The following is a 57,671-nucleotide window of genomic DNA, read 5'->3' on the forward strand; positions in this document are numbered from 1 at the left end:
CCAACGTTGTTGCGCCTTGTGTTCACAAGCACCCTACTTTAAGTATTCATATCACTTACATTCAATACTAGTGTTTTATATTAAAATTTCTCATAAATGCATATTAATGTAATGGTTGTTAGAGACAAACAGGTGAGCTAATAAATTATTGTCTATTCTATTTATAAGATGGTAAGAAAGAATAGGACGATAGCATTATGAAAATATCACATTTCTATCGATGGATAGTATTCATCATACTCACAATATTGGCGCTTTACTTTACTGTACTCGGAGGGTATTTAGTTTCATTAGCAGGATCGCCTTTTTATCTCTTTACCGGTGTCATGCTTCTTATTATTGCAGCTTGCTTTCTAAGTCGAAAGAAAAGCACCCTATTACTCTTTAACTTTCTATTTTTAATAACGATTGTCTGGAGTATCTGGGAGTCAGGATTTGATTTTTGGGCACTCGCTCCTCGCTTAGATATTATTTTTATTCTAGGCTTACTCCTTATTCCTTTCACACTCAATAATAATGTTTACACTTGTCATACCAATAAAATTGGCTTATTCACACTATTAGCCACAACACTTATCATTATATTAGGTAGTTCACTAACCGATCCTCATGCCATTAATGGTCAATTTACACAACAACAGCCCACCAACTCTATATCTCCTATCGGAGTAAATGATAATGACTGGCCCGCTTATGGCAGAACGCAAGCCGGAATACGCTATTCACCATTAACTCAAATCAACAGTGATAATGTTGATAAGTTAGTTGAGAAATGGACTTTTCATACCGGTGATGAAAAAAGAGCTAATGATGCCGTTGAGATAACCAACGAAGTTACGCCTATAAAAATTGAAGATAATCTCTTTCTATGTACACCTCACCAATATTTAATTAGCTTAGATCCCGCAACAGGTAAAGAGAAGTGGCGTTTTGATTCTAAATTGCAATATAACAAAAGCTTCCAGCATATGACTTGCCGAGGGGTTGCCTATTATAATCAAAATAATAGTGCCGAATTTGCCAAAAGCCTCGACGTTCGCCAACCAAGCATATCAGATGAATGTCCTGAAAAAGTCTTTCTTCCAGTCAATGATGGCCGCCTAATCGCAGTTAATGCGCAAACGGGTAATGCATGCCGTGATTTTGGTCAGAATGGAGAAATCAATCTGTTAGCTTCTATGCCTTATGCTTATTTGGGTGGATATAACCCAACATCTCCCCCTATCGTCACCGGTAATACTATTATTATAGGTGGCTCTGTTACTGATAACTTATCAACTCAAGAGCCTTCTGGTGTGATCCGTGGCTATGATGTTAATAGCGGAAAATTAATATGGGTATTTGATACTGGCGCAGAAGATCCCAATGCGATGCCAGGTAAAGAGACTCAATTTGTTCATAACTCCCCTAATGCATGGGCGCCTTTAGCTTATGATGCACAAACGGATGTGGTCTATATTCCGACAGGAGTAGGTACACCCGATATTTGGGGAGGCGATCGTCATCCATTAAAAGAGCGTTACGCTAATTCAGTTTTAGCACTAAAAGGGTCGACAGGCGAGCTATTGTGGCATTTCCAAACCACCCATCATGATTTATGGGATATGGATGTTCCTTCGCAACCATCACTGGTTGATATCAAAACTGATAAAAATGAAACAATACCTGCCATTTATATCGTCACGAAAACAGGGAATGTGTTTGTTCTTGATAGAAGAGACGGTACACCTATTGTTCCTGTGACAGAAAAACCGGTTCCTACTAGTGTCAAATATGGTCCACAAACACAAGGTGAGCATTACTCACCCACTCAGCCTTTTTCAGCACTTAATTTAGCACCTAAAAATAAGTTGCAAGGTTCAGATATGTGGGGCGGCACAATGGCAGACCAGCTGTTATGTCGTATCGCCTTCCATCAGTTAAATTATGAGGGAATTTATACTCCACCATCAGAAAACGGTACGCTTGTTTTTCCTGGTAACCTCGGTATTTTTGAATGGGGCGGTATTTCTGTTAATCAAGATAGACAAGTCGCGGTAATGAACTTTATTACCTTGCCTTTTATCTCAAAACTTTATTTAAAAGATCCTCAAGATAGTCAAGCAATTGACGCAGGCCACGGAGAGCAAGGTTTACAACCCATGACGGGAACACCTTATAGTGTTGATATTCATCCATTCTTATCACCACTAGGATTACCTTGTAAACAACCCCCTTGGGGATTTGTTGCTGGTGTTGATTTAACAAAAAATGAGCTTGTTTGGCAACAACGATTTGGCACCATTAGGGATAGTTTGCCTAATTTAGTGGAATTACCACCATTAAAAATTGGTGTTCCTGGGCTAGGAGGCGCTATCTCAACCGCAGGTAATGTGATGTTTGTTGCTGCTTCTCAGGATAATTATATTCGAGCATTTAATGTGACGAATGGCAAAATGTTATGGGAAGCACGATTACCCGCAGGTGGACAAGCAACGCCAATGACCTACTCTATTGGAGGCAAGCAATATGTGGTCATTATGGCCGGCGGACATGGTTCATTTGGTACTAAAATGGGCGATAGCTTAGTGGCTTATGGGTTACCTGATAATTTATAGCTTTAAGTTATCAATAATATCAGGCGATTGTTATTTTCAATCGCCTTTTTATTATTTGGTAACACTCACAACCTAGCTTAATCAACTAATACCCGTTGATTGGTTGCTCCCCATAAAATTGACATTTCGGTAAACAATGCACCACTGATATCTTCAATTTCTTCTGCGGTAATTTCGCTATTACCTTGTTTGCCAAAAAATACAACTTCATCACCTGGTTTGATATTGTTAAGACTGGTAATATCAACTATAACGGTATTCATTGATGTTTTTCCTAAAACAGGTACGCGTTGCCCAGCAATTAACGCATGCCCCGCATTACTAAAAACGCGACGATAACCATCTGCATAACCTACAGGAATATTAGCTAGTACTGAGTCACGTTTTAATGTGTAAGTACGATCATAGCCAACCGTATTACCTTTAGGATAATAATTAATTGAAGCAATGTTGGATTTAAAGGTCATCACACGTTTATAGTCTGTACTCGCAATGGTATCACCATAAAAAATACCTCCCACACGTACCATATCCAGCCATGACTCAGGCACGGTAATTGTCGCAAAGGTATTTGCCATATGTAATGTGACATTGTTACGCTCTAATCCCATCACCTCTAACACTTGCTGAGATTGTTGCTTAAAACGAGCCAGGTCTTCCCTTACTTTATTAGCATCTTCTTCGGGATAATGAGACATAATACCAACCACTTTTAGGTTAGCTAATTGAGAAATTTGTTTTGCTTTTTCAAGCCCAGATTTATTATCGACCTCTAAACCATTACGAGACATGCCACCTGAATTTAATGCTAAATGAATAGGAATGACTTTATTTTGTTGCTTGGCAATAGCATCTAATCTTTTTGCCATATCAAGATCACCAATTAACTCTTCTACGTTATAGTTGGTTGCCTGTGCCATTTCTTGTTCTGTCGCATTACGCACTCGCATTAAACGGCCTTTAAATCCTAAATCACGTACTTCTTTTAATTCTTGGTTATTTGTTACACCAATACATTTCACATTATTTTCTATCATAATTGGGGCAACTAACGATAAATCATGCCCATAAGCATCTCCTTTTAACACTGCACAAAGAGAGGATTGCTTACCTAATAATGATTGAACTTTTTTTACATTAAAGTCGAGTGCACTTCGTGAAATTTCAATCCATGAATTATTGACAATAGCAGGCTGAACTTGAGCCACTTGAGTTGCTGGTGGATTATAATTTACAGGCTGTTGGCAAGCAGTAATAACGAAAAGTGGTAATAACGCAAGATATCGAATACCTAAAGACATCTTCTTTCTTCCTTAGTGATTATGATGTTAAACCTATTTTTATAATTAATTAGGCACAAAAATATACACATTGTGAATATTCACTTAGGATAATAGCATTATTATTCAGATAATAAATATAAAAATTCATCTCTGCATAAATACCAAGTAAGAGAGAAGACTTGATGATAATTTATCCCCGTATACACGGGGAACACTCTAATCATAATAGATTGAATCTATAAAGAAAATTTAAATACACTATTTCTACCAAAAAAATGCCCGACTGGTTAAAAAGTCGGGCATTTATTAAAATTCCACTAATAAGTAATATCAACGTCGGTAGTATTAACGAACAATAATCCCTAATAGAATACCAATCACACCGAAGTCTGCATCACTAAATGTGGTATTGGCAATACCAATATCACCAAGTACAGGTAATAAAAATACGGGTAAGAAAGTAATCAATAAACCTTGAGCAAAAGCACCTAAAATAGCACCTCGGCGTCCCCCTGTGGCGTTACCAAATACGCCTGCAGTTGCACCCACAAAGAAATGAGGTACCACCCCAGGTATAATGACAGTCCAATCTAAAGCATAAAGAATAAACATGCCAATGACACCCGCTGCAAAACTACTCAGAAAACCGACTAAAACGGCATTAGGTGCATAAGGAAATACGACGGGACAATCAAGCGCAGGTTTTGCATTGGGGACTAACTTATCAGAAATGCCTTTAAATGCAGGAACAATCTCTGCAATCACCATACGCACACCTTGTAGGATAATATAAACACCTGCCGCAAAGGTGATGGATTGCATTAAGGAGAACATAAACCAGTTTTTACCACCACTAACTTCACGAACAAAAGTGTCACCGGCAAATAAACACGTAATAATAAAAATTATGCCCATGGTGAAAGCGATCGCAACTGGCGTATCACGCAAAAAGAGTAAACTCTTAGGTACATTCATCTCTTCCGTTGAATGCGCTTTATTGCCAAATTTACTACCAATAAAACCAGATACAACATAGGAAATAGTAGAGAAATGGCCTAATGCGACATCATCAGAGCCGGTGATCTTTTTCATATAAGGATGTGCAATGGCTGGGAAAAATACCATTGATACCCCAACAACTAATGAACCTACTGCAACTAATACCGCCCCTTCTAAACCCGCTGTTGCCAAAATCACCGCGACCATCATCGACATAAATAAAGTGTGGTGACCCGTTAAGAAAATATATTTCCACGGTGTTAAGCGTGCAATTAATATATTAATTAACATGGCAAAGAACATAATCAGTGCCATCTCTTTACCAAAGCTTTTTTGTGCAATAGAGACTATGGCTTCGTTATTAGGTACAACACCTTGAATGCCAAATGCATGTTGGAAAATCGTTGAGAAATCACCAAGCGAGTTAATGACTAAACCTGCCCCTGCACCTAAAATAACAAAACCCATAATGGTTTTAACGGTGCCCTTAATACATTCTGTCGCAGGTTTTTTCTGAGCAATTAAACCAATCAATGCGATTAAACCCACCAATATAGCAGGCTCTGAAAGCACATCGCTCATTAGAAAGCGGAAAAAGTCCATACTAGGCTCCTTATAGCGCGCCTAATTCACGTAATGCGGTCGAAAGTTTCTCTTTCATCGCGACTTTATCAATCATATTATCTAAAGAAACAATTTTGCCATTAACCGCTTGAGCATTAAGTTGTTCCGCAATATCACGAGTTCCCACATAAATATCACTCGGTGTCCCTTTTGCCGAACCTAAATCGACATGATCAACATCAGCATTGACGGCCAGATCTTTTAAAATACTTTTGATGCTCATTTCCATCATTAAGCTACTGCCTAAACCATTTCCACATACAACGGTAATTTTCATCATATTCCCCTTGGTTATTTAAAATTGAATTAATAGTGATTAATAACAGCCAATACTTCTGCCTTACTTTTTGCTTGCAACAAAGTGTCTATATCATCTTGGTTATCAAAAAGTTCAGCTAATTTCACAATGGCATTAATATGGCTATCGTTATCTGTTGCGGCTAAAACAATTAAAAGTTTCACCGGATCATTTTCATCAGCACCAAATTCCACCCCTTTTTCGATGATAGTTAATGCTAAAGAGAGCTGATTAACCCCTTCTTCAGGACGTGCATGAGGCATAGCAATACCTGGTCCTAATACATAGTAAGGGCCTATTTGCTCGTGTGATTTATAAATCGCATCAACATAACGAGGCTCAATACAACCTTTGTCAATTAATGGCTGACAGGCGATTTTAATTGCTTCACGCCAATCTTTGACTTGTGGGATCACTTGTACCACATCCGGTGTTAATAATGTTTTAAGCATATTTATAACCTCAGTAAGGTGCTTTTTTGATCTCTGTATTAAGGATAATAATCACTAATGGTAGCGCTATCTAGATAGATTATGTGTAATTGTGATAGCGCTATCATTTTGATGAAATGTTAATTGCGAATAAGTGCAACAATTGACACTGTATTGTTTCTGCAGAGTGGGAAAATTTCAGGTAGGATCTGCGAATTAAAAATAAAGCCGAATAAATCTGATCACGATGATAAAAACACGTAAACGCCGAAATACAGGTCGCGTCACTTTACAAGAAGTTGCTAAACATGCCGGAGTCGGTTCAATGACCGTATCTCGCGCATTGCGTACGCCTGAATTAGTGTCGGATAAATTAAGAGAAAAAGTTAACCAAGCAGTGGCAGAGTTGGGATATATCCCTAATGCCTCAGCAGGGGCCTTAGCTTCCGCTCAAAGCCATATTATTGCTGTACTACTGCCCTCTTTTACTGATAAAGCCAGTGCTGATTTTATGCAATCATTGCAGCAGATCCTCAGCCGTCATCATTATCAAATATTAGTGGGATGTTATGAATATCAGCTCCATAAAGCAACTGATGTAATTAATATGCTATTACAGAGTAACCCTGCCGCATTAGTTGCCTTTGGCTCCCAATTAAGTGATGTACAGTTCTTACATATCAGTAATGCCAATGTGCCTGTTGTCAGTGTCGCGAGTCAATCTAATGAGCAATCTGCAATAAGTATTGATTGCGGTTATGAAAAGGCAGCGTTTGATTTAACCCATTATTTAATTCAGCAAGGTAAACGTTGTGTCGGCTATGTTGGTGCGCTACAAGGACAACGTTTACACCACCAGCAAATTACTGGCTGGTCGCGTGCTTTATTAAAAAATTATTTAAATGCTGAGCAAAGTGTTACTACGCCCGACCCCGCTTCTATGGCATATGGTCGACAAGCATTAACAGAGATCTTATTACGTCAGCCCGAACTAGATGCCGTTATTTGTAGCCATGAGAGTATTGCTTTGGGAATGATGTTTGAGTGCCAACGAAGATTAATTAAAATTCCCCAAGATCTCGCTATCGCCTGCTTAGAAGGTTCTGAAAATAGCGCTCAAATAGCACCTTCCCTGACATCTATACATTTTAATTACCATAAAATAGGTAAAGAGGCAGGTAAGCACCTAATTGCACTATTGCAACATTTACGTGATGAGGTTGATAACGCTATGTTTGAAAATACCGTTATCAACTATGCTTATCGTTTAGAACTCGGACAAAGTACCCCTTAGTCAGTGGTTTCTTTTGTGTCCAAGCGAGTACTATTATTTCGCGTTAACCATAGAGAGAGTGCTTTAAGTGAATCAGGGGTAAATTCATCACAACGTTCAGTGATTTCTAAGGGAGTAAGCCAGCATACTTCCTCGATTTCTTCTGGCTGTAATGCAAATGGCCCATGTGATACACAACTAAATAAGCTTCCCCAAACGCGGCAACTCTCATCGTCATAATAGAATTGTCCATGTTCGGCAAAAGGAACCCCGGCAATACCTAGCTCTTCTTCTGCTTCACGACGTGCACTTTCGAGTGCATTTTCACCTTGTTGTACTACACCACCCGCGGTTGCATCTAACCAACCTGGATAGAAATCTTTTGTTTCAGTACGGCGTTGTGCCAAAATTTTTCCCATGCCATCGTGCACGACAATATAAGTTGCTCGGTGACGTAGGTTTTCTGCTCGCATTTGTTGACGTGTTGCTTGTGCAACAACTTCATTTTTTTCATCAACAATATCAACCCACTCGACCACTGCCGTATTTTCTTGTTCCATCCTCAACAAACCTTTTTTAATCGATGCTAAACGATCGTAATTTTTATCCTGAATATACCAAAATCACCATATTTCACCACTATAATAATCATAGGTAATTTGCTTTATTCATCTTGCGATTTTTTGCTTTTTATGATGTTACTAGGCAGACTGTAAAATATACGCTATTGAATATCACCTTATTGCGGAGGTTTTATGATCGATCTTTATTATGCAAACACCCCGAATGGCCAAAAAATTACGCTTTTCCTCGAAGAAGTCGCCATGCCTTATACTTTGCATCATGTTGATATTGGCAAAGGTGATCAATTTAAACCCGAATTTTTAGCTATTTCACCCAATAATAAAATTCCTGCTATTGTCGATAATGCTCCCGCTGACGGTGGTGAACCACTCTCTATTTTTGAATCAGGTGCTATTCTTATCTATTTAGCAGAAAAAAGTGGCAAATTACTTAGCCATGATCTGCGAGAAAAAATGACCCAACTACAGTGGCTATTTTGGCAAGTGGGGGGATTTGGTCCTATGCTTGGACAAAATCATCACTTTACGCGTTACGCCCCTGAAAAAGTACCTTACGCAATCGATCGTTATACAAAAGAGACCGAGCGTTTATATCAGGTGTTAGAGAGCCGACTCGCTCAATCTCCTTATCTTGGTGGAAACGATTATAGCATTGCTGATATAGCCACCTATACTTGGGCTCGTTACCATGACACACATCATATTGATCTAGCAGATTATCCTGCGGTAGAAAAATGGCTAAATACAATAAGCCAACGTCCAGCAGCCAAAAAACTGTTTGGTTAGTGACTAATCTCACCTATCAGGATGATACAACCTTAATTAGGATAGAGTAATCAGGAGGATGGTGATGAATATACTTATCACAGGTGGAACCGGATTAATTGGCAGAGCACTTATCTGCCAACTCGCATTAGATAAACATAATATTACCGTACTTTCCCGTTCGCCACAGAAAGTCTACTCTCATTTCTGTAATGAAATGGCGTGTTGGACGCATTTAGATGATAAAGAAAACTTAAACCAATTTGATGCAGTGATTAATCTTGCTGGAGAACCAATTGCAGACAAACGCTGGACACCGGAGCAAAAACAAACGTTAGTTAATAGTCGATGCAAATTAACCCAAAAGCTGGTGGATTTAATAAAAGCCAGCGACTCTCCCCCTAGTGTTTTAATTTCTGGCTCTGCGGTGGGTTTTTATGGTGATCAAGGTGAAAATAATGTCACTGAAGAGACGCCACCTAAGGATGAATTTACTCATCAACTCTGTGCCAAATGGGAAAATATTGCACTCGATGCACAAACGCCATTAACACGGGTGTGTTTGCTACGTACTGGTATTGTACTCTCTACAAAAGGAGGGGCATTACCTAAAATGAGCCCGCCTTTTAAATTAGGTTTAGGTGGAAAATTAGGTAATGGTAAGCAATATATGCCATGGATACATATTGATGATATGGTCAATGCCATCGTATTTTTACTTAATAATAACAATACCCAAGGCGCCTTTAATCTGACAGCCCCTCATCCAGTACAAAATAAAGCATTTACCACGACTTTAGCTCACGTACTGAAACGCCCTGCATTTATGACGGTTCCTGCCACAATATTAAAATTAATGATGGGAGAAAGTGCCACATTAGTTTTAGGTGGGCAACAAGCGTTTCCTAAGAAACTGCTCGATGCAGGATTCAGCTTTCGTTACCCACAACTGGAAGGCGCTTTAGAAGATATTATTCGCCATAAAAAATAGTCACTCGTCACACAGGGGATCAACGGGCAGGTTTATCCCCTTGCCAACGCTGAAAAAGATCATCCGGCAAGTCAATGTCAAATTGATCAAGCACTCGATTTACTGTCTGATTAACAATGTCATCGATCGTTTTAGGCTGAAAATAAAATGCAGGTACTGGTGGCATAATGATGGCACCAAGCTCAGCAGCTTGAGTCATTAAACGTAAGTGCCCTAAATGTAACGGTGTTTCGCGTACACATAGCACTAATTTACGTCCTTCTTTTAACACGACATCAGCGGCACGTGTCACTAACGTATCAGTATAGCTATGTACAATACCGGAGAGGCTTTTAATCGAACAAGGTAAAATAACCATACCATTGACCCGAAACGAGCCTGAAGAGATAGTCGCCCCTATATCTCGATCGTCATAAATAATATCAGCTAAAGCATGAATATCTTTGAGAGAATAATCCGTTTCTAATGAAATGGTACGACGCGCCGCTTGACTGATCACCAAGTGAGTTTCTACGGTTGGCACGGATTTAAGTATTTCTAATAAACGAATACCATAAATTGCGCCACTGGCACCTGTTAGCCCGACAATCAGCTTTTTCATTATAATCCTCAGAATATATATCTTTGTTAATCATTATGATGATTAACCCTCAAAAAACAAGCGCCGATGTAGTGTTACGCTAGCATCGACGCTTGATAAAGGTGGCTATTTTAACGGAAAATTAGCCTTCGTTATAGATTTCTAAGTTCTCAGCTTCATGTTGATCACGAATTTTATGTTCATCATCACGACGTAAATTTTCAAGGTAATCTAAATAGCCTTGATCAATATCTTTTGTGATATAGACACCATCAAATACAGAGCATTCGAATTGGTTGATATCTGGATTTTCTTCTTGAACAGCGGCAATTAAATCAGAGAGATCTTGAAAAATAAGTCCATCAGCACCAATCAGTTTACGTATTTCATCCACTTCACGCCCATGAGCAATTAATTCATTGGCATTAGGCATATCAATACCATAAACATTAGGGAAACGCACTTCTGGAGCGGCTGAGGCAAAATAAACTTTTTTAGCCCCCGCTTCTCTCGCTAACTCAACAATTTGCTCTGATGTTGTGCCACGTACGATAGAGTCATCGATAAGTAACACGTTTTTATCGCGAAATTCTGCACGGTTGGCATTTAGTTTACGACGTACTGATTTGCGACGCTCTTGCTGGCCGGGCATAATAAAAGTACGTCCAACATAACGATTCTTCACAAAACCTTGTCGATAAGGTTTATTTAAGATGTGGGCAATTTCTAATGCAATATCACAAGAAGTTTCAGGAATAGGGATCACCACATCTATTTGTAAATCTTCCCACTCTTTAGCAATTTTAGCGCCGAGTTTTTGCCCCATACGTAGACGGGCGTTATATACGGAAATTTTATCAATAAAAGAGTCTGGACGCGCAAAATAAACATACTCAAATAGACAAGGCACTAATTGCGGATTTTCAGCACATTGACGAGTAAACAGTTGTCCTTGCTCTGTGATATAAACAGCCTCACCGGGTGCTACATCACGCAAGAATTCAAATCCTAGTGTATCTAGAGCGACACTTTCAGACGCAACCATATACTCACTGCGTCCATCTTCTAAAGTACGTTTGCCTAACACTAAAGGACGAATGCCATAAGGATCACGAAAAGCTAATAAGCCGTGGCCGATGATCAAAGCAACGCAAGCATAAGCGCCACGTAATTTTTTATGCATAGCCGCAACAGCGGTAAAAATATTATCTGGCTCTAGCGGAAAATGATCGAAGCGATCTAATTCATACGCTAGCACATTGAGTAAAATTTCGGAGTCTGAGGTGGTATTGATATGTCGACGAGCAGTTTCAAATAATTGACGACGCAACAAATGCGCATTGGTTAAATTACCATTATGTGCAAGTGTGATCCCAAAAGGTGAGTTAACATAAAAAGGTTGCGCTTCTGATGCACTCGAACTGCCCGCGGTTGGATAACGTACATGTCCTATTCCGATAGTTCCTTTTAAACGCAACATATGACGCGTTTCAAAGACATCTTTCACCAGCCCATTTGCTTTGCGTAGACGAAAACCGTTATTCTCATCAATTGTTGCAATGCCTGCTGCATCTTGACCTCGGTGTTGTAACACCGTTAACGCATCATAAATCGATTGGTTTACTGGATTAACTCCAGCGATACCGACAATACCGCACATGAAAAGATCCTCATCAGCCAGACGGAGAGGTTACATTTTCTCCGACACGAAACTTGACGCATTTTGTAGGTAGTCAAAGAACCACCTAATAATATGGTTGAATTGAGGAATAAGCTCAGAACGTTGCCAATCGGCACTGTCTGCCATAGGAGTAAAAGCACCCAAGACAAAAAGTAACGCTGATACAATCAGCACACCTCTTAAAGCCCCGAAACAGATCCCCAACACACGATCTGTACCTGATAACCCTGTGCGTTGAACAAGAGAGCTAATCACATAATTAATCACCGCACCAACAATTAGCGTTGCAATAAACAGTGTGACAATCGCAATCCCGTTACGAACCAGCTCATCTTCAAACCGAGTAAAATAGACGGCTAGATAAGGATAAAACTGACTTGCAACAAAAAAACCACAACCCCAGGTGATAAGTGATAATGCTTCACGAACAAAGCCACGGATCAGGCTAACTAATGCAGAAAAACCGATAATGGCAATAATGGCGTAATCTATCCAGACCATAAATCTCTATCCAATAACGATGCCCCGCATTAATACGGTAGCATTCTAACAGAAAACGAAAACGTTTGCGTAACCCTAATTTTCGATAATTTTAAAATAATTTACGGCGACATGAAAAATCATAATCGCCGCAATAAGTTAACACTTTGTTACTTCACTCATCTGATGTCTCATCAACATAGTTATGGTTTATAGGCTCTTACTTCACCTTGCAGGCCTGTTAGCTCTTTAAGGCGAGGTAACATCGCCTGTAACTCTGCTTTTGAGGCATTAGGCCCAATATAGATACGTGTCACTTTTCCTGAAACAGGGCGAGCAGGCACGGTATATACTGGATAACCGGAGAGGTGCATTTTTGCAATAATTTCTTCAACCTTCGCCGCATTTTTCAAGGCACCTAACTGCACAACCCAAGCCTCACCTTTCGGCGCGGTTGTTTCTGATACCGCCGGTGGCGGAGTAGTTGGTGGCTCTACAGGCGGATTAACCACTTTAGGTGGCTCAACAACCGGTGTTGATGGCGCTACTTGAGGCTCCGATACTTCAGGAGTAGAAACTTGAGGCTGTTCAACCCCCGTCACCGCTTCAGAGATCATCGCCTCAGAAGCACCCTCTGATGGCGTTGACGGTGTTGTGGTTTGCTCAATCGGCGCTATTGATTCAATATCTTGCTCATCACCGGGTTTGGGGACTAAAGGAATAGAGGCAAATTGGTCTTCGTTATATTTCTTATCGCCGTCAAATAATGTAGGAAGAAAAATAACCCCTACCGCCACAAGAACAACGGCTCCGACTAAGCGATTTTGAAATTTACTTGCCACTCGCACTCTCCTTTTCCAATAGTTCCATTACATGAGCAACGGTATGGAATGATCCACATACAACCACAATATCATTTTTTTGCGCCTCAGATATTGCTTGTTGCCATGCTTGCTCGACACTATCAAATACTGCCGGATAGTCGAGGTGCTGAGCTAATACCTGAGCTGATGCGCCACGAAACTCATTCAATGGTGCAACATACCACTGATCGGCTTGAGGGGATAAACACGCTAATGTACCCGCAATATCTTTATCACCCAGCATACCAACAACAATGCGCACTTTGGTATCAGAATAACGCGGTAATTGCGCCAGTTTTTCGGCTAAATACCCAGCAGCATGCGGATTATGAGCAACATCAAAAATAACTAATGGATGCTGCGAAATTATCTGAAAACGTCCCGGCAACTGAGCTTTACTCATTCCCTCAACGATACTTTGATGGGTGATCCCTTGGCTCACTTTATCGTCGCTTTTCAATAAGCAGCGTATTACTGCCATTGCCGTACCTGCGTTGGCTAAGGGAATATTAGGGATGGGAAGTTTTTCAAACTGCTTATCTGCACTACGCCAATGCCAGTGATCACCATCAATAGAAAATGACCAATCAACACCACGACGAAATAATTTAGCCTGTTTCTGTTGCGCGACTTGTGCAATAGAAAGTGGCATATCTGGCTCGCCTACAACAGCATAGTGATTTTTACGGAAGATACCGGCTTTTTCATGACCAATATGCTCTCTATCAGCCCCTAGCCAATCGGTATGATCAAGGGCAATACTGGTGATAGCTGCAATATCGGCATCAACAATATTGGTTGCGTCTAAACGCCCCCCTAACCCAACTTCAAGAATAACCACATCAAGTTGAGCTTGTTGAAATAGTTTCAATGCCGCGAGTGTACCGTATTCAAAAAAAGTCAGCGAAATATCGCCTCTGGTTTGCTCTATTTCAGCAAATACTTGACAAAAATCAGCTGGTGAAAGCTCTTTACCTTGAATGCGAACACGCTCGGTATAACGGACAAGATGAGGTGAACTATAAACCCCCACTTTCAATCCTGAAGCCATCAAAATTGACTCGAGCATATGGCAAGTGGTTCCTTTACCATTAGTACCCGATACAGTGATAACTTTAGGGGCAGGACGTAATACATTCAGTAATTGACCTACCTTGCCCACGCGCTCAAGTCCCATATCAATAGCACTTGAGTGTAAGTGTTCAAGATAAGAAAGCCACACCGACAAAGGCGATGTGGCTTGAGGAGCAGTTATGATATTAGACATCTTCTTTTTTATTCGTTTCGATGTTAATTTCTGGCTCATTGTCAGAAGATTCGATGTCATCAGCGATCATTTCTTCGCCTAGCAGTTCATCTTCGTCTTTCGCTAAATCATACTGAGTCAGCTTAGCCAGTAATTCAGCTAGCTCATCACGCATTTCAGGACGGCGAACTATCATATCTATCGCCCCTTTTTCTAGCAGGAATTCACTACGTTGGAAACCCGCGGGTAATTTCTCACGTACAGTTTGTTCAATAACACGTGGACCAGCAAAACCAATCAAGGCTTTCGGCTCAGCAACATTAATATCACCTAACATTGCTAAACTTGCAGAAACCCCACCCATAGTAGGATCGGTCATCACTGAGATATAAGGTAAACCACGCTCTTGCATTTTAGCTAATGCGGCACTGGTTTTTGCCATTTGCATTAATGACATCAATGCTTCTTGCATACGTGCACCACCACTTGCAGAGAAGCAAATCAGTGGACAATTATCTTCTAATGCTTGTTCAACCGCACGAACAAAACGCGCACCCACAACAGACGCCATAGAGCCGCCCATAAATGCAAATTCAAAAGATGCGGCCACAACAGGCATTTCTTTTAACGTACCTTTCATCACCACTAGGGCATCTTTTTCATGGGTTTGTTTCTGAGCCGCAGCAATTCTGTCTTTATATTTTTTAGAGTCGCGGAATTTCAGAATATCTTTAGGCTCTAACTCACTGCCCAGCTCAGTCGTGCTTCCTGTATCAAGAAAAGTTTCTAAGCGACGGCGTGCTGAAATACGCATGTGATGATCACATTTGGGGCACACTTCTAAATTACGCTCTAACTCTGCGCGGTAAAGTACTTGCCCACAGCTATCACATTTTGTCCAAACCCCTTCTGGGATATTGGCTTTACGTGAACTCGTGATATTGCTTTTATTAAGAATTTTTTCAATCCAGCTCATTAACGGACCTTTTCGTCTGAATCTGACCTTCGCCAGTTTATACTCGTCATATTTTAAGTTGCAGCATGTTGACTGCGTTTAATTGCACAAGTCACCTACTTTGTCGGTGTGCTTTTCGTGCTGCATTCACTTATCGCCTAGCTACAACCCTAATTATTTAGAGCAGATTATTGTGAACATGTTAACTCACAATATACTGGCTATGTGGTTAGCAAAGTTTATGATGATACCGCTTACTGAATTTCAGCGCATCTCTTTATTATTGCTATTCTACGGCAAAAGCTAATGATAACTGCTCAAACCTCTTGGTTATCACTCTCTTTTTTGGCCTTTGCACTCGCTCTACGATGGCGTATCACCTCGATAACACCTGGTAAAATAGAAATAACAATAATGGCAACAATTAGCAATTTTAAGTTCTTTTGAACAATATCTAAGTCACCAAAAAAGTATCCAGCATAAGTAAATAGCAGTACCCATGCAATGGCACCCGTAACATTATAAAAAGCAAAATGACGATATGACATTTTGCCCATTCCTGCAACGAATGGCGCGAAAGTTCGGACAATCGGCACAAATCTTGCCAAAATTATCGCTTTACCACCATGTTTTTCATAGAAAGCATGGGTTTTATCTAAGTATTCTCGTTTAAAGATACGTGAATTGGGATTACTAAAGAGTTTTTCACCAAAAATGCGCCCAATAGAATAGTTAACCGCATCACCTAAAATCGCAGCGAAAAGCAGTAAGAGAACCATTAGGTGAACATTAACATCATTGGTATCTAACGCAGATAAAGCCCCCGCAACAAACAGTAACGAATCGCCCGGTAAGAATGGCGTGACAACAAGCCCCGTTTCACAAAAAATAATTAAAAATAGAATGGCATATACCCATGTACCATATTGAGCGACTAACTCGGCTAAATGGACATCAATGTGTAAAATAAAATCAATTAGAAATTTTATTAAATCAGCAAATTGCGTTAATAATTCCATAAATCCTCAGAAAACGGGGTAATTTTATGTTTAAAGTATTTAAAATGGGTTATCTGCTAAAAATAGCGGCCCCATTGCAGGTTTAGGAAGTTCGAAACGTTCAGGGTAATCAACCGAAACAAGATATAAACCATTTGCTTTTGCAGTTGCTGCTGCTTTAGTCCTATCTTTTAAGGCTAATAATTCAGCCATCCAAGTAATAGCCTGATTACCACAGCCAATTTCCAATAAACTCCCCACAATATTTCTTACCATATGATGGACAAAAGCATTGGCTTTTATATCTACCACCACATAATCACCATAGCGTGAAACATTCACATGCATCACATTACGCCAAGGTGTTCTAGATTGGCATTGTACGGCTCTAAACGAGGTAAAATCATTCTCGCCTAATAAACATTGGGCAGCTTGATGCATTCGTTGTGCATCTAGAGGGTAATGGAAATGCGTTACCCCTGAGGATAAAATAGCAGGACGATAGCGATGATTAAAAATCACATAACGATAACGTCTTGCGGTTGCGCTAAATCGAGCATGAAAATCATTCGCTACCGTTTTTACCCAACGAACGGCAATATCTTGTGGTAAATGGGTATTAACCCCCATCGTCCATGCCGCATCTTTGCGATGAGCCGTTGTCTCAAAGTGCACAACCTGCCCGGTTGCATGAACTCCGGCATCAGTTCTGCCGGCACAAAAAACAGAGATAGGCTCATTTGCTACTTGAGATAACGCTTTTTCTAACCTTTCTTGGACACTACGAACCTCATTTTGACGTTGCCAGCCATAATAGTGGCTACCGTCATATTCAATGCCTAGCGCTATCTTTAATGGTGTACTTTCTGCCACAATCGCAGGCTCACTGATTGACTGCGCTATCACATCAGCACTCTCTTGGTCGTTCATCAGTAAAACTGCTCCTGCACTAATTTTTCAGCCACTTCTACAGCCATTAATGCTCCGCCAAAACGCACGTTATCTGCAACAGACCAAAATTGTAACGCTTCAGGCACACCATAATCATTACGTAAGCAACCTAAGTTCAAGCTAACATTACCGGAGGCATCGGTGACTTGAGTTGGAAAATCATTTTCATCACTAATATTGAGGGAGTCATGTTCTTGTAATGTTTCCCGTGCTTCTTCACTTCCCATTGGACGTGATGTTTCCAACTGCACAGATTGTGCATGACCATAGAAAACAGGCGCTTGTAATGTGGTTACTGAGATAGGTAGTCCATCGTCTTGCAAGATTTTACGGATCTGATCAACCATTTGGCGCTCTTCTTGAATAGAGCCTTCATTATCAACTAACAATGGTAAAATATTAAATGCCAGTTGTTTATTAAAGCGACCAAGTTCTGGAGGAACACCGTTCAGTAAGCGCGCACTTTGCCCCGCTAATTCATCAACAGCTTGTTTACCAAAACGAGATACTGACATCAAATTTGTCACATTCAAGCGAGTTAAGCCTGCGGCTTCGGTTAATGGATAGATAGCGCGTAACAGTTGGCTTACCATGCTATCAGCAATAGCGATAATATTGCGGTTACGATACTCTGCCAGCATAGATGTATTCACCCCTGGTACAACTAAAGGTACATCCCACTCCATCGCAAATAAACCACTGCAATCAATAACAATACAACCTGAATCTGCTGCAAGTTGTGCGTATTGCGCACTAATCTCAACCGGCGCGGCAAAAAAAGCGAGTTGAATATCCGCCCATTCGATATTATGAATACCTTGTACTGCAACACTTTTACCCTTTACACGGATAGTTTTGCCAATACTGTCTTCACTGGCGATCGCCGTTAATTCGCCAATAGGAAAATCACGCTCTTGCAGAAGCTCTAAAATAGCTTCACCCACAGCACCTGTTGCGCCCACAAGCGCAATATTCCAACCCTCTCCCATAAAATATCCTCCAATACAGTAAAATGTTTAAATAATGTCACGTCTTATTTATGTGTTGCATTAAACCCAATAGCATTGAGTAAGCTCGCCGTTGTCGGGTTATCACATACCACCTGTAATGAAGACCATTCACGACGGACAGGGTAAAACTTACGTAGCTTATCAAACTCCCCTTTGATACCGGCAACTTTGCGCAATGGTGCATCATCACGACGTACATCATAGACAAGATGAATAAGCTGTTTGAGTAATGTTTGAGTTAATTCACCTTGTACAGAAATTGTGGAGATCAACGGTTTTGGTAACAGTGTTGATAATTCAACGTGTTGAGGTTGACCAATAAAATCACAATAAGCCTCATAAACCTGCGTTGTTCCTCTCGCCTTCCCTTCTAAGGTATAGCCAGCAATATGTGGTGTTGCGATATCAACTTTATTTAATAACTCAAGAGAAAGATCGGGTTCTGGCTCCCAAACATCTAGAACAACGCGTAACTTTTTACCTTGGTTTAAGGCTGATAATAATGCAGCATTATCAATAACCTCGCCACGGCTTGCATTAATTAAAATACGACCTTCAGGTAAAATATCGAGGTTGCTCTCATTAATTAAATGGTAACTGTTATAACGACCCGATTTATTTAGCGGTGTATGGAAAGTCAGGATATCCGCCTGCTTTAATAGCGTTTCTAAAGAATGAAATTGTTCATCATCCCCTCTATCAGCTCTAGGCGGATCACAAAGTAGTACATTCACACCTAATGCGCGTAAGCGTTTTGCCAGTCTCCCTCCAACATTGCCAACGCCAACAATGCCAACGGTTTTATCTGTTAATTGAAATCCTTCTTGCTCAGCAAACACCATCAATGCAGAGAAGACATATTCAACAACAGCGATCGCATTACAACCTGGCGCAGATGAAAACGCTATTTTTTGTTGCTCTAGCCATGCTGTATCAACATGATCAAAACCTGCCGTTGCGGTGCCGACAAATTTTACCGGTTTGCCCGCTAATAGTGATGCATTGACTTTAGTAATCGATCTCACCATCAATGCATCAGTATCATCGAGCTCTTCAATAGGTAAAGGGCGACCCGGTACAGCTTTTACTTCGCCTAATTGGCAAAAAAGCTGCTGCGCATAAGGCATGTTTTCATCAACCAGAATTTTCACGGTGTTATCTCACTGATTTGTTTTTTATGTGTGTAAACAAAGGATCAAAAATAAAATTAAGCGGTCTATTTTGCCACTTATTCCAAGTAAAGCCTATTATTGACGATAAAAACTGACGCTATTTTAAGTAAATATATGAAAAGAAACCTTAACCATTGGGTAAGCGACGAAATCTTTCTGGTGTTGTTCCAGCAAATTGCTGAAACATGGCAATAAATGAGGATGATGAGCTATATCCAACATCAAAGGCCACATCATTAACACTTTTTCCTTGCTCTAACAAAGAGATAGCATGTAAAAAACGTAATCGCTTACGCCATTCACTAAAAGACATGCCTAACTCTTGCTGACAACGACGTGATAAGGTTCTTTCTGAGGTATAACGTTTTTTTGCCCATAATTCTAATGAGGTATTATCAGCAGGATTTTGCTCTAATGCTGCCAAAACGGGTGCTAACAGCTTATCTCTTGAGGAAGGTAAATAGGTATGGTGAATAGGAGATACTTTTAGTTGGTCTATTAACACTTGAGATAAACGTATATCTTCTTTTGTTTGCGGTTTACAAACGCCACGACGGAAGAAATCGGCAAAAATCGTCGAAAAAATAGGACTTAGTTGAATAAGACAGGGTTTATCCAATAAACCTTCACACCAACTGGGTGCAATATCTAGCACCTTAAAAGATAAGGTTTTTTTATTGTAGCTTGCGTGCCCTACTTTTTCAGGGATCCATACACTAAATTCAGGTGGCGCTAAAAAACGCTGCCCGCCAGCTTCTAAATCCATTACTCCAGAGATCACATAAAGCAATTGACCAAACTCATGTTGATGATAACGAAATTCAGTTTCTGCAAGCAATTGCTCATCACGAAAACGGACCGTATCTGGATCAGAGAGTAACCACTGCATCTCTTTTTGTTGTTCAATTGTCATCTTAATGTTGCTCTTTTATCGTTTTGTCTTTATTGGTCTATCGGTTGTCTGCTTTTCATTATATATATCTAATCAGACAGGCTTACAATAGCCATCTGGTTTAAAAATAGATGTGAGAATAATGAAAAGTATAATCTTCCCGCTGTTAGCGGTACTTATTTGGTCAATTAATGCGGTTGTCAATAAAGCGGCAACATCTGTGATAGATCCAGCCGCTATCTCATTTTATCGCTGGTTCTTAGCATTTTTACTGATGACGCCGTTTCTATTAGTCCCTGTTTGGCATCATCGTAAAACCGTAAAACAATATTGGTGGAAATTATTTATTCTCGGCGCATTAGGTATGGGGTTATATCAAAGTTTAGCTTACTATGCGGCTTATTATGTGACAGCAACCTTTATGGGAATATTGAATTCACTTATTCCATTATTAACCGTTATTATTAGTATTTTTGTACTGCGTGTCGTGCCTACTGTAGGGATTGCACTCGGAACTATTTTATCTATTAGTGGACTTGTCTGGTTAGTCAGCCACGGTGATCCTTCACAACTCCTTTCTCAAGGATTAGGACGTGGTGAATTAATGATGTTTATCGCATCAACTGCCTATGCATTTTACGGAGTACTTACCAAACGTTGGTCAATTCCTTTACCTAATTGGCAGTCTCTATATGTACAAATAGGTTTTGGTGTTTTATTACTAATACCTAATTTTCTTACCGCAGAAAGTATTGCATTAACAAAAGATAATGTTGGATTAGTTATTTTTGCAGGGGTTGGAGCCTCTATTTTAGCGCCTTATCTGTGGATCTTAGGTGTAATGAAATTAGGTGCAAATACAACCTCTATCTTTATGAATTTAATTCCTCTATTTACCGCAATGATCGCTGTAGCGGTGCTAGGTGAAGAGATGCACAGTTATCATTTTATTGGTGGAGGCGTTATTTTATTGGGAATATTCTTAGTACAAAAACTAAGAGCACCACTGAATTTCCGTCGTCAATCTGTCACAAAAAAAGCAGATTGTCAGCAGGAGATGTGAGTCAATGTCAGCTAGACTATAAATAAAAAAATACCGGCTAAGCAATTAGCCGGTCACTTTGCTCCCCTAGTTTTTATAAATAAAAACCAAGGCAAGAAAATCAAAGTATAAAATATAAAGTAATACAAGTATCCGTTGCAAACATTACCAACTTTTATATTAAATATCTCCTGCTTATTTAATATAAAATAATCCAGATCAATTTTTCCCCTCACCTTTTTAATGCTATCGATATTTTCATTAAGTTAACTATTTATAAAATAAAGGATTTAATCTATAAAATCAGTTTTTAATTAAATGATTGATTTAAAATTATAGTGAAAACAACTAATTTTAAACAATTAGATAGTTATTTTATCTATTGGATCTGTATGATAAAAAAATGACAATCAATAAGATTATGCTTTAATAATATTTACAGCATTTTTTTAACATCGTTTTCTAGAAAACCAAAAGGATCTTTATTTATTTTGCAGAACAAATTTATTTATACAAAAAATAAAAAAGCAGTCACTTATTATAAGCAACTGCCTTTATCATTTATACAAGGAAAACTAAGTATAACTAACTATTTCTTATACTTACTCATCACAAGTGAAGCATTAGTGCCACCGAAACCAAAGCTATTTGACATCACTGTATCTAATTTTTGCTCTGTTGGTTTGGTAATGATATTCATACCATCCGCTTTATCATCAAGCTCTTCAATATTAATACTTGGTGCGATAAAGCCATGCTCTAACATCAGTAGACTGTAAATGGCTTCATGAACACCTGCAGCCCCTAATGAGTGACCTGTCATTGCCTTAGTTGCAGAAATAGCCGGTGTTTTAGTTCCAAAAACTTCAGCAATCGCTTCAAGCTCTTTTAAATCACCCACAGGCGTTGATGTGCCATGAGTATTGATATAATCGACATGATCAATACCTTGCATTGCCATTTGCATACAACGTACGGCACCTTCTCCCGATGGAGCAACCATGTCAGCACCATCAGATGTTGCACCATAGCCGACAATTTCAGCGTAGATATGCGCACCACGTGCTAATGCGTGCTCTAATTCTTCAACAACCACAATACCGCCACCACCAGCGATAACGAAACCATCACGGTTTTTATCATAGGTACGAGAAGCTTTGGCTGGTGTATCATTATATTTTGTTGAAAGTGCCCCCATAGCATCAAACTCACAGGTCATCTCCCAACTTAGCTCTTCACCACCACCGGCGAAAACCACATCTTGTTTACCTAATTGAATTAATTCAACCGCATGACCAATACAGTGTGCTGATGTTGAGCAAGCTGAACTAATTGAATAGTTAACGCCTTTAATTTTAAACGGTGTAGCTAAACAAGCTGATACACCAGACGCCATTGCACGAGTTACCATATAAGGACCTACACCGCGTAGACCTTTAGCTCTCATGCCGTCCGAACCTTGTACTTGGTTACGAGGAGAACCACCACCGGAGCCGACAACTAAACCAGAACGAATGTTAGAAACTTGATCTTCTGTTAGACCTGAATCTTCAATCGCTTGTTGCATAGATAAATAGGCATAAACCGATGCATCACTCATAAAACGGCGGATTTTACGGTCAATAAGACCTTCAGTATCAAGCTTAACATTACCCCAAATGTGGCTACGTAGCCCCATCTCTTTAAATTCTTCTGAGAAAGTTATCCCGGAACGGCCTTCTTTTAAAGAGTCCAGCACTTCTTGCTGGTTATTACCAATGCTCGAAACAATACCCAGACCCGTGATCACTGCGCGCTTCATTTATACCTCTTTACAATAATAGTTGTAGCTGCGGGATTTCTGAATAGCACTTTAGCGTACACTTGTACGCTGAACAAGTCCGATCAGGATCTTTTTTACAAAAATGCAGATAATATGAAAAATCTCTGCGTACTCAAAAGGTGGAAGATGCTTAAGAACAGCGTTAAGATAGCCCATTATTTTTGGTAAAATACAGGTAGTTCCGTGAATAACACTGCTATAAATACCGCCTCTTTAAGTTGGAATGAACTTGGTACTCCGATTTCAAAACAGTTTGATGACATCTATTTTTCCAACCAAGATGGTCTTGAAGAAACTCGACATGTATTCCTACATGGAAATCATTTTCCATCTCGTTTTGGTACACATGTACGCTCTGAGTGTGTTATAGCAGAAACCGGATTTGGCACAGGATTAAACTTTTTAACACTGTGGCAAGCCTTCGAGCAATTTCGTCATCACTCACCTGATGCGTCATTAAAACGTTTACATTATGTCAGTTTTGAAAAATTTCCTCTGACTAAAGCTGATTTGCAAACAGCCCATAGCCATTGGCCAGAACTAGCACAATATTCAACAGCGCTTTGTGCACAGTGGCCTTTACCTATTGCCGGTTGTCATCGTCTTATTCTTGCTAATGGCGCGATAACGCTTGATTTATGGTTCGGTGATATCAATACATTACTGCCACAAACTCGCCAAGCTTTACATAATAAAGTTGATGCGTGGTTTCTTGACGGCTTTGCACCAAGTAAAAACCCACAAATGTGGAGTGAAACATTATTTCAAGCAATGGCAGACTCGATGCGTGAAAATGGCACTTTTGCCACCTTTACCGCAGCTGGGATAGTAAAACGAGGATTGCAACATGTTGGTTTTGAAATAAAGAAAATAAAAGGCTTTGGTCAAAAAAGAGAAATGTTAACAGGGGTATTTCCCCATCCTCCTGCCAATGCATTTGTTCCCTACTATGCCAGACCTTGTGCTACACAAACAAAAGATATCGCCATTATCGGTGGGGGGATCGCCAGTGCATTAACTGCGCTCGCCTGCTTAAAAAGAGGCGCCAAAGTCACGCTCTATTGTGAAGATACACATCCTGCGGCAAATGCCTCAGGCAATCGGCAAGGTGTGTTATATCCATTACTTAATGGTAAATCTGATGAGTTAGAACACTTTTTCACTAACGCTTTTTTATATGCCCGCCGTTATTATGATGAGTTAAACCATAAAGGCGTAAACTTTTCACATCAATGGTCTGGTGTTGCCCAAGTTATCTATAATGAAAAAGTACGCAAAAAAATAGCGCGAATAATCGAGCATTCCACACCTTTTTCTCAACTCGCTCATTATGTTCATCAAGATGAAATGAATTCACTTTGTGGATTAGCTATCAACCAAGATGGTCTTTTTTATCCTCAAGCAGGTTGGCTTTCTCCCACAGAGTTAACCACCAATGCATTAAAATACGCTCAACAACAAGGTCTCAAGCTACTCTTTGAACATCAAGTCACTCAATTAACCTCACAACAACAGCATTGGCAGTTAGAGGTGACTCACCAAGCAACAACGTATAAAACACAACATGATTGTGTTATTTTAGCTAATGGGCACCGTATTACTGATTTTATACAAAGTGAAAAACTGCCTATCAGTGCAGTAAGGGGTCAAGTTAGCCATATTTCAACGACACCTGATATCGCACAATTAAAAGCGGTGCTCTGCTATGATGGCTATTTTACGCCGGTTGATCCTCAAGATAATCTGCATTGTGTTGGGGCAAGCTTTCGTCGTGATCGACTAGATTTAAATGTTTCAATTGAAGAGCAACAAAATAATCAATGGCATCTCACACACTGTTTAGCACAATCACCTTGGGCACAGCAGGTAGATTTTAGTGATAACGATGCGCGTGTCGGGATCCGCTGTACAATAAGAGATCACCTTCCTTTATTAGGTGAAGTACCCGATTTTGAAAAATTAGTTGTCGCCTATACGCATTTAGATCGATTTAAGCGTAGAAAGCAAACACCTATTTTGGCGCCGAGTTATCATCAGCTTTATATTATTAGTGCATTAGGTTCACGTGGTTTATGCTCTGCACCTTTATCTGCGGAGATCTTAGCAAGCCAAATCTTTGATGAGCCATTTCCTGTAGAAGATAGTGTGTTAAATGCCTTACATCCTAATCGTTTCTGGGTAAGACCATTACTGCGCGGAAAAGCCATTGAATTAAAATCATAGGATCAGTCACTGAAATTACGGTTGATATTTAAGTAACTATTGTTAATGGGTTACTTAAATATCTTTATAGTATTTAAATTATTATAGTATTTAAATTTCACACTTCATCGCACAACGCATTTCTCTCGCAAATCCCCCATGCTCTACTTCATTATCTAAAATTTGTTGTAAAGAATAGGGTATTTGATGCTCAAGTAAGATATGGAAACCTAAACGCTGATAATAGGGGGCATTCCAAGGGACATCGCGGAAAGTCGTTAACGTTATCGCATTAAATTGCTGTAATTTAGCTTCATTTTTTACAGTCTGGATCAGCAATTTACCAATCCCTTTATTTTGCCAATCTTTACTTACCGATAATTCATGAATAAATACACTTTCAGGTAATTGTTGCGTCATGATAAAACCAACGGGATGATTGTCATGATTAACAGCAACCCAGTGGGCATGTTGATGGATAAATTGAATATGCGCCTCAACACTTTGTACACCACTTTCGCTGATCCAACTTAATTCTTTTATGCTGCTAAATAACTCTCCTGCCGATTGTTCAATCTTCGGTAGTTGGTTGGCATCAGCCAATTGAGTTGGCCGAATAGTGATCTCGTGAGTGGCGATTTTATTTGATGCGTTGGTCATAAATAATCTCTTTTATAACTTGCTATTTGCTTATTAAGAGTATCAATTACCTATAAAAAAACCATCCATAAGGATGGCTTTTTATCCGTTCTACCAAAAATTTAATCTCTAGGTAAGATCCCATAAGATTGATATTGGCTCGCTTGGTGAATAAAAGAATTATAGTATTTATTATCTTCAACAGAGTTTTTTACTGCTCTTTCACTATCGGCTTTTGATAACTTATTTATTGCTTCATGTAATGGTGTTTTAAGCTGTTTATGGATATTAGGATCATTACTTTCTTTAATTTGATCAAGCAATGCAACCCAATTTTCTGCCTCTGCTTGAATATCAGGATCAGTAAATTGTGGTTGAGGTAAACTGTAGTCTAACGCTAGATTAACAGTATCGTTATACTCATCTTGAGGGGAAAGTGGTTTTAGATCTTGACCATAATCAGTCATAATATATTGGATTAATTCAGGTTTATCAAAACATTTGGTTTTGATGTTCCCCATTTCGTTTTTATTATGGCTTTTAATTTCACTGGGGAAAGGTTCACCTAACGTATAAGTACATTTAAATACATTGCCATCAATCAAGGTAGCATTCGTGCTTTGTAATGGCATTTCTAACTGATAGCCATTAATAACCACTTTATATTCTGTTGGTTTAAAGCGATCTCCCTTACCTTGTACAGCATAGACTTCAGATAAACGGTAATACATAAAATTATCAGGATTTAAAATTCCACCATTGTTGTTTTCATACACCATAAAAGTGGATTTATTACCTGCACTATCTTGTAAACTATGTTCGCCCGGTGAGAGTGTTAAATAACCACTTTTACCCGGCTCAACCTGATATGTTTTATCATCAACAACAAAGCTCATGCTTTTTTCACTGGGATTACTGTAATAAAACTTATCTTTTTTATTATCTAAATCAAGTTGATCACAGGCAGATAAAACCAATACCGTGCTAGCAATAAGGCTTATTTTAAAGAAATTTTTCATCGTATTGTTATCCTTATCATAAATATTTTATGCAAATCATTTGCATCCCGAGAAACATTCCTAAAAAACATTTAAAAGTAATTTGGCAGAAATGGCAAGGAGTAACAAAAGATAGCACTATTATGCTTTAATCAATGAAAGAGACATCGACTTTGAAAAATCAAATAAAAACAATTGATAAATAGTAAGGAGAATTTTTGTATAAAATCCTTTCTTTTTCAAGCTCAACTGTCTTAAACAAGGTTTTCGATGTGGTTAATCGTTAGCAATCAAAGAAAAACAACCGATAGTATCGGTTGTTCTCAATATAGGTTATTTATACTAATTAATCGAGTTAACTAAATCATGCCACGTCGATAAAACCAATATTTGATCAGGAGGAGAAAGCTCTCCTGCTTTGATAGCTTTTTGAATGCTCTCTTCTACACGGGATTTTAATGCTGATAATTGCGTATTGTTTTCTTGCTCAAGCTCCGCAATCGCTAAAGTGATGTGGCCTTGTAAATATCCACCAGCAAATAATTCATCATCCGTAGCATGTTCAACACGGCTATCAATTTTATCTAATAAGTACGTTTCATACTCAGAAAGCATTATTTATCCTCAATATATAATGTTGCTATCAGATTTAAGTCACTCAATGTTTCAATAGCAACCTTATTACCTCAGGCTTTATTGGTTTACTAAAACCTGCGCAGTGGATAGACGAGGATAGTTTATCTCGTCATCCTTAATTAACGAGGGGATTTTCCTGATAAGGAAATTGCTCCGGCGTTAACTCAGGTGTATTGTAAAACAAATGTAACGCATTAATAAATAGCTGTGCACGTGGCGGGATATTTTTATCGCGCAAATAAGCTAATACTTGCTCTCTCACCTTGTTTCTAAACTGGTAACGGTCTGGCTCAAAATCCCCGTCTAAATTATCGCAACTCACGTTAAATGGATAATTGGCTGCTTGGCAGAATAACCAGTCAAGAGCTTGAGGCTTGATTTCAACTCGTTCAAACTGCTCTTGAGTCACTTGATCTCGCCCATCAGGACAATACCAATAACCATAATCAACCTGCTGACGACGCGCATCCCCAGCAATACACCAATGCGATATTTCATGTAATGCACTCGCGTAAAATCCATGTGCGAAAATGATTTGGTGATAAGGTATCTCTTCACTCTTAGGCAAATAAATTGGCTCGTTATCACCTTTAACTAAACGTGTTTGGTAACTATCGCTAAAACATTGATTAAAAATATCAATTAACTGCTGATAATGATGTGCTGACATTTAAAAATTATCTTTCCTAATTAAAAAGTGCAGAAAACCAAAGTGCAATAGTATCACCATGATTGTCATGAATGAGTTTGATGCTCATCAAAAAGGAGATAATGACCAGCATTGGTCTAATTAATTTTTGTCCTTTGGTTAACACCAACCCTGCACCTAAGCGAGCACCAATAAACTGCCCGCATAACATAACTAAACCTATGGTCCAAATTACCTGTCCACCAAGAATAAAAAATAGCAAAGAGCCAAAATTAGAGGTGAAATTGAGTAATTTAGCATGTGCTGTCGCCTTTGAGAGATTATAACCAAGTAACATGACATAACCTAAAGCGAAAAAAGATCCCGTTCCAGGACCAAAAACACCATCATAAAAGCCAATACCACCGCCAATAATAACCCCGAAAGTATAATAGCCAAGACGTTGCTTACTATCCTTAGCTCCGATAGATGGTGTTAATAAAAAATAGAGACCGATTGCGATAGTAAGAACAGGTAGCGCTTGTTTTAGTAATTCAGGATTAATAAATTGTACTAACATCGCACCAGAAACAGCACCAATAAAAGTCATAAAAATGGCAAAGCGCTGTGCTTTTAAATCAATGACGCGACGACGAATAAAATAGAGTGTGGCTGAAAAAGAACCGCCCACTGATTGAAGCTTATTTGTTGCCAACGCTTGTACGGGTGATATTCCCGCAGAGAGCAAGGCAGGAATAGTGATCAACCCACCTCCGCCAGCAATAGAGTCAATAAAGCCTGCTAATACAGCAACAAAAAAGAGTAGAAGGTAGATGCCATCTGAAAATAGCCAATCCATTTATCTATCCGAATTATCAGAAATGAGGGGGCGTGTGTTACTGCTTTATTTGATTATTTTAAATAAAAACAGTAACACTATCTGAGCATAGAATAATAAGGCGCTCACACCTTTAAAAACTCATAGCAAACTTACTACAGATTATTCGCTGTATTATTGATGTAAGCTAAGATCACCATTGCATTAATGGAGGAATAACATCACCACATTGACCCCGTTGACGTAACGCATGATCAAGTAACACAATAGCCATCATAGCTTCTGCAATAGGAACAGCTCGGATACCGACACACGGATCATGTCGCCCTTTGGTGATCATATCGACTTCTTCACCTTGTCGATTAAGCGTCTTACCAGCAATAGTAATACTTGAAGTTGGCTTTAAAGCAATGTGTGCAATAATAGGTTGACCACTACTAATGCCACCTAATACCCCTCCCGCGTGATTACTGCTAAAACCTTCTTTGGTAATTTCATCGCGGTTTTCAGTCCCTTTTAAGGTCACCACATCAAAACCATCTCCGATTTCAACGCCTTTTACTGCGTTGATGCTCATTAACGCATGAGCCAAATCGGCATCAAGTCTATCAAAAACGGGTTCGCCTAATCCTGCAGGTACACCTTCTGCAACCACGGTAACTTTGGCACCTATAGAATTACCCTCTTTTTTTAGCGCTCGCATATATTCATCAAGGGCATCTAGGCGAGAAGGATCTGGGCAAAAGAATGGGTTGGTTTCTACAATTGACCAATCAACTAACTCACAACTAATCGGCCCTAATTGAGATAAGTAACCTTTTACTTCAATACCAAATTTTTGTTTAAGGTATTTTTTGGCAATAGCCCCCGCTGCGACACGCATGGCGGTTTCTCGAGCAGAAGAGCGTCCCCCGCCACGATAATCACGTAAACCATATTTCTGTTCATAGGTGTAGTCTGCATGCCCTGGGCGGAATACATCTTTAATTTCGCTATAATCTTGAGAGCGCTGATCCGTATTTTCTATTAATAATCCAATACTGGTTCCCGTTGTTACACCATTAAAAACACCCGATAAAATACGCACTTGATCAGGCTCTCTACGTTGTGTGGTATAACGTGAAGTTCCCGGTTTACGTCTATCTAAATCAACTTGTAGATCCGCTTGCGTTAAAGGTAATCCGGGAGGAACACCATCCACAATGCAACCTAACGCTGTGCCATGAGACTCACCAAAAGTGGTTACTCTAAATAATTGCCCGATACTGTTTCCCGCCATCCCTCAATTCCTATCTTATGACTGACTGTGTGATGTTATTAATATGTTATTTGCAACCATAACAATCTACCGTTTCATCACATTGACATCAACGTTTATCGCTAGCAAAGCTATCTGAAAATTCGACAAGTTGCTCACGCGTTAACATAAAGACACCAATGCCTCCCTTTTCAAACTCAAGCCAAGTAAAAGGAACTTCAGGAAATTGTTCGATAAGATGCACCATGCTATTACCGACTTCGCAGACAAGAATGCCTTTTTCGCTTAAATAATCAGGTGCTTTTAGTAAAATTTGTCTGGTGATATCTAAGCCATCCACACCAGAAGCCAATGCAAGTTCGGGTTCAATATGGTATTCATCAGGCAAGTCACCCATATCTTCAGCATCAACGTAAGGTGGATTCGTCACGATAATATCGTATGGTGTAGGAACAATTGCCTCAAAGAGATCAGATTGCATTGGATAAACACGATGAATTAAACCATGATTTTCAATATTAAACTCGGCAACTTCTAACGCATCAGCTGAAATATCGACTGCATCGACTTCTGCTTCTTGAAATTCATGGGCGCAAGCAATAGCAATACATCCACTGCCAGTACATAAATCAAGGATACGGGTTGGCTCTTGCCCAATCAGTCCAGCAAAATGGTTATTAATCAATTCACCAATGGGAGAACGAGGGATCAAGACACGTTCATCAACATAAAATTCATGTCCACAAAACCACGCTCGATGCGTTAAATAAGGCACAGGAATTTTTTGTTCAATACGAACCTCAATAAGTTGAATGATTTCCATTTTTTCAGAGGTTGTAAGTTTGGTTGATAAAAGAGCATCAGGAATATCTAAAGGAAGAGCCAGTGTAGGTAGAACAAGCTGTAACGCTTCATCCCATGCGTTATCCGTACCATGACCATAATAAATATCTGATGAATTAAACTGACTCATAGCCCAACGTAACATATCTAAGATCGTGCTTAAATCAGCTACGGCTTCTTCTTTTGCTGTGATATCCAAAACTGTTGTCCTCTGACGGATCTGACGAAATAGAAAGTCTGTAGTTTGCCATGAAGATCGTGATAAATCAGCGTTAGATAATAAAAAAAGACAATATTATTAAATTCATCTCGTTTTATCTTTATGATGAAACAAATTCAATATTAGCCAGATAAACCAAAACAATCACACAATAACCATACAATCAACTAACAACAAACAAAAAACCAGAACAAATAATTATATTTATCACTTTAACTAGTAATTATAAGAAATCGATCCATACTTATTTACATGTGATTTATTATTGAACTGAACAGTCAGTAATATCAATAACATCTTGTTCTGCAATTGGTTGTTCTGTTTACGATGTTGTTCTCTCAATAATACTTTTTCGATTTATTAGGAGATGAAAATGAGCAGTAAAAAACTAACCCCTGCTGAAGTTAATGATGCACATAAACTCCAAACCCGTCCTCTATCTACCCCTACAGATTTAGCACCTAAAGCAACAAAAGAAGTTAGTGCAGCGATGAATGCTATTCTTGCGGATGTGTTTGCTTTATATCTAAAAACAAAGAACTTCCACTGGCATGTGAGCGGTCCTCATTTTCGTGACTATCATCTAATGTTAGATGAACAAGGTGATCAGCTCTTTGCCATGACAGATCCTATTGCCGAGCGTGTACGTAAAATTGGTGGCATGACATTACGCTCTATAGGGCAGATCTCAAAAATGCAACGTATTAAAGATAATGATGCTGAATTTGTTGAGCCTTTAGATATGTTAGCTGAGCTATGTCAAGATAATCAATTACTTGCAGCAGAACTGAGAAAAGCACATGTTGTCTGTGATGAAAATAACGATATCTCTACCGCAAGCTTAATTGAAAATTGGATCGATGAAACAGAGCGTCGTACTTGGTTCTTATTTGAAGCTTGTCGACGTGCAGAAACATCAGGGCACTAATTAATCTATTTGCTAGCTATGTGACTATTTTGGCAGGGATCCCCCCTGCCTTTTTTGTTTCATCTATTTAACAATAGTTTTTTATCTCCCCTTATATTTAAGGTACTATTATTTATAGATATAGATGATAGCAATGATGAAGAACGCTAAAAATGAACAAAAAATTCATATTACCTCCTTCAGAAATAGAATTATTTCAGGAGATGATAAAAGGCACCAAAAAGCTCCCACAAGATAAAATACGCCACCAAACACCGCGAAAAAAAGTGACTCATTATCCAACAGAGCGATTACAGCAAGAGCAAATAGATGCTTCTTACTATTTCTCCGATGAGTTTCAACCTAACTTGGCAACAGAAGGCCCGATGCGTTATTTAAGAGAAGGGGCAAATGCGTACGAGCTAAAAAAATTGCGTCGTGGTGATTATGTACCAGAGTTTTTTTTAGATTTACATGGATTAACACAATTAATCGCCAAACAAGAAATTGGTGCCTTAATCGCGGCCTGTAGAAGAGAGCATGTGTATTGTGCCTGTATTATGCATGGGCATGGTAAACATATTTTAAAACAGCAAACCCCTCTTTGGTTAGCTCAACACCCTGATATTATTGCTTTTCATCAAGCACCAAAAGAGTGGGGAGGTGATGCTGCACTATTGCTGTTAGTCGAAAATGATGATATTGCGCGTCGTTAACATCACCGAATAAATCAGAACAATATAAATAACATATAGACTTTATTCGGTAATTTATTTTAAGTTTGCTGGGGAGACTTGCCACAGCAATTTCCCCGAGCCTGTTGATAAATCAAAATCAACACAAGCAATCGTTGAGGTTGAAAACATCGGAGCACTCACTGTTGGACAAAGCTCTGCCACGACATACCCCACTAAAGGTAGATGTGATATAACTAGAATATTGTGATATCCCACTTCCCCTAATGCCCTTAAATAATGAGCAATATGATCAGGATTGCCCCCAGGAATAAGCCCTTCATCGGTTTCTATCTTAGCGGATAATACTAAGCCTTGTTGCACAACATTCAGTGTTTGTTGTGCCCGCAAATAAGGACTAACTAAAACATAATCGATACTATGATCTTGCTGTGTCATCCAATTCGCCATGGTTAATGATTCATATTCACCACGCTCTGTTAAAGATCGTAGTGCATCACTGGGCGCATCAAAAGTAGCCTCACCGTGGCGCATAATAAAAATTTGCATAATCAATATAAACCTATTTTGTTGTTATCATTTCTAAGGGTATCAATACATAAAGCAAGTAAGAATAACAAATATCTAGTCTTAACCAAAAGCCCCAAACAAATAATACGCTATTTTATCCAGTAAATTTGCTCTATTTGGTATATTTTAACACCAAAAAATTATATTTAATCTCTTATTAAAACAAACTGTCTTTAGAATATACCATTGGCGTTTATTGTCCCCCAAAAACACTTTTCACTCAGCTATCATTAACATTTATAAGCCGATTTTTCATTAATAATAACACCTTGTTTAATCAGCGCTTAATTTAGCGAAAAACGCCGTAAACCCTCGCCCAATGAGTGAACTGCATCTCAATTATATAGGTACAAAAAAAGGCGCATAAGCGCCTTAATCATCCTTTCTACTCATTACATTATAGAATAGATAGTTAGCTATAGAATCGTTCATTTAACTTGGCCATTGCTGCTAATCGCTCACATGGCTGGAACTTTTCACCGTATTTTTCAGTTAATTGATTAAGCTTATCGACTATTTTTGTTGTTCCCATACTATCTATATACCGGAATGGTCCACCAAAGAAGGGAGGAAAACCAATACCGAAAACAGCACCAATATCACCATCCCTAGGTTGTTGAATAATGTTTTCATCTAAACAACGAACAGCTTCATTAAGCATAAGCAATAAACAACGTTCGGTTATTTCTGAAGCCGATAACTGATTTTTAGGTTTAACCTGTAATAAGCGATAAATCATCGGATCTGCACGCTTTTTATTTTTTCCTAAAGAGAAAGGTAAGGCATGCTGATTATAGAGATAAAAACCACGACCGTTTTTACGCCCTTTTCTGTCATCCGCAATAATCGCATCCACCGCGGGAGGAGATGCAAAACGCTCACCAAACTCATTGACTAAAATAGGCGTTATTTTAGTACCAATATCAATTCCCACTTCATCTAAAAGTTGAATGGGGCCGACTGGAAAGCCAAATTGAACTAATGCTTTGTCAATATTCTCTATCGTTTCCCCTTCAACCAAACAGGTTAAGGCTTCACTAATATAAGGGGCGAGAATTCGATTGACATAAAAACCGGGTTTATCTCCTACCACAATGGCAACTTTGCCTTGTTTTTTAGCAAAAGCAACGGTTGTGGCGATTGTCTTAGCATCCGTTTTTTCATGAGGGATCACTTCAACTAAGGGCATTTTTTCAACGGGACTAAAATAGTGCAGCCCAATTATTTTTTCTGGATATTGTGCTTTTTCAGCAATTTTATGGATAGGAAGAGAAGACGTATTTGAAGCAAAGATGATCTTGCCTTCACCTAAGGCTTCAATATCAGCCACCATTTTTTGCTTTAAAGCCAAATCTTCAAAAACAGCTTCGACAATAAGGTCAGTTTGATGGAAACCGCTATAATCCAATGTCCCTGATAATAACCCCATTTGTCTTTGGCGTTCACGAGCAGAGAGCCGTTTTTTCTTGACCTTAGTTGATAACGCTTTCCAACTATAGTTAAGTGCCTGCGCAATACCTTTATCACTAATATCTTTAATTCTAACGGGTAAATTACCTTTTGTTGCTGTCACAAAAGCAATACCGCCCCCCATTAACCCCCCACCTAAAATACCTATATGGTGTAAGTTATCTGGCTTTGCAGATGATCCTGTTTCATTTTTCAATGCTGTTGAGGCAAAAAAGAGATGCCGTAATGCAGATGAAACCGGGGTCATGGCTAATTCACCAAACGCATTAGCTTCTTCTTTAAAACCTGTTTGAATATCTTTCTCTAAGCCTCGTTCAATAACGTGAAGAATACGCTCTGCCGCTGGGTAATGACCTTTGGTTTTAGCTAAAGTGCGCTTTTTAGCTTGATCAAAGAGGATATTTCTTCCTAATGTGGTATTTGCCCAAAAACGCTCCATAATAGTCTGTTTTTTAGCAGCTTTTTTAGCTGTTAAAATCCATTGGGCTGCAACATCTAATAAAATAACTTGTGGTACAACGTCATCAACTAAGCCAAGCTTGAAAGCCCGTTTGGCATTAATTTGTCGTCCAGTTAAAATCATATCTAAAGCGGTCGTAACCCCTATTAAACGTGGTAATCTTTGGGTTCCCCCCGAACCTGGTAGTAATCCTAATTGAACTTCAGGAAGGCCTAAACGTGTTTTACTGTTATCGGAGCAAATTCGCCCATGGCAGGCTAATGCTAGTTCTAATCCCCCACCTAAACAGGCGCCATTGATGGCTGCGACGACAGGCAAAGGATAATTTTCTAATTGAGTAAAAAGATCTTGCCCTGCTTTCGCTAATGCGGTGGCCTCTTCTTTGGTTTTGCAATCTGCAATCATTGATATATCAGCACCAGCAATAAAATTATCAGGTTTACCTGATGTGATAATTAATCCTTTTACACCTGAATGTTGCTGAGCCTGTTTTAATACATTTTGAAACTGTTCAACAAAAGCAGCTTTCAGTGTATTGACCTTTTCATCTACAACATTAATGGTGATAATTCCGACCTTATCGGGACGTACTGAAAACTGGAATACCGGTGATTTCTCAGATGAGGTTTGTATCCTTTGTTGAGTCGCCATTATTCCACCTCCAAAATCATCGCTGCACCCAATCCGCCCGCAGCACAAGCTGTTGTTAAACCAAAGCCACCACCTCGGCGTTTCAGTTCATGTAATGTTTGAGTCACCATTCTCGCCCCTGTTGCAGCAAAGGGGTGTCCATAAGCAATAGAGCCACCAAGAACATTGAATTTATCCATATCAACTTCACCTATTGCTTTTGACAGTCCAAGTTGCTCTTGAGCAAATTTATCACTTGCAAATAAGGTTAAGTTACTCAACGTTTGAGCCGCAAAAGCTTCATGCATATCTATTAGTGTTAAATCACTCAAAGTAAGACCGGCTCTTGATAGTGCTAACGGAGTCGCATAAGAAGGCCCCAGTAACATATCTTTCCAGACATCAATGGCGGTAAAAGCATAGCTACGCAGATAACCTAAAGGTTGATAGCCTAAACTTTTGGCAACAGACTCTTTCATCATTAGCACAGCAGCAGCACCATCCGTAAGAGGCGTACTATTAGCCGCTGTCACACTACCGTGGCGCCTATCAAAGGCGGGCTTCAATTTTGCGTAAGAATCAAGTACAGAATTTTTGCGGATATTATTATCTTGATGAAAACCTGATTTATAGGGTGGGAAAAATGCCGTCATAACTTCGTCATTTAATTTTCCCATTTCCCACGCTTTGGCAGCTAATTGATGAGAGCGATGCGCTAATTCATCTTGCGCAACTCTTGAAATATGATAAGTCTTAGCCATCTGCTCAGCAGTATCCCCCATACGTAAACCTGTGGAATACTCAGCCACTGCGGGTGCAACGGGTAGCAGATCACCAAAACGTAGTTGACTTAAATAACTAAGCCGTTGCCCTAATGTTTTCGCTTTACTTAAACTGAGTAAAACATCGGCTAATTTTTTACTCACGCCAATCGGTAATACAGAAGATGAATCTGCGCCACCAGCAATACCCACTGAAACATGACCTGCCAACATACTTTCAGCCACATTAGCAATAGCCTGAAAACTCGTTGCACAAGCACGGGTTACACTATAAGCATCTGTTTTTACACTTAGCCCTGCGCCAAGTACAATCTCGCGGGCAATATTCGGTGCGGCAGGCATTTGTACTACTTGACCAAACACCAGTTGATCAATAATTTCAGGAGGAATTTCATTACGGATCACTAATTCTTGTACAACCGAGCGCCCCAGCTCAACCGCAGGGATCCCCCGATAAGCGGTTGCTTGTTTAGCAAATGGGAGACGCAATCCACTGACAATCGCAACACGATCTTTTATGGTACTGCTCGCTGATGACTTCATAACGACTCCTGACAAAATGAATTCCTAACACCAAAGAGGTCTGACCTGATTAATAGAGTTAACAAAATTTTCACTTATCAGAAACATCATTTTATAAGAAGTGGGAGTTAGCGCTCATTATTTCATTCAATTAGCTGTAACTCGAAGAAAACAATAAAAGGAAGGAATAAATAATGATAAAAAATAAAAAAGGCTACTGAATTTCAATAGCCTTGAAGAAGTTTAATTTCAAAGGATTAACGTAATCCTAATTGGAAGATCAGATTTTCTGCTTCACAAGAGAAAGTAAAATCAGCGGTTAATTGAACGCCACCTTCAACATCAGCAAATTGATGTTTAATTTGGCAAGGTTCAGATGCAGTGGCATTAGCTTTAGCTGTTAGCTCATTTAACATCGCTTCAGCTTGAGCCTTATCGGCAAAAACGTGCTGATAAGATGCGGTACAATTTTTGTTGTCGATAATAGTACCAACATCAACACAACAACAAGCAGCTGTTTCTTCTGCATTACAACGATTAATTGCGTCTGCCATTTTAGTCTCCCAACAAAAGAAGTGTTAATTATCTATCATAATAGCAAAAAAATAAAATAACCTGCGTTAGCTCAAATTAACCTACAATTTTACAAAAAAAATTGATTTTACTGTTTGTTTAATAAACAAAACCATCTTTATTGGCATTTAATGTAAAATTAATGTTAACCAAATCCCAAATTTTAAATCAAAATGAAAATATATATAAAACAAACTTGCAACATTACCACTATTCATCTTTATACTTAAGCAACTGGTCTGATTTGTCATAACGACAACCGCACCTAAAATCCAGCGCTTCTAATCAGAAGTTACTTATTTAAAAAAATTATGAGGGTTTAGGTCATGAACCGTAAAAACCTGTTTACTCGCACAGCTCTCGCTGCCATTGTAGGAACACTTTCCTCTTATGCAAGCGCTGCCGGTTTTCAGTTAAATGAATATTCAACTTCAGCACTAGGTCGTGCTTTTTCAGGAGAAGGCGTTATTGCAGATGATGCGAGTGTAGGTAGTCGAAACCCTGCCGCATTGACCATGTTTGATCGTCCTGAGTTTTCCGTTGGTGCTATCCATATTAATCCCAGTGTTGATATTAAAGGTAAATCCCCACTCTCTGGCGCCAGCACTAATGCCGGCGATATCGCCCCAAGTGCTTTAGTCCCCAATATTCACTTTGTTGCGCCTATCAACGATAAATGGGCAATTGGTGCATCAGGTACTACTAACTTTGGTTTAGCTACCGACTTTAAAAAAGATTACCCAGCAGGTTTAATTGGCGGAAAAACTGATTTAAAAACCATGAACTTAAATTTAAGTGCAGGTTATCGAGTTAATAAACAATTTAGTGTCGGTTTAGGCTTAAATGCGCTCTATGCTGATGCTGAAATTACCCGCCATGTAGGTGAAGCCGGTAAGCTATTGGGTGGTGCCTTATCTCAACATCCAGATCCTGACTATCAGGGATTAGGCCGTTATTTATCAGGCTTATCGCCAAGTGATCGTTTTGCACAATTAAAAGGGGATGCTTGGGGCTTTGGCTGGAACGCCGGTTTATTATATGAGTTTGATGAAGATAACCGTATCAGCTTCACTTATCGCTCTAAAGTAAAAGTGAAATTTAAAGATGGTGATTATCAAAGTGATATCCGCTCATTACCCGCACTAGAAGGTATGGGGGTGGTTGGTACTAATGGAGATACTATCAAAGGTAAATTAGACCTTAACCTACCGGAGATTTGGGAATTTGCTGCTTACCACCGTGTCGCCCCTAAATGGGCTGTCCATTATAATTTAGCTTATACCAGTTGGAGTGAGTTTAAAGAGTTAAGAGCAACACGTAAAAGTGATGGTCAACAACTCTTCAACAAAGAAGAAGGCTTCCGTGATGCATGGCGTATTGCATTAGGAACCACTTATTACCATGATGATAATTGGACATTCCGCACCGGTATTGCCTTTGATGATAGTCCTGTTCCTGCTGATAAACGCTCTATCTCGATCCCTGACCAAGATCGCTTCTGGTTAAGTGCGGGGGCAACCTACGCATTTAATAAAGATATGTCTGTGGATGTTGGTTTAGCCTATATGCACGGTAAGAAAGTGACAATTAAAGAGAAGCTATCTGAAAGCTTACCATTGCCGGCTTATGAATTTGAATCATCAGGTAAAGCATGGTTATACGGTATGAACTTTAACTATCGCTTCTAAGCTGATTTGCTACTTTAAATACAAAAAATGGTCTTAAAAAAGACCATTTTTTATTTAAACAACCAGATAAACAGATTAATCGATAGAATCTAAATCATCTTCAATCGCTTTTGCGTTTGGATTTTCACCTGTTTTCCCGCCATTAGCATCGAAATCATTTTTTTGGAAATAGGCTTCACGCATCATTAAATATGGATCAGATGAGTTTTGTAAAATTGCATCTGAATCTAATAATTGAGCTCGCGTTTCAATACCTTCAAGGGCCCATTTACCCGCAGACATCCAGAAAGTGAGGTAACTCAGTACTGGATAGGTGGCATCAGCCCAATCGCCCCCCTCTTCTCGCACTGTAAAGCTGCCATAGCCCGGTAATACCACATAAGGGCCATATCCCACACCATAATGCCCTAACGTACTACCAAACCTTACAGGAACTTCTTTTTCCATTGATTCTCTAGACATTCCTGCAACATCGATTAAACCACCAATACCAAATACGGTATTGATCCAAAAACGCCCGAAATGCTTAGCCCCTTTTTCAAAATCTCCACGTAAAATGCTATTTAGCATACTTGCTGGCTCTTCAAGGTTACCTAAGAAATTCGATAGTCCATTACGTGCTGGTGGTGGAACATAATCACGCCATACTACGGCTACAGGTCGTAATACGTAAGGATCTAAAACATAATAGTTAAAATTAAACATCTGGCGGTTAAACCCTTCCAAGGGATCAGAACGACTGTCACCATTGTTAGGTGTGCTTGCACATCCTGAAAGTAAAGCTACTAAAAGAGCAACACCGCACAGGCGATACTTCATAATGTTCTCCGCTAACTGTCCTATGATAATCAGAGCATAGGTCACTATTCATCATCTTTACATATAATACTGTCAATAGGCGATAAGTGATACTGTTATTCGTTTTTAATCTTATAAGAACATTCGGGATTTATTTTTATCCAATAGAGCTAACTATGCCCGATTGATAAAAATATTTTAGATTGTTTTTTATGCAAAACACCTATAGTTACATAGTTCAAAGAAGAAGTAATTCGCAATAATCAAGCTAAGAATTTTCTTACCTTAAAGTATCTATCTATATAAAAAATACGCTATTTTATTTGTTATTTTTATCCACTTTATATCAAGAAATAAAAAAACATAAAGATATATATACAAATTTCCCTATCCAAATAAAACATAAAAATAATTTATCAATATTTTTTAATTATAATAAGCAAAATTAGAATAGGTTAAATATAGTCATAAATAGATAAAATAAAGATATCATGATTAGGCTATCAATAGCTAAATTATCATTTTCGATATTAGGATATAATGAAGAAAAATTTCTCTATTTTTCCTTGCCGACCCATTATATCATCAAGTTTTACCAGATACCTTCAGCTAAGTTACAAATTAATCGAGATATCAAGCCACCAACATACACTATCAATTATTCCTGAAAATGCTAAGTATGCATTAGGCTCTCAACGTAGCGATATTAAAACATCCTGTAATGTAGATACTTTTTTAACATTTACAGTTTCAGATTTGTTTGTAGAAAATAAAGCTAACACATGGAAAAAACTTTAGTGTAACTTTAGAAACCAGAGGAGCAGAAAGTAATGTAATTTATTGATATATAAATAAATTAAAAAACCTCTAAATAAAATATAGATATTCCTGAAGAATTTAGATTATATAGAGCAAGCTACTATTACATTTAGTTTTTGAATTTAACATTTAAACAAAATGAGTAATAAATATCACATTATAAGTAAGCTATTATTAATAATCTCTTTTTGATGCCCCACTACATATAAAATCAAAAAGCATTAAAATTTTCATTACTCATTATTAAAATGGGCAGAAATAACAATATAACCATTAACGAAATGATTATACTTTTATGATAAAAATTCAAACAATAGCTTTACGATTCATTTTAAATAAAACATTTTGTGATATTCTAAATTAGATGAAAATAATAAAATATTTTCAATAACATCATAATTTGATTAAACAGACTAAAATAAAAGAAAATACTTAATTTTAAAACTTAAATAATAATTTAAAAGGGGTATCATAATCCTCTAATTTAATAATTCATTATTCATTCACGAAAAGGAAGAGTAAAATGAAAAAGAATTTTCTCTATTTTACCTTACTAGCGGCTATATCAACATCAGCGCTAGCTGTAACACCTTCGGCTCAATTACAGATCAATGGGGATATAAAACCGCCAACTTGTACAATCAATAGTTCTAACAATACAGAAGTTGTCTTTGACTATGGCCGCATATCGCCAAGCTTGATACCACAATCTTCAAACTATCAATATGTGGATATGAAACCAGAAACAAGCATCAGTATTGAATGTGATGCTAAAACTTATTTGACTTTTATACCTACTGACACATATGGTGATGTGGATCTTGATTATAATACTAGTTTTGATAGTGCTTGGTTTCGCTTAGTTGATAAAGCCAACCCAGATAAAGCTGTTGGGGCTTCATTTTTTAATTGGAAAGATGCAACTGTTGACGGAAAAACGGCTTTTATAAGCCGAGCAACACCTAAAACAGCTGAAGTGGGGGTGTCTGTCTTAGTTAAAAATAATATTCATGGGTGGACATCAGAGCAACAAGAGGATGTATCCGCCGCATCTCTTAAATTAGTCTCAGGTGAAATCTTTACCACAAAATTTATACCAGGAATATCATCTCATACATTTATTCTTTCTCGTGATAAGCTAGCTAAAAAAGCGATAGATATTAGTAATGGACTCGATTTTATTGGTGAGGCCGTATTAACATTCTCTTTCGGTGTTTAAAAAGTTTAACAAAAGCACTCTCACTATATTAACAAGCTATTAGCTTGTATACATTAAACGGGTAGGAGCCTTCTTTATTTTATTTCCCTCCCGTTTATTGCTTTAATTTTTTATGACTCATTCAATTAACCTACTAATTTTATATTTATCATTTTTATTACGATCTACTGTGACAATATAAAAATATAGAAATAGCTATTAAGGCAGTATTATCATTGATTACAAAATAAACCTTGCTAACTCAATGACTAAATACCTTGATCCCTCCACCACAAAAACGGTACTATACGGACACTGAGAAACAGTTAAGCACCCTCTCGCAAAATGTTCCCTTAGTTAAATGGATATAACGAGCCCCTCCTAAGGGCTAGTTACAGGTTCGATTCCTGTAGGGAACGCCAATTATAACAACCTATCATTTTACCCACTGCTTATTCTTGCTATAAAGAATAGGTTCTTTATTAACAACACCCAATGAGAGTTTGGTGATTTAATAAAGCCTTATCAAAAATAATAACCTTTATTGTCGATAATTTGGCCTAAATTCCTATTTCACTGTCTGCACCACAGAAGTAAATCAAATCTATATTCGGTAGCTTATATCACCTGTTATGGACAGGAGAATTTAAATGATACTTTGGCTGATCTCTTTTGGCTTAATTTCAGGTATTACTACATGGTTATTTGGTTTTGGCGGTGGTTTTGTTACTGTGCCCCTACTCTATACTCTCATTCTTACACTTTGGGCTGGTGATAGTTTAGCGGGTGAACATGCTATGCAAATTGCTGTGGCTACCTCTGCGCTCATTATGTTGTTTTCCGCTATTATTACGACCCTAAAACACCATAAGGCGAAAAAAATAGATTGGAAATTAATTATGATCTTATTTTGGGGGATTGCATTCGGTGGGATCTTCGGTGCCTTACTTGCCTCAACCGTCCAAGGTGAATGGATCCGATGGATTTTTATTGGTTATCTATTTCTGACTATCTTAGATTGCTATTTTCGCCCCGGATTTATGGCGCCACGCAAAGAAATACAAAAAGTAACCAACAAAAAAGAAGCGTTAACTGGCACTATTATTGGCATTATTGCAGCTTTTTTAGGTGTAGGTGGAAGTGTTATGACCGTACCTTTATTACGCCGTAGAGGTATGTCAATGACTCAATCGGCTGCCATGGCAAACACATTGACATTCCCTTTAGCATTAACGGCAACACTCACTTATATCTTATTGTCTTTCACTACCCCGTTAGGGAATAGCGCTGGATTTGTTGGCTATATTTGGATAAAAGCAGCCGTTATTCTAATCTGTAGTACATGGATAGGATTAAAAATAGCTGAACGTTTTTTATCACGTATACCGGATAAATGGCATGCTAGAGTTTATCCGCTGTTATTGATATTGGTGTTAGTCGTTATGCTGAACTAACCCACTAACATACCTCTGGACAAGGCAATTCTTATCTATCTGTATTGCCTTTAATATTTCACACAAAAGTGAAATTGTTACATTTACTCGACTCAATAGTAGCGTATTTTGACACCCTAGATACAACCCAATAACCATTAATATAATTAATTAAAAATTATACATAATGAATAATATATTATAATTTATCTTATCTTTTTTATGATGGCATAATTATCTACCTCTTGGATAAATTAAATCTTAATTGACATTTAATTCTATCTTTTATAGATATTTCATTATTAAAATAAGACATTATAGCAAATATAATAAAATAGCTTCTTTAGCTTAAGAAAATTAAAAAACTTATTTAGTCTTTATTTTAATAACAATTTAATTACAATTAAATCTCTCACCGGTATATATAAAAATACATATCGATTGAAAATTATATCAATATTTTTTCTTACCTTAATAATATATTATAGATACACTTTAAAAGAATAAATCATTCCTATAACCATATGAATATTAAAGGCATGGTTATTTTTTTATAAAAGTCTTAATTCATTTCCTTTAACAATAACCAGCCCCTAACTAATGCCTTAGAAGAAAATAATTATCATTTTAGTTTGTCTCTATTTGTTAAATTATTTTATGATATTTATTAACTTCTTTGTTGCTATTATTTATTATTTCCAACTAACTCATCACTTATTAATGAATAAATTGAAGACACCATCAAATATTTATTTAACCAACTGTATATAATATTTAGCTATAAGAAGAAACTGGAGGTTATATGAGTATTAGTCGTCGTTCTTTTATTAAGGGGATGGGTATAGGATGTGTTGGTTGTACGGTGGGAAGTTTACCACCAGGGGCCCTCGCACTTAATCCAGTAACATCTCTTAAGGGTCAGTCTAAATTAACACCAAGTTTGTGTGAGATGTGTTCTTACCGTTGTCCTATAGAAGCTCAGGTTGTTAATAACAAAACTGTCTTTATCCAAGGTAACCGAAATTCACCACATCAAAAAACTCGAGTCTGTGCGAGAGGAGGCAGTGGTGTTAGCCTTATTTATGATCCGAAACGCATTGTAAAGCCCATGAAACGCAAAGGCCCTAGAGGTGCCGGAGAATGGGAAGTTATTAGCTGGGAACAAGCTTATACAGAAATTGCCGAAAAGATGGCAAGCATCAAACAACATTATGGTGCTGAAAGTATCTTTTTCTCATCAAAATCAGGCTCTCTCTCCTCTCATTTATTTCATTTAGCGGCGGCATTTGGGTCACCAAACACCTTTACGCATGCATCAACTTGTCCTGCGGGCAAAGCCATTGCTGCATCGGTAATGATGGGTGGTGATTTAAAAATGGATCTCGCAAATTCTAAATATATTCTTTCTTTTGGTCATAATCTTTATGAAGGAATTGAAGTTGCAGAAACCTATGAATTAATGACGGCACAAGAGCGTGGTGCAAAATTAGTCAGTTTTGATCCTCGATTGTCTGTTGTTTCCAGTAAAGCAAATGAGTGGTTTGCTATCCGACCAGGAGGCGACTTACCTGTTCTAATGGCCATGTGTCATATTATGGTAAAAGAAAATCTTTATGATAAAGATTTTATAGAAAAATTTACTGTCGGTTTCCCTCAATTAGTGGAAGTATTACAAGATACCACGCCTGAATGGGCACAAGCTCACTCTGATGTTCCCGCAAAAGATATTATTCGCATAACACGTGAAATTGCAGCTAAAGCTCCTCACGCATTAGTCATGCCAGGCCATCGCGCAACCTTTAATAAAGATGAAATTAATATGCGCAGAATGATCTTCACCTTCAACGCCCTACTGGGAAATATTGAACGTGAAGGTGGCATGTATCAAAAGAAAGCTGCTGCAAAATATAATAAATTAGCGGGTATCGACGTTGCCCCTGAATTAGCTAAACCAACCGTTAAAGGCATGCCTAAAATTACGGCAAAACGCGTCGATGCTACAGCGCCTCAATTTAAATATATCAATAAAGGCGGCGGTATTGTTCAATCTATCATTGACTCCACACTCCATGGTGTACCTTACCAAACCAAAGCTTGGATTATGTCACGCCATAATCCATTTCAAACAGTAAGTTGCCGACCTGATCTAGAAAAAACAGCCCAAAAACTCGACTTAATTGTCAGTTGTGATGTGTATTTAAGTGAAAGTGCATCTTATGCAGATTATCTGTTACCAGAAAGCACTTATTTAGAAAGAGATGAAGAGATTTCTGATGTCTCTGGTTTAAATCCAGCTTATGCATTAAGACAGCAAGTTGTCGAACCTATTGGTGATACTAAACCAAGTTGGTTAATTTGGATGGAATTAGGAAAAAAACTGGGATTAGCGAGTTATTTTCCTTGGGAAAACATGGGAGTTCGTCAACTTTATCAAGTTAAAGGGGATGAAAATCTCTATAAAGAGATCCACCAAAAAGGCTATTTATCTTATGGTATTCCGCTACTTTTACGTGAACCATCCTATGTAAAAGCCTTTGTTGCACAATACCCAGATGCTATCAAACATGTTGATAGTAACAATATGATGGAAAAATCTCTTTCTTTTAAATCACCAAGTGGTCTTATTGAGATCTATTCGGAAGAGTTAGAAAGTCTATTAGAGAATTATGGTATTCCTCGTTTCCATAACTTCCCATTAAAACAAAAAGATGAACTCTATTTTATTCAAGGAAAAGTCGCAGTACATACCAATGGCGCGACTCAATATGTACCTTTATTAGCAGAGCTAATGTGGAAAAATCCTGTCTGGTTACATCCTGATACCGCAAAAAGTCATGGAATTAAGCATGGTGATGAGATCATTTTAGAAAATAGCGTAGGCAAAGAGAAAGCCCATGCCTTAATTACCACAGGTATTCGTCCTGACACAGTGTTTGTCTATATGGGTTCAGGCTCTAAGGCCGGCGAAAAAACGCCAGCAACCACAAATGGGATCCACTGCAGTAGTTTATTACCTCATGAAATTAGCCCTGTTTCAGGCACTGATGTACATACTTCAGGCGTCAAAATTAGTCTGGCTTAAGGAAAAAAATAACGATGAATAGCAACTCTAAACAATTTGTCATGCTACACGATGAAAAACGTTGCATTGGCTGCCAAGCTTGTACCGTAGCATGTAAAGTCATCAATGATATTCCTGAAGGATACAGCCGACTACAAGTACAAATTCAAGGCCCTCATAATGATGAGGCAGGAGATCCACATTACCAATTTTTCCGAGTTTCCTGTCAACATTGTGAAGATGCGCCTTGCGTTTCTGTCTGCCCTACAGGTGCTTCATTTATTGATGAAAATGGCATTGTACAGGTTAAAAAAGAGCTCTGTATTGGCTGTGATTACTGTGTTGGTGCTTGTCCTTATCACGTTCGATATATCAATCCATTAACACACATTGCTGATAAATGTAATTTCTGTGCTGATACTCGACTAACAGAAGGTGAGTTACCTGCTTGTGTAACGGTATGCCCAACTGATGCATTGGCATTTGGTCGCATTGACTCACCCGAGATCCAAGCTTGGATCAAACAGAAATCCGTTTATCAATACCAATTAGATAATGTCGGAAAACCAAATTTATTCCGCCGTAAAGAGATCCATCAGGGAGATAAAGCATGACAAGTATCTGGGGAGCCGAACTCTATTATACGCCAGATTACTGGCCTGTATGGTTAATTGCAGCAGGTTTGATCATTGTCGCCATGATAGCCATATTGGTGCTACATGGTTTTTTACGTTATGCACTGGCACCTAAGCAAAGTGGTCACTATGAAGAAGAGCGTGTTTACTTATACTCTAAAGCCATTCGTTTTTGGCATTGGGGTAATGCCTTACTGTTCATTCTTCTATTAATCAGTGGATTGTTAGGCCATTTTTCTATCGGTAATGTTCCATCGATGGTACTACTACATAAAATCTGTGGTTTTATTCTCATCGCTTTTTGGATAGGTTTTGTTGTAATTAACCTAACCACAAATAATGGTGTACATTACAAAGTCAGACCGCAAGGATTAATTGGACGCTGTATCAAGCAAGCTCGCTTTTATCTTTATGGTATTATGAAAGGTGAACCACATCCTTTTGCCGCGACTACAACAGATAAATTTAACCCTCTCCAACAACTTGCTTACTTAGGTGTTATGTTTGGGTTAGTTCCACTACTTCTTATCACAGGCGTACTATGCTTATACCCTGAAGTCCTAGGTTATGGCTATTGGATGTTAAAAGTACACTTTATATTAGGCATCGTTGCACTCATGTTTATTTGTGCGCACTTCTACTTATGTACTTTAGGCGATACCTTTACACAAACATTCCACAGCATGATTGATGGGCATCATCGACATCAAAAACATGGTGAAAGCACAACAACAAAAAATTGATAATTAGCTTTTGATAATTATTAATATCCCCATGCCTGCTTATCGAGCAGGCATTTTTACGTATTGGTATTTTTAGCTAAGATCACTGATACGTAAAAATACAGAATATTCTCCTATTCACTACGATTTTTTTATTTATTATTAACAGAACAAAATTGATATAGCTTAATTTTCTAAAAATTAATCTTTTTATGATGATATTCTACTAAATTAGTATTTTTTTGAACTAGCTAGTTTTTATTTTTACTAAAAATTTTTATATATTAAAAAATATAATTAACCAATCTTTTATATAAAAAATTTTAGTCATAAATAATAGTAGAAATAGCAACAAAAAAGATATGTTATAGGTAACAGTCAATATTATTATACTAATGGAATAATTTAGATATTCTTATTACTGTTAAAAAATAAAAATGCCCATTAAGGGCATTTTATTTAGATTCAAGGCATAAATTAATAATAAGATAATTCTTATTATTAAATAATTAGATTAACACTCTCATAAGAATCATCTTATTTATCTAATTATTTGTATACTAGCTAACTTTCTAATTAAAAGCTTACAATCAGAAAATAGAAAGAGCCTTATTGTCGAAATGAGCTGGGATATGTTGTTCATTATTCTCAGGAACATCAACCATACCCCCCATAACATCTTCAAAGAAGTTACCTATATTAATGCCTAACACATCAAGGACTTTAACTAAGCAATCAATGTCGATACGATTAACTCCGCGTTCGTAGCGAAATAATTGCTGTTCACTAATATCGATTTCTTTTGCTAACTGAAATACGGTATAACCTTGAGATTTTCTTAATGATTTTATTTTTTGTCCAACAGCGTAAGCAACTGGATACTTGTTACTCATAATATGTTCTCGCTTTTCACTTTGATTGATATCTAATTTATAATAGTGCGGGCCATCATTAATAATATATGAAAAAATATAATATCATGGGCACCTTTTTTAATTTTATTAAAATAATATTTTGACTTGATAAGAGTATTACAATTCATAACAACACTTATCATATGTAAATAATATACTACGCATTTAAACACTTTCAACCAGTCAAAAAATGACAATAATAACTAACACCTTTACTCTCACTAGTTATTAATACCTAGGAGAAGTCACAAATCCAATATTAATCAATAGGTTATAATATATTAAATATAAATATAGTCTTTTTTTATCTTTAGAATTACTCATGTATTAGATTTATATTCTATCAATGCAATAATTTACGAATAAATATATCAAATTGATAAAAAAATAATCAATAAATTTCAGTCTAATTTATTTAAATTTGTGAATTAACCTCGTTAATAGAACATTTTTTACATTTTTACAAAAAATATTGAGCAATCTCAATAAATTCTAATTAATACAAAATGACACAGATTAAAACTAATAGAAACAATTAGTTACATGATTTTCATAAAGTAATAGAACTCGATCTAATTTTAAACATTTGTTAATTAATTTATATAAGCATAAACACTTAGCGTTAGAGTACTTATTAAATTTAAATAAATTTCCAATTATTATTTACTATAATTTGAATTATAATTTCAGTTATGGATTATTATTTATTTATATTTTTTCTTGTTCTCTTATTAAAGAGAATCCAAATAGAAAAAGACCATAAAAAGAAGAATAAATGATAAAAACTATTTTATATCATATGGTTATAATATATTTCTTAATTTATAGAACATCTGATGTTCTACTAAAAACATGCCAGCATAGCTTTTTGCCACCTTCCGCAAACCACATATTTAAACAAAAGAACTTCTTATCAGTTATTGTAACTTAGGGTAAATATTTGCTATATTAAGCTGTTAAATGACCATTTAACAATGATCTCATTTTGTTAAAAATTCAAAATTAGATAATCCTTTAATCCTAAGTGTAAATACTTATTTCTTATAAAACGTATTTTTGCCTCTCTGCAAACATTAATATTTTTATATAATTTATCTTTCTGCTATATACACAATTTTCTCTTTTTTCGTGTAAAAAAGGAATTTCCCCCTTTAAGACAACATCTAAACAAATGAAAATGTCGTTTATTGGCATAGATCATTTTCTTTTGAATTCATAAAGATAGCGATTTGATAAAAATCAATAATTAAAATAAACTTTTAAAATCAACAAATTAATATAAAAATTTTGTTCAAAAAATAGCACCAAAAAAACGATATTTCAGAAAAAACACATAATAATTTTTAATTAAAAAGATAATTTGGTTACTAACCACTTAAAAATATTAAGGGTGTTTACTGTAAAGGATAATTTTGAATTATTTTTATTTTAACCCATATAAAAACCATAATACGTATAATTAACTAATAATAAAAAAATACTTTTTTTTAAAATTAATTTAAAAATCTTATCTATATCAAGGCGATAAAAAATGAATATCCTTGACGTTGCTATTTTTAAACTATCTTATAAGCAATTAAATAACCTATGTGCACTCAATAAAAGTATCATCTTAGCTATTTCTCTCAGTAATTTTGCTAATCCTTTTAAATAATCATTTCATCATCAATCTTTTTAACACTACTAGTAGGGTAAATAAGTCGGTAATCAACCCCTGATAGCACAAAAATAATTCAGACCGATAAATAGGAGAACAGAACAGGGATCACAGCTCGATATAAAACCACCAAGTAGACAGACAGACAGATAGATAGATAGATAGATAGATAGATAATATAGATAAGATAGATAGGTCGATGTAGTCTAGTAACAGACCTGAATACAAAATGAGTGCTATGGATAAGGATAAGGATAAGGATAAGGAATAATAAAGGAATTTTTATCGAATGATATAAAAAGAAGTGGTGGGCGGTATTGGGCTCGAACCAACGACCTCCTCCTTGTAAGGGAGATGCTCTACCAACTGAGCTAACCGCCCGCTTAATTATTAAATGGTGGGTCGTGGGCGACTCGAACGCCCGACCAATTGATTAAAAGTCAACTGCTCTACCGACTGAGCTAACGACCCATTTAATAATTTTACGTAAAACTTGAGGTAGTATTGTGAATGGTGGGTCGTGGGCGACTCGAACGCCCGACCAATTGATTAAAAGTCAACTGCTCTACCGACTGAGCTAACGACCCGTCACAATGTTCACTACTCTTTGTTGTATATTTAGGAATGGTGGGTCGTGGGCGACTCGAACGCCCGACCAATTGATTAAAAGTCAACTGCTCTACCGACTGAGCTAACGACCCATACCTAACTGTGTGATATTGCGTAAAATAACCGGATGAAGTGGTGGGCGGTATTGGGCTCGAACCAACGACCTCCTCCTTGTAAGGGAGATGCTCTACCAACTGAGCTAACCGCCCACTTCATAATGACTAAATTCTCATTACCACGCTTTAATGTAATTGGTGGGCGGTATTGGGCTCGAACCAACGACCTCCTCCTTGTAAGGGAGATGCTCTACCAACTGAGCTAACCGCCCAATTACATTAAATAATACAACTATCACAACGAATAATAATGGTGGGCGGTATTGGGCTCGAACCAACGACCTCCTCCTTGTAAGGGAGATGCTCTACCAACTGAGCTAACCGCCCGTCGTGATGGGGTGCATTATAGGGATACTGCGCTATGAGTCAACGATTTTTATCGGTTTTTTATCGTAAAAATGATCGTTCGTTTTATTTTTAGTCAAGATGCTTTTTTTAGCACCATAACTGACACAGCAATTAACCAAAATAATCCGTTGTTGTTACTTCGTCAAACAAAAAATAACCTATTTGAAATTTTTCTGCAGGTTAAAAGCTTAATGCCATTGAGGAATTAGCATCCAGTGATAAAATAAAGCAACAATTTCGTTTTTTTGATAATCACGGTTACTTATCTTCTATTTTTGGCTCCTTATATAAGAAAGAATATAAGTAAAACGTACTAAGGCAATCTCAATGAGTAAAATAAAAACCCGTTTTGCACCAAGTCCTACAGGCTATCTACATGTTGGTGGTGCTCGTACTGCACTGTATTCCTGGTTATTTAGCCGTCACAACAAGGGTGAGTTTGTACTGCGTATTGAAGACACCGATTTAGAACGTTCTACTCAACCTGCCATTGATGCAATTATGGACGGTATGAATTGGTTAAATCTAAACTGGGATGAAGGTCCTTACTATCAAACCAAACGCTTTGATCGTTATAATCAAGTTATCGATCAAATGTTAGCAGCTGGTACTGCTTATCGTTGTTATTGTTCTAAAGAACGTTTAGAGAAACTACGTGAAGATCAAATGGCGAAAGGTGAGAAACCTCGCTACGATGGTTGTTGCCGTCACGGTGATCACAACCATACCCCAGATGAACCTCATGTAGTTCGTTTTTTAAATCCTCAAGAAGGATCTGTGATTTTTGATGACAAAATTCGTGGCCCGATTGAGTTTAGTAACCAAGAGCTTGATGACTTAATTATCCGTCGTACTGATGGTTCGCCTACCTATAATTTCTGTGTAGTGATTGATGACTGGGATATGGAAATTACACACGTTATTCGTGGTGAAGATCATATCAACAATACCCCACGTCAGATCAATATATTAAAAGCACTTGGTGCTCCAGTACCTGAATATGCACACGTATCCATGATCTTAGGTGATGATGGTAAAAAATTATCTAAACGCTATAACGCAGTGAGTGTAATGCAATATCGTGATGACGGTTATTTACCAGAAGCGTTATTAAATTACTTAGTACGTTTAGGTTGGTCTCATGGCGACCAAGAGATCTTTAGCATCGATGAAATGATTAAAGATTTCACTTTAGAAGCTATTAGTAAATCAGCAAGTGCGTTTAATACTGACAAATTACTTTGGTTAAACCATCACTATATTAATACCTTACCTGCTGAACAAGTAGCCGTACACCTAGATTGGCATATCAAACAACAAAATATTGATACTAGTAATGGCCCATCACTGGTTGAATTGATTAAATTACTCGGCGAGCGTTGCAAAACATTAAAAGAGATGGCGGAAAGTTGTCACTACTTTTATGTTGACTTTGATAGTTTCGAAGAAACCGCGGCGAAAAAACACTTACGTCCTGTCGCTCGTCAACCATTAGAAGTAGTTCGTGATAAATTATCAGCAATTACTGATTGGACAGCGGAAAATGTACATAAAGCAATCCAAGAAACCGCTGAAGAATTAGAAGTTGGTATGGGTAAAGTCGGTATGCCTCTACGTGTTGCTGTCACAGGTGCGGGTCAATCTCCTGCACTAGATGTTACTGTTCATGCTATTGGTAAAGCTCGTAGCATCGCTCGTATTAATAAAGCATTAGATTTTATTACTGACAGAGAAAATCAAGCTTAATTGAGCTGATTATCTTATTTCACAACGAAGAGTCGTCACTTATTTTTAAGCGGCGACTCTTTTTTTGTATTCTTTTTCATCAATCAATAAATAATGTGAGATTAAGTGATTGACAGCATTGTGCTTGTTGCCTATTATCAAGCCCGTTCCAGTATGTTGGGGCTATAGCTCAGTTGGGAGAGCGCTTGCATGGCATGCAAGAGGTCAGCGGTTCGATCCCGCTTAGCTCCACCAATATACTTTTGAACAATCCATTATGTGGGGTTATAGCTCAGTTGGGAGAGCGCTTGCATGGCATGCAAGAGGTCAGCGGTTCGATCCCGCTTAGCTCCACCAGAATCTTAAGATCCTGAAGAGAAATCTTCAGGATTTTTTATTTTCACCAATGTATTCACTTAATTAGTGATTCACACTACCCGCAAAGATAAAACTACTGCGCAGTATATCCCCCATCTACCGCATAAAAAGCGCCTGTTGAAAAACTACTCTCATCTGAAAGTAAAAAAGCCACCATATTAGCCACTTCTTTTCGCGTTGCCATTCTCTTCATCGGATGTGTTGATGCCATCCATTGACGAACTTCATCCGGTAACTGTTGCATTCGCGGTGTGTCTACATACCCAGGCCCTATTGCATTCACACGTATACCTTGCTGTGCAAATTCCAAGGCAGCTGAACGGGTGATCCCTAACACAGCATGTTTGGCTGCAGTATAAGCAGAAATTCCGGCAATACCGACAATACCATTTGTCGAAGATAAATTAACGATACTCCCTCCACCACTTCTTAGTAAGGCCGGAATACCATATTTCAATCCGTAAAATACGCCGTTAATATCGGTATCCATAACCGCTTTCCAATCATCAATATTATAATCAACAATCGATGTATTATGCGGACCTGTAATACCTGCATTATTCACTAATCCATGTAATGCGCCTGTTTGTGCTAATATTGTTTCAAACATGCTTTTAACTTGCTCAGGTGATGTCATATCTGCTTGTAATGCTATGACTTTTTCACCTGTAGGATCGATTGTGTAAGCGGTTTTTTTCACCTGTTCTAATTGTCGTCCACTTATAAAGACTGTTGCACCCGCTTGATATAATCGTTGGGCAACGCCTTCCCCTACTCCTGTTGCAGCCCCAGTGACTAACACCGTTTTGCCTTCAAAATAACTCATATTCACCTCAGTTCACTTAGTTTAAGTAATTAACTTTAGTTAATCATGTTAAATAGGATATTTGATTAACTAAAGTTAATCAATATAAATTTTCTTCAGCTAAAATGAGCTGTTATTATTAACTTCAATTAATTTGATAGAAAAATGTAGGTACTAATGGAGCAACTTGAGCTAGAAAATGCCCTATCGCTTTTACAGTGTACTCTGGTTGCACAACGCACCCGTTATACACCAGAGCAAGTAACTTGGGGACAATATGATATTTTAGAATTATTGCGTTTACGCGGTGATTTAACGCCCTCTCAACTTTGTGAAATTTTAGCTATCTCACGCCAAAATTTATCTAAGTTTATGCGAGGATTAAAATCATTAGGTTTTATTGCTCAGGATCGTTCTAAGAAAGATAAACGTGAATTAATTACGCATTTAACAGATGAAGGTAAAGCTTTTTTAGCAAGAGCCGCTTTAGGCCGAAAACAGAACGCACAGAAGCTACAAGCGCAATTAACACCTACAGAACAAGCTATGTTTATTGAATTGAGTCATAAAGTTATTAACGCACTAATAGCGGATAAGTTACCTACAGAGCCTGATTAACGCGACTGCTTTAATGGTTTTAGTAACCCTTCTAAGCCATCAATTTTAATTGCTAGGGTCATTTCCATTAGTTGCCCTAGCTTTCCTTCAGGGAAGGTGCCTTTCTTGGCAAACCACAATAAATACTCTTCAGGTAAATCCACCAGCATTCGCCCTTTATATTTACCAAATGGCATTTGTGTGTTGGCTATATCTATAAGATGCTGTTTTTCTAGCATGATCTCTATCGCTTTATCGAGAAGGAATGATAAGGATTATAAGGTAATTTAACGATAAAAAAAGCAGTACCGACGGGTACTGCTTGATTTATGTTACATGATAACTAAGTTATCCATCTTACATTGTTATTTATTTCACATGCTATCTGTCTTATCTCAATGATTAAACAAACAGGCCTGTGATAGCAGCAGATAAGAAGCTAACTAGTGTAGAACCAAATAGTAATTTAAGACCAAAACGAGAAACCACATTACCTTGCATTTCGTTCAGACCTTTAATAGCCCCTGCAACAATACCGATAGAAGAGAAGTTAGCAAATGAGACTAAGAAGACAGATAAGATCCCAACAGAGCGAGGTGTTAATTCAGCAGCCAGATCTTGCAAGCTTCCCATCGCGACGAATTCATTAGAGACTAATTTAGTTGCCATCACACTACCTACACGTAATGCATCTTGCTCAGGTATACCAATCACCCATGCTAATGGATAGAACACATAACCTAAGCAATCTTGGAAACTAATACCGAAAATCATACTAAAGATAGCGTTTACCGCAGCAATTAATGCGATAAAACCAATCAACATTGCCGCAACGATTAAAGCAACTTTGAAACCAGCTAAGATATATTCACCTAACATTTCGAAGAAGCTTTGACCTTCATGCAGATTCCCCATCTGGATATCTTCTTCATTTTCAACAGAATATGGGTTAATCACTGATAGGATAACGAAAGTACTGAACATATTCAGAACCAGTGCAGCAACAACGTATTTAGGATCAAGCATAGTCATATAAGCACCAACAATTGACATTGATACCGTAGACATCGCTGTCGCCGCCATAGTGTACATACGGCGCTGAGACATTTTGCTCAATACATCTTTATAAGCGATAAAGTTCTCAGATTGGCCAAGTACTAAGGAGCTAACCGCATTAAACGATTCTAGTTTCCCCATACCGTTCACTTTGGACAGCACCGTACCGATAATGCGGATCACGAAAGGCAATACTTTGATATGTTGCAAAATACCAATTAATGCAGAAATAAAGATGATAGGACATAATACATTCAAGAAGAAGAATGCTAGACCACCTTTCATCATACCACCGAAGACGAACTCAGTACCTTGTGCGGCATAACCTAATAAGTGATCAAATAGCCCAGCGAAACCACGGACAAAGCCTTCACCAATATCAGAATTGAGGAAGAACCATGCCAATGCGATTTCAATAATTAATAACTGCACAATATAACGCAGACGGATCCCTTTGCGGTTATTACTTGCAATAAATGCTAATGCACCAATAACTGCGAGAGCCAAAACAAAGTGAATGATAGAAGACATGCATGCTCCAAAAATAAAAATAAATCTTGGAGAGCATTTTATGTAACGCGTAACATTACGATGTGATTATTGTCACAATACAGTGAAACCATATACACACTATTTATTAAATAAGATAGGTTGATCACACTTTAGGAGTAACTTAAGTAACACGAAATGTGAATTTAGCTTAA

49 protein-coding genes and 10 tRNA genes are annotated in these 57,671 nt (G+C 37.9%); 19 read left to right on the forward strand and 40 right to left on the reverse strand.

The window, feature by feature from the left end:
• Positions 1–197 precede the first annotated feature (197 nt).
• Positions 198–2,597 carry a membrane-bound PQQ-dependent dehydrogenase, glucose/quinate/shikimate family gene (locus HMPREF0693_RS04295; protein ID WP_004243719.1) on the forward strand — a complete coding sequence of 800 codons (2,400 nt, stop codon included), beginning with the start codon at positions 198–200 and terminating at the stop codon, positions 2,595–2,597.
• 77 nt (positions 2,598–2,674) lie between these two features.
• On the opposite strand, the gene alr is transcribed toward HMPREF0693_RS04295, so the two are convergent.
• The 4 genes from alr to HMPREF0693_RS04315 form a co-directional block, all read right to left on the reverse strand.
• Complete coding sequence (gene alr / locus HMPREF0693_RS04300) at positions 2,675–3,898, reverse strand: alanine racemase (RefSeq protein ID WP_004243720.1); 1,224 nt, start codon at positions 3,896–3,898, stop codon at positions 2,675–2,677.
• A 327-nt stretch (positions 3,899–4,225) separates the two neighbouring features.
• Positions 4,226–5,482 (reverse strand): PTS ascorbate transporter subunit IIC, encoded by a 1,257-nt coding sequence (gene ulaA / locus HMPREF0693_RS04305; RefSeq protein WP_004243721.1) that lies wholly within the window; start codon positions 5,480–5,482, stop codon positions 4,226–4,228.
• Between the two features lie 10 nt (positions 5,483–5,492).
• The gene (locus HMPREF0693_RS04310; protein WP_012368108.1) at positions 5,493–5,780 is read right to left on the reverse strand and encodes a PTS sugar transporter subunit IIB; all 288 of its coding nucleotides are present in this window, start codon (positions 5,778–5,780) and stop codon (positions 5,493–5,495) included.
• Between the two features lie 29 nt (positions 5,781–5,809).
• Positions 5,810–6,253, reverse strand: coding sequence for a PTS sugar transporter subunit IIA (locus tag HMPREF0693_RS04315; RefSeq protein WP_004243724.1), 444 nt, complete (start codon positions 6,251–6,253; stop codon positions 5,810–5,812).
• Between the two features lie 226 nt (positions 6,254–6,479).
• On the opposite strand from HMPREF0693_RS04315, the gene HMPREF0693_RS04320 reads away from it, so the two are divergent.
• Positions 6,480–7,526: a LacI family DNA-binding transcriptional regulator gene (locus tag HMPREF0693_RS04320; protein WP_004243725.1), complete on the forward strand. Its 1,047-nt coding sequence runs from the start codon at positions 6,480–6,482 to the stop codon at positions 7,524–7,526.
• Here HMPREF0693_RS04320 and yfcD read toward each other — a convergent pair.
• Entirely contained in the window at positions 7,523–8,065 is a 543-nt protein-coding gene (yfcD, locus tag HMPREF0693_RS04325; RefSeq protein WP_004243726.1) for an NUDIX hydrolase YfcD, read from the reverse strand. The two genes, HMPREF0693_RS04320 and yfcD, sit on opposite strands and share 4 nt — an antisense overlap.
• A 195-nt stretch (positions 8,066–8,260) precedes the next feature.
• Here yfcD and HMPREF0693_RS04330 point away from each other — a divergent pair, with 195 nt between their 5' ends.
• Positions 8,261–8,875, forward strand: a complete 615-nt coding sequence (locus HMPREF0693_RS04330) for a glutathione binding-like protein (protein ID WP_004243727.1) — start codon at positions 8,261–8,263, stop codon at positions 8,873–8,875.
• A gap of 64 nt (positions 8,876–8,939) precedes the next feature.
• Positions 8,940–9,845 (forward strand): TIGR01777 family oxidoreductase, encoded by a 906-nt coding sequence (locus HMPREF0693_RS04335; protein ID WP_004250688.1) that lies wholly within the window; start codon positions 8,940–8,942, stop codon positions 9,843–9,845.
• 19 nt (positions 9,846–9,864) lie between these two features.
• On the opposite strand, the gene HMPREF0693_RS04340 is transcribed toward HMPREF0693_RS04335, so the two are convergent.
• From HMPREF0693_RS04340 to HMPREF0693_RS04390, 11 genes are all read right to left on the reverse strand, one after another.
• A complete protein-coding gene (locus HMPREF0693_RS04340; RefSeq protein ID WP_004243729.1) occupies positions 9,865–10,446 on the reverse strand; it encodes a UbiX family flavin prenyltransferase in 582 nt (193 codons plus the stop codon).
• Positions 10,447–10,567: 121 nt separating this feature from the next.
• A complete protein-coding gene (gene purF, locus HMPREF0693_RS04345) occupies positions 10,568–12,085 on the reverse strand; it encodes an amidophosphoribosyltransferase (RefSeq protein WP_004243730.1) in 1,518 nt (505 codons plus the stop codon).
• A 30-nt stretch (positions 12,086–12,115) separates the two neighbouring features.
• Positions 12,116–12,607 carry a colicin V production protein gene (gene cvpA / locus HMPREF0693_RS04350; RefSeq protein WP_004243731.1) on the reverse strand — a complete coding sequence of 164 codons (492 nt, stop codon included), beginning with the start codon at positions 12,605–12,607 and terminating at the stop codon, positions 12,116–12,118.
• Positions 12,608–12,789: 182 nt separating this feature from the next.
• Complete coding sequence (gene dedD, locus HMPREF0693_RS04355) at positions 12,790–13,428, reverse strand: cell division protein DedD (RefSeq protein ID WP_004243732.1); 639 nt, start codon at positions 13,426–13,428, stop codon at positions 12,790–12,792.
• A complete protein-coding gene (folC, locus tag HMPREF0693_RS04360) occupies positions 13,418–14,716 on the reverse strand; it encodes a bifunctional tetrahydrofolate synthase/dihydrofolate synthase (protein ID WP_004250684.1) in 1,299 nt (432 codons plus the stop codon). Before folC ends, dedD begins: the two co-directional genes overlap by 11 nt.
• Complete coding sequence (gene accD, locus HMPREF0693_RS04365) at positions 14,709–15,671, reverse strand: acetyl-CoA carboxylase, carboxyltransferase subunit beta (RefSeq protein WP_004243734.1); 963 nt, start codon at positions 15,669–15,671, stop codon at positions 14,709–14,711. The genes folC and accD overlap by 8 nt, the downstream gene beginning before the upstream one ends.
• Positions 15,672–15,967: 296 nt before the next feature.
• Complete coding sequence (locus HMPREF0693_RS04370) at positions 15,968–16,669, reverse strand: DedA family protein (RefSeq protein WP_004243735.1); 702 nt, start codon at positions 16,667–16,669, stop codon at positions 15,968–15,970.
• Between the two features lie 39 nt (positions 16,670–16,708).
• Positions 16,709–17,578, reverse strand: coding sequence for a tRNA pseudouridine(38-40) synthase TruA (gene truA, locus HMPREF0693_RS04375; protein WP_004243736.1), 870 nt, complete (start codon positions 17,576–17,578; stop codon positions 16,709–16,711).
• Positions 17,578–18,588 carry an aspartate-semialdehyde dehydrogenase gene (locus HMPREF0693_RS04380; RefSeq protein ID WP_004243737.1) on the reverse strand — a complete coding sequence of 337 codons (1,011 nt, stop codon included), beginning with the start codon at positions 18,586–18,588 and terminating at the stop codon, positions 17,578–17,580. Before HMPREF0693_RS04380 ends, truA begins: the two co-directional genes overlap by 1 nt.
• 44 nt (positions 18,589–18,632) lie before the next feature.
• On the reverse strand, positions 18,633–19,760 hold the full coding sequence (pdxB, locus tag HMPREF0693_RS04385; protein ID WP_004243739.1) for a 4-phosphoerythronate dehydrogenase PdxB: 1,128 nt from the start codon (positions 19,758–19,760) through the stop codon (positions 18,633–18,635).
• A 148-nt stretch (positions 19,761–19,908) separates the two neighbouring features.
• Positions 19,909–20,694 (reverse strand): AraC family transcriptional regulator, encoded by a 786-nt coding sequence (locus HMPREF0693_RS04390; RefSeq protein WP_004243741.1) that lies wholly within the window; start codon positions 20,692–20,694, stop codon positions 19,909–19,911.
• A gap of 121 nt (positions 20,695–20,815) precedes the next feature.
• Between HMPREF0693_RS04390 and HMPREF0693_RS04395 the strand changes: the two genes are divergently transcribed.
• Complete coding sequence (locus HMPREF0693_RS04395; protein WP_004243742.1) at positions 20,816–21,736, forward strand: DMT family transporter; 921 nt, start codon at positions 20,816–20,818, stop codon at positions 21,734–21,736.
• Positions 21,737–22,304: 568 nt separating this feature from the next.
• Here HMPREF0693_RS04395 and fabB read toward each other — a convergent pair.
• Positions 22,305–23,516: a beta-ketoacyl-ACP synthase I gene (gene fabB, locus HMPREF0693_RS04400; protein ID WP_004243743.1), complete on the reverse strand. Its 1,212-nt coding sequence runs from the start codon at positions 23,514–23,516 to the stop codon at positions 22,305–22,307.
• A gap of 204 nt (positions 23,517–23,720) precedes the next feature.
• Between fabB and mnmC the strand changes: the two genes are divergently transcribed.
• Positions 23,721–25,760, forward strand: coding sequence for a bifunctional tRNA (5-methylaminomethyl-2-thiouridine)(34)-methyltransferase MnmC2/FAD-dependent 5-carboxymethylaminomethyl-2-thiouridine(34) oxidoreductase MnmC1 (gene mnmC, locus HMPREF0693_RS04405; protein ID WP_004243744.1), 2,040 nt, complete (start codon positions 23,721–23,723; stop codon positions 25,758–25,760).
• A gap of 90 nt (positions 25,761–25,850) precedes the next feature.
• On the opposite strand, the gene HMPREF0693_RS04410 is transcribed toward mnmC, so the two are convergent.
• From HMPREF0693_RS04410 to prmB, 7 genes are all read right to left on the reverse strand, one after another.
• Positions 25,851–26,399 carry a GNAT family N-acetyltransferase gene (locus HMPREF0693_RS04410; protein WP_004243745.1) on the reverse strand — a complete coding sequence of 183 codons (549 nt, stop codon included), beginning with the start codon at positions 26,397–26,399 and terminating at the stop codon, positions 25,851–25,853.
• Between the two features lie 101 nt (positions 26,400–26,500).
• Entirely contained in the window at positions 26,501–27,397 is an 897-nt protein-coding gene (locus tag HMPREF0693_RS04415; RefSeq protein WP_004243747.1) for a hypothetical protein, read from the reverse strand.
• 321 nt (positions 27,398–27,718) lie between these two features.
• The gene (locus HMPREF0693_RS04420) at positions 27,719–27,991 is read right to left on the reverse strand and encodes a YfcL family protein (RefSeq protein ID WP_004243748.1); all 273 of its coding nucleotides are present in this window, start codon (positions 27,989–27,991) and stop codon (positions 27,719–27,721) included.
• A gap of 136 nt (positions 27,992–28,127) precedes the next feature.
• Positions 28,128–28,682 (reverse strand): elongation factor P hydroxylase, encoded by a 555-nt coding sequence (locus HMPREF0693_RS04425; protein WP_004243749.1) that lies wholly within the window; start codon positions 28,680–28,682, stop codon positions 28,128–28,130.
• 16 nt (positions 28,683–28,698) lie between these two features.
• Entirely contained in the window at positions 28,699–29,499 is an 801-nt protein-coding gene (locus tag HMPREF0693_RS04430) for a sulfite exporter TauE/SafE family protein (RefSeq protein ID WP_004243750.1), read from the reverse strand.
• 172 nt (positions 29,500–29,671) lie between these two features.
• Positions 29,672–30,757: a chorismate synthase gene (aroC, locus tag HMPREF0693_RS04435; protein WP_004243753.1), complete on the reverse strand. Its 1,086-nt coding sequence runs from the start codon at positions 30,755–30,757 to the stop codon at positions 29,672–29,674.
• 88 nt (positions 30,758–30,845) lie between these two features.
• Entirely contained in the window at positions 30,846–31,724 is an 879-nt protein-coding gene (prmB, locus tag HMPREF0693_RS04440) for a 50S ribosomal protein L3 N(5)-glutamine methyltransferase (RefSeq protein WP_046334445.1), read from the reverse strand.
• Positions 31,725–32,172: 448 nt separating this feature from the next.
• Between prmB and HMPREF0693_RS04445 the strand changes: the two genes are divergently transcribed.
• Positions 32,173–32,727, forward strand: coding sequence for a Dps family protein (locus tag HMPREF0693_RS04445; protein WP_004250672.1), 555 nt, complete (start codon positions 32,173–32,175; stop codon positions 32,725–32,727).
• 152 nt (positions 32,728–32,879) lie between these two features.
• Entirely contained in the window at positions 32,880–33,422 is a 543-nt protein-coding gene (gene smrB, locus HMPREF0693_RS04450; RefSeq protein WP_004243759.1) for an endonuclease SmrB, read from the forward strand.
• 54 nt (positions 33,423–33,476) lie between these two features.
• Here smrB and sixA read toward each other — a convergent pair whose 3' ends face one another.
• From sixA to HMPREF0693_RS04470, 4 genes are all read right to left on the reverse strand, one after another.
• A complete protein-coding gene (sixA, locus tag HMPREF0693_RS04455) occupies positions 33,477–33,950 on the reverse strand; it encodes a phosphohistidine phosphatase SixA (protein WP_004243761.1) in 474 nt (157 codons plus the stop codon).
• A 433-nt stretch (positions 33,951–34,383) separates the two neighbouring features.
• Entirely contained in the window at positions 34,384–36,552 is a 2,169-nt protein-coding gene (fadJ, locus tag HMPREF0693_RS04460) for a fatty acid oxidation complex subunit alpha FadJ (protein ID WP_004243763.1), read from the reverse strand.
• A complete protein-coding gene (gene fadI / locus HMPREF0693_RS04465; protein WP_004243765.1) occupies positions 36,552–37,856 on the reverse strand; it encodes an acetyl-CoA C-acyltransferase FadI in 1,305 nt (434 codons plus the stop codon). The genes fadJ and fadI overlap by 1 nt, the downstream gene beginning before the upstream one ends.
• Positions 37,857–38,092: 236 nt before the next feature.
• The gene (locus tag HMPREF0693_RS04470; protein ID WP_004243769.1) at positions 38,093–38,389 is read right to left on the reverse strand and encodes a YfcZ/YiiS family protein; all 297 of its coding nucleotides are present in this window, start codon (positions 38,387–38,389) and stop codon (positions 38,093–38,095) included.
• Between the two features lie 345 nt (positions 38,390–38,734).
• On the opposite strand from HMPREF0693_RS04470, the gene fadL reads away from it, so the two are divergent.
• Positions 38,735–40,096: a long-chain fatty acid transporter FadL gene (gene fadL, locus HMPREF0693_RS04475; RefSeq protein WP_004243772.1), complete on the forward strand. Its 1,362-nt coding sequence runs from the start codon at positions 38,735–38,737 to the stop codon at positions 40,094–40,096.
• 75 nt (positions 40,097–40,171) lie between these two features.
• Here fadL and mlaA read toward each other — a convergent pair whose 3' ends face one another.
• The gene (gene mlaA, locus HMPREF0693_RS04480) at positions 40,172–40,915 is read right to left on the reverse strand and encodes a phospholipid-binding lipoprotein MlaA (RefSeq protein ID WP_004248410.1); all 744 of its coding nucleotides are present in this window, start codon (positions 40,913–40,915) and stop codon (positions 40,172–40,174) included.
• 1,321 nt (positions 40,916–42,236) lie between these two features.
• Here mlaA and HMPREF0693_RS04485 point away from each other — a divergent pair.
• The 6 genes from HMPREF0693_RS04485 to phsC all read left to right on the forward strand — a co-directional run bounded on the left by HMPREF0693_RS04485 (position 42,237) and on the right by phsC (position 48,783).
• Positions 42,237–42,932, forward strand: coding sequence for a fimbrial protein (locus HMPREF0693_RS04485; RefSeq protein ID WP_004243775.1), 696 nt, complete (start codon positions 42,237–42,239; stop codon positions 42,930–42,932).
• Positions 42,933–43,258: 326 nt separating this feature from the next.
• Positions 43,259–43,333: transfer RNA gene (locus HMPREF0693_RS04490), tRNA-Arg, on the forward strand.
• A 228-nt stretch (positions 43,334–43,561) separates the two neighbouring features.
• Complete coding sequence (locus HMPREF0693_RS04495; RefSeq protein WP_004243776.1) at positions 43,562–44,365, forward strand: sulfite exporter TauE/SafE family protein; 804 nt, start codon at positions 43,562–43,564, stop codon at positions 44,363–44,365.
• Between the two features lie 781 nt (positions 44,366–45,146).
• Entirely contained in the window at positions 45,147–47,426 is a 2,280-nt protein-coding gene (gene phsA, locus HMPREF0693_RS04500) for a thiosulfate reductase PhsA (protein WP_004243777.1), read from the forward strand.
• A 14-nt stretch (positions 47,427–47,440) separates the two neighbouring features.
• The gene (locus HMPREF0693_RS04505) at positions 47,441–48,019 is read left to right on the forward strand and encodes a 4Fe-4S dicluster domain-containing protein (RefSeq protein WP_004243779.1); all 579 of its coding nucleotides are present in this window, start codon (positions 47,441–47,443) and stop codon (positions 48,017–48,019) included.
• The gene (phsC, locus tag HMPREF0693_RS04510) at positions 48,016–48,783 is read left to right on the forward strand and encodes a thiosulfate reductase cytochrome B subunit (protein WP_004243780.1); all 768 of its coding nucleotides are present in this window, start codon (positions 48,016–48,018) and stop codon (positions 48,781–48,783) included. The genes HMPREF0693_RS04505 and phsC overlap by 4 nt, the downstream gene beginning before the upstream one ends.
• Positions 48,784–49,352: 569 nt before the next feature.
• Here phsC and HMPREF0693_RS04515 read toward each other — a convergent pair.
• The 8 genes from HMPREF0693_RS04515 to HMPREF0693_RS04550 form a co-directional block, all read right to left on the reverse strand.
• Positions 49,353–49,655, reverse strand: coding sequence for a helix-turn-helix domain-containing protein (locus HMPREF0693_RS04515; RefSeq protein WP_004243781.1), 303 nt, complete (start codon positions 49,653–49,655; stop codon positions 49,353–49,355).
• Between the two features lie 1,983 nt (positions 49,656–51,638).
• Positions 51,639–51,714: transfer RNA gene (locus HMPREF0693_RS04520), tRNA-Val, on the reverse strand.
• Between the two features lie 14 nt (positions 51,715–51,728).
• Positions 51,729–51,804 (reverse strand) — tRNA-Lys (locus tag HMPREF0693_RS04525).
• A gap of 40 nt (positions 51,805–51,844) precedes the next feature.
• Positions 51,845–51,920: transfer RNA gene (locus HMPREF0693_RS04530), tRNA-Lys, on the reverse strand.
• A gap of 38 nt (positions 51,921–51,958) precedes the next feature.
• Positions 51,959–52,034, reverse strand: a tRNA-Lys gene (locus HMPREF0693_RS04535).
• 41 nt (positions 52,035–52,075) lie between these two features.
• Positions 52,076–52,151: transfer RNA gene (locus HMPREF0693_RS04540), tRNA-Val, on the reverse strand.
• 43 nt (positions 52,152–52,194) lie between these two features.
• A tRNA-Val gene (locus HMPREF0693_RS04545) sits at positions 52,195–52,270 on the reverse strand.
• A 39-nt stretch (positions 52,271–52,309) separates the two neighbouring features.
• A tRNA-Val gene (locus HMPREF0693_RS04550) sits at positions 52,310–52,385 on the reverse strand.
• Between the two features lie 348 nt (positions 52,386–52,733).
• On the opposite strand from HMPREF0693_RS04550, the gene gltX reads away from it, so the two are divergent.
• From gltX to HMPREF0693_RS04565, 3 genes are all read left to right on the forward strand, one after another.
• On the forward strand, positions 52,734–54,152 hold the full coding sequence (gene gltX, locus HMPREF0693_RS04555; RefSeq protein ID WP_004243784.1) for a glutamate--tRNA ligase: 1,419 nt from the start codon (positions 52,734–52,736) through the stop codon (positions 54,150–54,152).
• Between the two features lie 158 nt (positions 54,153–54,310).
• Positions 54,311–54,386: transfer RNA gene (locus HMPREF0693_RS04560), tRNA-Ala, on the forward strand.
• Positions 54,387–54,412: 26 nt separating this feature from the next.
• A tRNA-Ala gene (locus tag HMPREF0693_RS04565) sits at positions 54,413–54,488 on the forward strand.
• Between the two features lie 94 nt (positions 54,489–54,582).
• Here HMPREF0693_RS04565 and HMPREF0693_RS04570 read toward each other — a convergent pair.
• The gene (locus HMPREF0693_RS04570; protein ID WP_004243785.1) at positions 54,583–55,335 is read right to left on the reverse strand and encodes an SDR family NAD(P)-dependent oxidoreductase; all 753 of its coding nucleotides are present in this window, start codon (positions 55,333–55,335) and stop codon (positions 54,583–54,585) included.
• 156 nt (positions 55,336–55,491) lie between these two features.
• Here HMPREF0693_RS04570 and HMPREF0693_RS04575 point away from each other — a divergent pair, with 156 nt between their 5' ends.
• Positions 55,492–55,932, forward strand: a complete 441-nt coding sequence (locus HMPREF0693_RS04575; RefSeq protein WP_004243787.1) for a MarR family winged helix-turn-helix transcriptional regulator — start codon at positions 55,492–55,494, stop codon at positions 55,930–55,932.
• Here HMPREF0693_RS04575 and HMPREF0693_RS04580 read toward each other — a convergent pair.
• Positions 55,929–56,150: a DUF3820 family protein gene (locus HMPREF0693_RS04580; protein WP_004243788.1), complete on the reverse strand. Its 222-nt coding sequence runs from the start codon at positions 56,148–56,150 to the stop codon at positions 55,929–55,931. The genes HMPREF0693_RS04575 and HMPREF0693_RS04580 overlap by 4 nt on opposite strands.
• Before the next feature lie 163 nt (positions 56,151–56,313).
• Entirely contained in the window at positions 56,314–57,498 is a 1,185-nt protein-coding gene (locus tag HMPREF0693_RS04585; protein WP_004243790.1) for a NupC/NupG family nucleoside CNT transporter, read from the reverse strand.
• Between the last annotated feature and the right edge of the window lie 173 nt (positions 57,499–57,671).

It is taken from the genome of Proteus mirabilis ATCC 29906, from assembly GCF_000160755.1.
Classification (GTDB): domain Bacteria; phylum Pseudomonadota; class Gammaproteobacteria; order Enterobacterales; family Enterobacteriaceae; genus Proteus; species Proteus mirabilis.

Coding starts and splice junctions, on each gene's coding strand:
- HMPREF0693_RS04295 (WP_004243719.1), top strand. CDS start 198: ATGAAAATATCACATTTCTATCGATGGATAGTATTCATCATACTCACA.
- alr (WP_004243720.1), bottom strand. CDS start 3,898: ATGTCTTTAGGTATTCGATATCTTGCGTTATTACCACTTTTCGTTATT.
- ulaA (WP_004243721.1), bottom strand. CDS start 5,482: ATGGACTTTTTCCGCTTTCTAATGAGCGATGTGCTTTCAGAGCCTGCT.
- HMPREF0693_RS04310 (WP_012368108.1), bottom strand. CDS start 5,780: ATGAAAATTACCGTTGTATGTGGAAATGGTTTAGGCAGTAGCTTAATG.
- HMPREF0693_RS04315 (WP_004243724.1), bottom strand. CDS start 6,253: ATGCTTAAAACATTATTAACACCGGATGTGGTACAAGTGATCCCACAA.
- HMPREF0693_RS04320 (WP_004243725.1), top strand. CDS start 6,480: ATGATAAAAACACGTAAACGCCGAAATACAGGTCGCGTCACTTTACAA.
- yfcD (WP_004243726.1), bottom strand. CDS start 8,065: ATGGAACAAGAAAATACGGCAGTGGTCGAGTGGGTTGATATTGTTGAT.
- HMPREF0693_RS04330 (WP_004243727.1), top strand. CDS start 8,261: ATGATCGATCTTTATTATGCAAACACCCCGAATGGCCAAAAAATTACG.
- HMPREF0693_RS04335 (WP_004250688.1), top strand. CDS start 8,940: ATGAATATACTTATCACAGGTGGAACCGGATTAATTGGCAGAGCACTT.
- HMPREF0693_RS04340 (WP_004243729.1), bottom strand. CDS start 10,446: ATGAAAAAGCTGATTGTCGGGCTAACAGGTGCCAGTGGCGCAATTTAT.
- purF (WP_004243730.1), bottom strand. CDS start 12,085: ATGTGCGGTATTGTCGGTATCGCTGGAGTTAATCCAGTAAACCAATCG.
- cvpA (WP_004243731.1), bottom strand. CDS start 12,607: ATGGTCTGGATAGATTACGCCATTATTGCCATTATCGGTTTTTCTGCA.
- folC (WP_004250684.1), bottom strand. CDS start 14,716: ATGTCTAATATCATAACTGCTCCTCAAGCCACATCGCCTTTGTCGGTG.
- accD (WP_004243734.1), bottom strand. CDS start 15,671: ATGAGCTGGATTGAAAAAATTCTTAATAAAAGCAATATCACGAGTTCA.
- HMPREF0693_RS04370 (WP_004243735.1), bottom strand. CDS start 16,669: ATGGAATTATTAACGCAATTTGCTGATTTAATAAAATTTCTAATTGAT.
- truA (WP_004243736.1), bottom strand. CDS start 17,578: ATGAACGACCAAGAGAGTGCTGATGTGATAGCGCAGTCAATCAGTGAG.
- HMPREF0693_RS04380 (WP_004243737.1), bottom strand. CDS start 18,588: ATGGGAGAGGGTTGGAATATTGCGCTTGTGGGCGCAACAGGTGCTGTG.
- HMPREF0693_RS04390 (WP_004243741.1), bottom strand. CDS start 20,694: ATGACAATTGAACAACAAAAAGAGATGCAGTGGTTACTCTCTGATCCA.
- HMPREF0693_RS04395 (WP_004243742.1), top strand. CDS start 20,816: ATGAAAAGTATAATCTTCCCGCTGTTAGCGGTACTTATTTGGTCAATT.
- fabB (WP_004243743.1), bottom strand. CDS start 23,516: ATGAAGCGCGCAGTGATCACGGGTCTGGGTATTGTTTCGAGCATTGGT.
- HMPREF0693_RS04410 (WP_004243745.1), bottom strand. CDS start 26,399: ATGACCAACGCATCAAATAAAATCGCCACTCACGAGATCACTATTCGG.
- HMPREF0693_RS04415 (WP_004243747.1), bottom strand. CDS start 27,397: ATGAAAAATTTCTTTAAAATAAGCCTTATTGCTAGCACGGTATTGGTT.
- HMPREF0693_RS04420 (WP_004243748.1), bottom strand. CDS start 27,991: ATGCTTTCTGAGTATGAAACGTACTTATTAGATAAAATTGATAGCCGT.
- HMPREF0693_RS04425 (WP_004243749.1), bottom strand. CDS start 28,682: ATGTCAGCACATCATTATCAGCAGTTAATTGATATTTTTAATCAATGT.
- HMPREF0693_RS04430 (WP_004243750.1), bottom strand. CDS start 29,499: ATGGATTGGCTATTTTCAGATGGCATCTACCTTCTACTCTTTTTTGTT.
- aroC (WP_004243753.1), bottom strand. CDS start 30,757: ATGGCGGGAAACAGTATCGGGCAATTATTTAGAGTAACCACTTTTGGT.
- prmB (WP_046334445.1), bottom strand. CDS start 31,724: ATGTTACGTTGGGCTATGAGTCAGTTTAATTCATCAGATATTTATTAT.
- HMPREF0693_RS04445 (WP_004250672.1), top strand. CDS start 32,173: ATGAGCAGTAAAAAACTAACCCCTGCTGAAGTTAATGATGCACATAAA.
- smrB (WP_004243759.1), top strand. CDS start 32,880: ATGAACAAAAAATTCATATTACCTCCTTCAGAAATAGAATTATTTCAG.
- sixA (WP_004243761.1), bottom strand. CDS start 33,950: ATGCAAATTTTTATTATGCGCCACGGTGAGGCTACTTTTGATGCGCCC.
- fadJ (WP_004243763.1), bottom strand. CDS start 36,552: ATGGCGACTCAACAAAGGATACAAACCTCATCTGAGAAATCACCGGTA.
- fadI (WP_004243765.1), bottom strand. CDS start 37,856: ATGAAGTCATCAGCGAGCAGTACCATAAAAGATCGTGTTGCGATTGTC.
- HMPREF0693_RS04470 (WP_004243769.1), bottom strand. CDS start 38,389: ATGGCAGACGCAATTAATCGTTGTAATGCAGAAGAAACAGCTGCTTGT.
- fadL (WP_004243772.1), top strand. CDS start 38,735: ATGAACCGTAAAAACCTGTTTACTCGCACAGCTCTCGCTGCCATTGTA.
- mlaA (WP_004248410.1), bottom strand. CDS start 40,915: ATGAAGTATCGCCTGTGCGGTGTTGCTCTTTTAGTAGCTTTACTTTCA.
- HMPREF0693_RS04485 (WP_004243775.1), top strand. CDS start 42,237: ATGAAAAAGAATTTTCTCTATTTTACCTTACTAGCGGCTATATCAACA.
- HMPREF0693_RS04495 (WP_004243776.1), top strand. CDS start 43,562: ATGATACTTTGGCTGATCTCTTTTGGCTTAATTTCAGGTATTACTACA.
- phsA (WP_004243777.1), top strand. CDS start 45,147: ATGAGTATTAGTCGTCGTTCTTTTATTAAGGGGATGGGTATAGGATGT.
- HMPREF0693_RS04505 (WP_004243779.1), top strand. CDS start 47,441: ATGAATAGCAACTCTAAACAATTTGTCATGCTACACGATGAAAAACGT.
- phsC (WP_004243780.1), top strand. CDS start 48,016: ATGACAAGTATCTGGGGAGCCGAACTCTATTATACGCCAGATTACTGG.
- HMPREF0693_RS04515 (WP_004243781.1), bottom strand. CDS start 49,655: ATGAGTAACAAGTATCCAGTTGCTTACGCTGTTGGACAAAAAATAAAA.
- gltX (WP_004243784.1), top strand. CDS start 52,734: ATGAGTAAAATAAAAACCCGTTTTGCACCAAGTCCTACAGGCTATCTA.
- HMPREF0693_RS04570 (WP_004243785.1), bottom strand. CDS start 55,335: ATGAGTTATTTTGAAGGCAAAACGGTGTTAGTCACTGGGGCTGCAACA.
- HMPREF0693_RS04575 (WP_004243787.1), top strand. CDS start 55,492: ATGGAGCAACTTGAGCTAGAAAATGCCCTATCGCTTTTACAGTGTACT.
- HMPREF0693_RS04580 (WP_004243788.1), bottom strand. CDS start 56,150: ATGCTAGAAAAACAGCATCTTATAGATATAGCCAACACACAAATGCCA.
- HMPREF0693_RS04585 (WP_004243790.1), bottom strand. CDS start 57,498: ATGTCTTCTATCATTCACTTTGTTTTGGCTCTCGCAGTTATTGGTGCA.